Source organism: Limosilactobacillus agrestis (genome assembly GCF_014145585.1).
GTDB lineage: Bacteria > Bacillota > Bacilli > Lactobacillales > Lactobacillaceae > Limosilactobacillus > Limosilactobacillus agrestis.
The window spans coordinates 1-57,671 of sequence record NZ_JACIVF010000053.1; the positions used below are offsets into that span (position 1 = coordinate 1).

57 protein-coding genes, 1 rRNA gene, 1 riboswitch and 1 other annotated feature (1 of these 60 running past the window's edge) are annotated in these 57,671 nt (G+C 38.5%); of the genes, 51 read left to right on the plus strand and 7 right to left on the minus strand.

The window, feature by feature from the left end; translation table 11 throughout:
• Window positions 1-96: ribosomal RNA gene (gene rrf, locus H5R88_RS04445) — 5S ribosomal RNA — on the plus strand; the annotation flags it as partial.
• A 1,632-nt stretch (window positions 97-1,728) separates the two neighbouring features.
• On the opposite strand, the gene H5R88_RS04450 is transcribed toward rrf, so the two are convergent.
• Complete coding sequence (locus H5R88_RS04450; protein ID WP_182600367.1) at window positions 1,729-2,757, minus strand: lactonase family protein; 1,029 nt, start codon at window positions 2,755-2,757, stop codon at window positions 1,729-1,731.
• Window positions 2,758-2,870: 113 nt separating this feature from the next.
• Here H5R88_RS04450 and H5R88_RS04455 point away from each other — a divergent pair, with 113 nt between their 5' ends.
• From H5R88_RS04455 to H5R88_RS04465, 3 genes are all read left to right on the plus strand, one after another.
• Window positions 2,871-3,728: a methyltransferase domain-containing protein gene (locus tag H5R88_RS04455; protein ID WP_182600368.1), complete on the plus strand. Its 858-nt coding sequence runs from the start codon at window positions 2,871-2,873 to the stop codon at window positions 3,726-3,728.
• 170 nt (window positions 3,729-3,898) lie between these two features.
• Window positions 3,899-4,408 carry a tRNA (uridine(34)/cytosine(34)/5-carboxymethylaminomethyluridine(34)-2'-O)-methyltransferase TrmL gene (gene trmL, locus H5R88_RS04460; protein ID WP_182600369.1) on the plus strand — a complete coding sequence of 170 codons (510 nt, stop codon included), beginning with the start codon at window positions 3,899-3,901 and terminating at the stop codon, window positions 4,406-4,408.
• Window positions 4,409-4,429: 21 nt separating this feature from the next.
• Window positions 4,430-6,757 carry an FtsK/SpoIIIE family DNA translocase gene (locus H5R88_RS04465; protein WP_182600370.1) on the plus strand — a complete coding sequence of 776 codons (2,328 nt, stop codon included), beginning with the start codon at window positions 4,430-4,432 and terminating at the stop codon, window positions 6,755-6,757.
• Between the two features lie 204 nt (window positions 6,758-6,961).
• Here H5R88_RS04465 and H5R88_RS04470 read toward each other — a convergent pair whose 3' ends face one another.
• The gene (locus tag H5R88_RS04470; RefSeq protein ID WP_231795152.1) at window positions 6,962-7,081 is read right to left on the minus strand and encodes a DUF4044 domain-containing protein; all 120 of its coding nucleotides are present in this window, start codon (window positions 7,079-7,081) and stop codon (window positions 6,962-6,964) included.
• A 126-nt stretch (window positions 7,082-7,207) separates the two neighbouring features.
• Here H5R88_RS04470 and H5R88_RS04475 point away from each other — a divergent pair, with 126 nt between their 5' ends.
• The 27 genes from H5R88_RS04475 (at window position 7,208) to H5R88_RS04605 (ending at window position 33,862) form a co-directional block, all read left to right on the plus strand.
• Window positions 7,208-7,564, plus strand: coding sequence for a hypothetical protein (locus H5R88_RS04475; RefSeq protein WP_259393969.1), 357 nt, complete (start codon window positions 7,208-7,210; stop codon window positions 7,562-7,564).
• Between the two features lie 141 nt (window positions 7,565-7,705).
• The gene (gene mraZ / locus H5R88_RS04480) at window positions 7,706-8,134 is read left to right on the plus strand and encodes a division/cell wall cluster transcriptional repressor MraZ (RefSeq protein ID WP_182578177.1); all 429 of its coding nucleotides are present in this window, start codon (window positions 7,706-7,708) and stop codon (window positions 8,132-8,134) included.
• Between the two features lie 15 nt (window positions 8,135-8,149).
• Window positions 8,150-9,106, plus strand: a complete 957-nt coding sequence (gene rsmH, locus H5R88_RS04485) for a 16S rRNA (cytosine(1402)-N(4))-methyltransferase RsmH (protein WP_182578178.1) — start codon at window positions 8,150-8,152, stop codon at window positions 9,104-9,106.
• Window positions 9,107-9,113: 7 nt separating this feature from the next.
• The gene (gene ftsL, locus H5R88_RS04490; RefSeq protein ID WP_182578179.1) at window positions 9,114-9,485 is read left to right on the plus strand and encodes a cell division protein FtsL; all 372 of its coding nucleotides are present in this window, start codon (window positions 9,114-9,116) and stop codon (window positions 9,483-9,485) included.
• On the plus strand, window positions 9,485-11,644 hold the full coding sequence (locus H5R88_RS04495) for a penicillin-binding protein (RefSeq protein ID WP_182578180.1): 2,160 nt from the start codon (window positions 9,485-9,487) through the stop codon (window positions 11,642-11,644). Before ftsL ends, H5R88_RS04495 begins: the two co-directional genes overlap by 1 nt.
• Before the next feature lie 24 nt (window positions 11,645-11,668).
• Window positions 11,669-12,640, plus strand: a complete 972-nt coding sequence (mraY, locus tag H5R88_RS04500; protein ID WP_182578181.1) for a phospho-N-acetylmuramoyl-pentapeptide-transferase — start codon at window positions 11,669-11,671, stop codon at window positions 12,638-12,640.
• A 12-nt stretch (window positions 12,641-12,652) separates the two neighbouring features.
• Window positions 12,653-14,023 (plus strand): UDP-N-acetylmuramoyl-L-alanine--D-glutamate ligase, encoded by a 1,371-nt coding sequence (gene murD / locus H5R88_RS04505; protein WP_182600371.1) that lies wholly within the window; start codon window positions 12,653-12,655, stop codon window positions 14,021-14,023.
• A gap of 1 nt (window position 14,024) precedes the next feature.
• Window positions 14,025-15,137, plus strand: coding sequence for an undecaprenyldiphospho-muramoylpentapeptide beta-N-acetylglucosaminyltransferase (murG, locus tag H5R88_RS04510; RefSeq protein WP_182578183.1), 1,113 nt, complete (start codon window positions 14,025-14,027; stop codon window positions 15,135-15,137).
• A gap of 27 nt (window positions 15,138-15,164) precedes the next feature.
• Window positions 15,165-16,010, plus strand: a complete 846-nt coding sequence (locus tag H5R88_RS04515) for a cell division protein FtsQ/DivIB (protein WP_182600372.1) — start codon at window positions 15,165-15,167, stop codon at window positions 16,008-16,010.
• 120 nt (window positions 16,011-16,130) lie between these two features.
• Window positions 16,131-17,504 carry a cell division protein FtsA gene (gene ftsA / locus H5R88_RS04520; protein WP_182578185.1) on the plus strand — a complete coding sequence of 458 codons (1,374 nt, stop codon included), beginning with the start codon at window positions 16,131-16,133 and terminating at the stop codon, window positions 17,502-17,504.
• Between the two features lie 17 nt (window positions 17,505-17,521).
• Window positions 17,522-18,769, plus strand: coding sequence for a cell division protein FtsZ (ftsZ, locus tag H5R88_RS04525; RefSeq protein WP_182600373.1), 1,248 nt, complete (start codon window positions 17,522-17,524; stop codon window positions 18,767-18,769).
• Window positions 18,770-18,838: 69 nt separating this feature from the next.
• Complete coding sequence (locus H5R88_RS04530) at window positions 18,839-19,255, plus strand: cell division protein SepF (protein WP_182578187.1); 417 nt, start codon at window positions 18,839-18,841, stop codon at window positions 19,253-19,255.
• 18 nt (window positions 19,256-19,273) lie between these two features.
• Window positions 19,274-19,534, plus strand: a complete 261-nt coding sequence (locus tag H5R88_RS04535) for a YggT family protein (protein WP_182578188.1) — start codon at window positions 19,274-19,276, stop codon at window positions 19,532-19,534.
• 25 nt (window positions 19,535-19,559) lie between these two features.
• Complete coding sequence (locus tag H5R88_RS04540; protein ID WP_182578189.1) at window positions 19,560-20,345, plus strand: YlmH family RNA-binding protein; 786 nt, start codon at window positions 19,560-19,562, stop codon at window positions 20,343-20,345.
• A 21-nt stretch (window positions 20,346-20,366) separates the two neighbouring features.
• On the plus strand, window positions 20,367-21,110 hold the full coding sequence (locus H5R88_RS04545; protein WP_182578190.1) for a DivIVA domain-containing protein: 744 nt from the start codon (window positions 20,367-20,369) through the stop codon (window positions 21,108-21,110).
• 20 nt (window positions 21,111-21,130) lie between these two features.
• Window positions 21,131-21,350, plus strand: a binding site (T-box leader).
• Between the two features lie 57 nt (window positions 21,351-21,407).
• On the plus strand, window positions 21,408-24,203 hold the full coding sequence (ileS, locus tag H5R88_RS04550) for an isoleucine--tRNA ligase (protein ID WP_182578191.1): 2,796 nt from the start codon (window positions 21,408-21,410) through the stop codon (window positions 24,201-24,203).
• 113 nt (window positions 24,204-24,316) lie between these two features.
• Window positions 24,317-24,520, plus strand: coding sequence for a cold-shock protein (locus tag H5R88_RS04555; RefSeq protein ID WP_003666775.1), 204 nt, complete (start codon window positions 24,317-24,319; stop codon window positions 24,518-24,520).
• Between the two features lie 12 nt (window positions 24,521-24,532).
• Window positions 24,533-25,084, plus strand: a complete 552-nt coding sequence (locus tag H5R88_RS04560) for an NUDIX hydrolase (protein WP_182578192.1) — start codon at window positions 24,533-24,535, stop codon at window positions 25,082-25,084.
• On the plus strand, window positions 25,077-25,346 hold the full coding sequence (locus H5R88_RS04565) for a hypothetical protein (RefSeq protein WP_182600374.1): 270 nt from the start codon (window positions 25,077-25,079) through the stop codon (window positions 25,344-25,346). Before H5R88_RS04560 ends, H5R88_RS04565 begins: the two co-directional genes overlap by 8 nt.
• 14 nt (window positions 25,347-25,360) lie before the next feature.
• Window positions 25,361-26,056: a 5'-methylthioadenosine/adenosylhomocysteine nucleosidase gene (locus H5R88_RS04570; protein ID WP_182600375.1), complete on the plus strand. Its 696-nt coding sequence runs from the start codon at window positions 25,361-25,363 to the stop codon at window positions 26,054-26,056.
• 20 nt (window positions 26,057-26,076) lie between these two features.
• The gene (locus H5R88_RS04575; protein ID WP_182578195.1) at window positions 26,077-27,231 is read left to right on the plus strand and encodes a cysteine desulfurase family protein; all 1,155 of its coding nucleotides are present in this window, start codon (window positions 26,077-26,079) and stop codon (window positions 27,229-27,231) included.
• 1 nt (window position 27,232) lies between these two features.
• Window positions 27,233-27,571 carry a DUF1831 domain-containing protein gene (locus H5R88_RS04580; RefSeq protein WP_182578196.1) on the plus strand — a complete coding sequence of 113 codons (339 nt, stop codon included), beginning with the start codon at window positions 27,233-27,235 and terminating at the stop codon, window positions 27,569-27,571.
• Window positions 27,572-27,678: 107 nt separating this feature from the next.
• Complete coding sequence (mnmA, locus tag H5R88_RS04585; RefSeq protein ID WP_182578197.1) at window positions 27,679-28,812, plus strand: tRNA 2-thiouridine(34) synthase MnmA; 1,134 nt, start codon at window positions 27,679-27,681, stop codon at window positions 28,810-28,812.
• A gap of 136 nt (window positions 28,813-28,948) precedes the next feature.
• A complete protein-coding gene (locus tag H5R88_RS04590; RefSeq protein ID WP_182578198.1) occupies window positions 28,949-29,605 on the plus strand; it encodes a histidine phosphatase family protein in 657 nt (218 codons plus the stop codon).
• Window positions 29,606-29,617: 12 nt separating this feature from the next.
• Window positions 29,618-30,301, plus strand: a complete 684-nt coding sequence (locus tag H5R88_RS04595; RefSeq protein ID WP_182600376.1) for a tetratricopeptide repeat protein — start codon at window positions 29,618-29,620, stop codon at window positions 30,299-30,301.
• 21 nt (window positions 30,302-30,322) lie between these two features.
• Window positions 30,323-32,818: an SF1B family DNA helicase RecD2 gene (gene recD2 / locus H5R88_RS04600; protein ID WP_182600377.1), complete on the plus strand. Its 2,496-nt coding sequence runs from the start codon at window positions 30,323-30,325 to the stop codon at window positions 32,816-32,818.
• Between the two features lie 69 nt (window positions 32,819-32,887).
• Window positions 32,888-33,862: a ribose-phosphate diphosphokinase gene (locus H5R88_RS04605; protein WP_182578201.1), complete on the plus strand. Its 975-nt coding sequence runs from the start codon at window positions 32,888-32,890 to the stop codon at window positions 33,860-33,862.
• 121 nt (window positions 33,863-33,983) lie between these two features.
• Here the strand turns inward: H5R88_RS04605 and dapF are convergent, their stop codons facing one another.
• A complete protein-coding gene (gene dapF / locus H5R88_RS04610) occupies window positions 33,984-34,979 on the minus strand; it encodes a diaminopimelate epimerase (RefSeq protein WP_182600378.1) in 996 nt (331 codons plus the stop codon).
• 12 nt (window positions 34,980-34,991) lie between these two features.
• Window positions 34,992-36,350, minus strand: a complete 1,359-nt coding sequence (locus tag H5R88_RS04615; protein ID WP_182578203.1) for an aspartate kinase — start codon at window positions 36,348-36,350, stop codon at window positions 34,992-34,994.
• Window positions 36,351-36,556: 206 nt separating this feature from the next.
• Window positions 36,557-36,736: riboswitch (Lysine riboswitch) on the plus strand.
• A gap of 91 nt (window positions 36,737-36,827) precedes the next feature.
• On the opposite strand from H5R88_RS04615, the gene lysA reads away from it, so the two are divergent.
• The 12 genes from lysA to H5R88_RS04675 all read left to right on the plus strand — a co-directional run bounded on the left by lysA (window position 36,828) and on the right by H5R88_RS04675 (window position 48,137).
• Window positions 36,828-38,138, plus strand: coding sequence for a diaminopimelate decarboxylase (gene lysA / locus H5R88_RS04620; RefSeq protein WP_182578204.1), 1,311 nt, complete (start codon window positions 36,828-36,830; stop codon window positions 38,136-38,138).
• A gap of 46 nt (window positions 38,139-38,184) precedes the next feature.
• Entirely contained in the window at window positions 38,185-38,895 is a 711-nt protein-coding gene (gene dapD, locus H5R88_RS04625; RefSeq protein WP_182578205.1) for a 2,3,4,5-tetrahydropyridine-2,6-dicarboxylate N-acetyltransferase, read from the plus strand.
• A gap of 10 nt (window positions 38,896-38,905) precedes the next feature.
• Window positions 38,906-40,051, plus strand: coding sequence for an N-acetyldiaminopimelate deacetylase (locus H5R88_RS04630; protein ID WP_182600379.1), 1,146 nt, complete (start codon window positions 38,906-38,908; stop codon window positions 40,049-40,051).
• Window positions 40,052-40,100: 49 nt separating this feature from the next.
• Entirely contained in the window at window positions 40,101-41,024 is a 924-nt protein-coding gene (dapA, locus tag H5R88_RS04635; protein ID WP_182600380.1) for a 4-hydroxy-tetrahydrodipicolinate synthase, read from the plus strand.
• Between the two features lie 3 nt (window positions 41,025-41,027).
• Window positions 41,028-41,807, plus strand: coding sequence for a 4-hydroxy-tetrahydrodipicolinate reductase (dapB, locus tag H5R88_RS04640; protein WP_182578208.1), 780 nt, complete (start codon window positions 41,028-41,030; stop codon window positions 41,805-41,807).
• Window positions 41,808-41,819: 12 nt separating this feature from the next.
• Window positions 41,820-43,004 carry an aminotransferase class I/II-fold pyridoxal phosphate-dependent enzyme gene (locus H5R88_RS04645; RefSeq protein ID WP_182578209.1) on the plus strand — a complete coding sequence of 395 codons (1,185 nt, stop codon included), beginning with the start codon at window positions 41,820-41,822 and terminating at the stop codon, window positions 43,002-43,004.
• Window positions 43,005-43,023: 19 nt separating this feature from the next.
• Complete coding sequence (locus H5R88_RS04650) at window positions 43,024-44,082, plus strand: aspartate-semialdehyde dehydrogenase (protein WP_182578210.1); 1,059 nt, start codon at window positions 43,024-43,026, stop codon at window positions 44,080-44,082.
• Window positions 44,083-44,160: 78 nt separating this feature from the next.
• Window positions 44,161-45,312 carry a glycerate kinase family protein gene (locus H5R88_RS04655; RefSeq protein ID WP_182600381.1) on the plus strand — a complete coding sequence of 384 codons (1,152 nt, stop codon included), beginning with the start codon at window positions 44,161-44,163 and terminating at the stop codon, window positions 45,310-45,312.
• A gap of 289 nt (window positions 45,313-45,601) precedes the next feature.
• Window positions 45,602-45,952, plus strand: a complete 351-nt coding sequence (locus tag H5R88_RS04660; RefSeq protein ID WP_182578211.1) for a hypothetical protein — start codon at window positions 45,602-45,604, stop codon at window positions 45,950-45,952.
• A complete protein-coding gene (locus H5R88_RS04665) occupies window positions 45,945-46,241 on the plus strand; it encodes a hypothetical protein (protein WP_182578212.1) in 297 nt (98 codons plus the stop codon). Before H5R88_RS04660 ends, H5R88_RS04665 begins: the two co-directional genes overlap by 8 nt.
• A 167-nt stretch (window positions 46,242-46,408) precedes the next feature.
• Window positions 46,409-47,782, plus strand: a complete 1,374-nt coding sequence (locus H5R88_RS04670; RefSeq protein ID WP_182600382.1) for a C40 family peptidase — start codon at window positions 46,409-46,411, stop codon at window positions 47,780-47,782.
• Window positions 47,783-47,933: 151 nt separating this feature from the next.
• The gene (locus H5R88_RS04675; protein WP_003666801.1) at window positions 47,934-48,137 is read left to right on the plus strand and encodes a hypothetical protein; all 204 of its coding nucleotides are present in this window, start codon (window positions 47,934-47,936) and stop codon (window positions 48,135-48,137) included.
• Between the two features lie 72 nt (window positions 48,138-48,209).
• Here H5R88_RS04675 and H5R88_RS04680 read toward each other — a convergent pair whose 3' ends face one another.
• Entirely contained in the window at window positions 48,210-49,157 is a 948-nt protein-coding gene (locus H5R88_RS04680; RefSeq protein WP_182600383.1) for a diacylglycerol/lipid kinase family protein, read from the minus strand.
• Between the two features lie 140 nt (window positions 49,158-49,297).
• Window positions 49,298-49,510, minus strand: coding sequence for a DNA-directed RNA polymerase subunit epsilon (locus tag H5R88_RS04685; RefSeq protein WP_182578215.1), 213 nt, complete (start codon window positions 49,508-49,510; stop codon window positions 49,298-49,300).
• Between the two features lie 134 nt (window positions 49,511-49,644).
• Here H5R88_RS04685 and H5R88_RS04690 point away from each other — a divergent pair, with 134 nt between their 5' ends.
• On the plus strand, window positions 49,645-50,121 hold the full coding sequence (locus H5R88_RS04690; RefSeq protein ID WP_182600384.1) for a hypothetical protein: 477 nt from the start codon (window positions 49,645-49,647) through the stop codon (window positions 50,119-50,121).
• A gap of 128 nt (window positions 50,122-50,249) precedes the next feature.
• On the opposite strand, the gene def is transcribed toward H5R88_RS04690, so the two are convergent.
• On the minus strand, window positions 50,250-50,810 hold the full coding sequence (gene def, locus H5R88_RS04695; RefSeq protein WP_182578217.1) for a peptide deformylase: 561 nt from the start codon (window positions 50,808-50,810) through the stop codon (window positions 50,250-50,252).
• A 255-nt stretch (window positions 50,811-51,065) separates the two neighbouring features.
• Between def and pdhA the strand changes: the two genes are divergently transcribed.
• From pdhA to typA, 7 genes are all read left to right on the plus strand, one after another.
• Window positions 51,066-52,172, plus strand: coding sequence for a pyruvate dehydrogenase (acetyl-transferring) E1 component subunit alpha (gene pdhA, locus H5R88_RS04700; protein WP_182578218.1), 1,107 nt, complete (start codon window positions 51,066-51,068; stop codon window positions 52,170-52,172).
• A 2-nt stretch (window positions 52,173-52,174) separates the two neighbouring features.
• Complete coding sequence (locus H5R88_RS04705; protein ID WP_003674377.1) at window positions 52,175-53,152, plus strand: alpha-ketoacid dehydrogenase subunit beta; 978 nt, start codon at window positions 52,175-52,177, stop codon at window positions 53,150-53,152.
• A 30-nt stretch (window positions 53,153-53,182) separates the two neighbouring features.
• A complete protein-coding gene (locus H5R88_RS04710) occupies window positions 53,183-54,517 on the plus strand; it encodes a 2-oxo acid dehydrogenase subunit E2 (protein ID WP_182600385.1) in 1,335 nt (444 codons plus the stop codon).
• A gap of 3 nt (window positions 54,518-54,520) precedes the next feature.
• Window positions 54,521-55,948 carry a dihydrolipoyl dehydrogenase gene (gene lpdA, locus H5R88_RS04715; protein WP_182578220.1) on the plus strand — a complete coding sequence of 476 codons (1,428 nt, stop codon included), beginning with the start codon at window positions 54,521-54,523 and terminating at the stop codon, window positions 55,946-55,948.
• Between the two features lie 148 nt (window positions 55,949-56,096).
• A complete protein-coding gene (locus tag H5R88_RS04720; protein ID WP_182578221.1) occupies window positions 56,097-56,378 on the plus strand; it encodes a UPF0223 family protein in 282 nt (93 codons plus the stop codon).
• Window positions 56,379-56,381: 3 nt separating this feature from the next.
• Window positions 56,382-57,155, plus strand: a complete 774-nt coding sequence (locus H5R88_RS04725; RefSeq protein ID WP_182600386.1) for an inositol monophosphatase family protein — start codon at window positions 56,382-56,384, stop codon at window positions 57,153-57,155.
• A 106-nt stretch (window positions 57,156-57,261) separates the two neighbouring features.
• Window positions 57,262-57,671: the 5' end (the start) of a translational GTPase TypA gene (typA, locus tag H5R88_RS04730; protein WP_182578223.1), read on the plus strand. 1,435 nt of this gene lie beyond the right edge of the window; only the first 410 of its 1,845 coding nucleotides appear in the window; it begins with the start codon at window positions 57,262-57,264; the stop codon falls past the right edge of the window.

Sequence of the window (57,671 nt, forward strand, 5' to 3'; positions counted from 1 at the left end):
GATACACCTGTACCCATGCCGAACACAGAAGTTAAGCTTCAACACGCCGAAAGTAGTTGGGGGATCGCTCCCTGCGAGGATAGGACGTTGCCACGCGATAGTAAAAAAGGATATGCATTGTTTAACACAGTGTATATCCTTTTTTAGGTATACAATTTCTGGTATGAATGAAAATTTCATACCAGTTTTTTTACCAAAAAGGTAAGCAGTCAATAACAATACGTCTAGCCTTTGCTACCTCGGATCTCCTATATTGAGACTATCATCAGTATAGGAGATTTTTATGTATGATAGAACAAAATGAAATTATTGCCCCGGTTTTCAAAAATAAAACAAGTGATTTAAGAAGCATGTTTATCTTATTTGCGGTTAGACAGATCTTCGTAAAGGAATTGTCAGTTTAGCAATGATAGTTGCTATGAACTTAGGACTGGAGTTATATAATAATTCCCTTAAATTAAACCTGAAAGTTTATACTAAGCTCTTTTTAAACTGTTTTAGTTCTGATCTAATAACAAAAGTTTATTAGATCGGAGGTGAGAGACAATGGTTGAGTCATTGAAGAAAGCTCAAGAACAACTTGAACAACAAGCAGTTACGATTAAGCAATTGTAGGAAATAATTTTTGAAAAAACTGAAATTTTAGAGCAGGTAGCTGATGGACAACTATCGCTATTTGATCCAGTTAATGATCTGAACTTGAATCAAGAGAATACTGAAGTAGTTAAAACAACTACGACTAAGGTCGTACGTCATCGACCAACGAAGAAACAGCGAAACAACCGCCTGTTCAGATTGTGAGCACAAAATGTCTCACGTTGGAAAGAGATTTTGTCGCGACGGTAAACTAGACTAAAAGAACTCTAATTATATTAGGCCAACTTATATGAGCAAAGCTATAAATGTAAACATTGTAATTAAGCAAAATGGAATTGATAAATTAGTAACTAGTAAAGCGCTAATGGCTTTATTACCACGTACTTACTTTTTCATATTCATCCAGTTAAATTATCAAACGGTTAATGAGAAGTTAGTACAGTGACAAATCCATGTCAAACCGCCAATGGGTAAATTCTACAATTACATTAGCCAGCTGATTGGGCAGTTGTGTAAGGTAATTCAGAATGCAATTCAGTTAAAAGCACGAGTATATCGTGTATTCAAAAATGGACAATTACCGTTAAGCAACAATTTAGTTGAGTAAAGCATTCGGCTATTAACCTTAATTGGAAAGAATTGTCTATCCGCAAAAACCGAAGAAGCCGTTAAAGCGAACGCCGTCTGCTATAACCTAGAGAGACAGCTAAAGTAAATCGGCTTAATATTCAGTGATACTTAATTGAAATGCTTGTTTGATCACCTACCAGAGAGTATTTATCAAGATCTGGCAGCTTTTTTCCCGTTCGTAAAAACGTACAAGAAGAATGTCACAAATAGGAAATCCCGGTAGAGCCAGCAAGGACGGTTCTACCGGGATTTTTTATCTGTTAATAACGTGTCAATACGGACTGCTTACGAAATTATCACCACAGTTTTTAAAAAATAAACTAAGTAATTTTAATTAAGCACTCCTCAACGTTGCATCTTACTGCAAGAATTAATATAGCAGTATGACAATGACCTTCATTTACCGACAAAGAGAAGGTTCATTGTTACTTGCGAAAAATTCTAGGGGATGGCTTCCGTCGAAAAATGACGTTACAGATAACCCCTGTGTTGGTATTTAATTTATTTCCACTTCATTACACATACTGGTTCTGGACAATTAACATCCTTTTGAAGAAGAGTTAACTTACCAGTTAATGGGTTTCGCTTATAAAGAGTAAGGTTATCAGAGTTTTGATTTGAGGCTAAAAGATAATTTTCATCTTGACTTAGATTAAAATCACGTGGAAAATCTCCCTCCGTTGAAATTGATTGAATATGTTTAACGGTAAAGTCTGGTTGGATTTCGAAAACAGCAATAGTATTTTCACCACGATTTGAAGTATATACAAATTTACCGTCACTTGAGATCCGAATAGCGGCTGCTCCATTATGAGCTGTCCAGTCGGTCGGAATCGTTTTGATTGTTTGAAGGTGTTTAAATGATGCATCCTTACTATTATATTTTAATACTTCTAGTTTACTGCTTAGTTCACCTAAAAGATAAGCGTAATTACCATTTGGATGAAAAGCTATATGGCGAGTACCAAATCCATCTTCACATTTATAGCGAGAGACAGCAGTTAATTTACCATCATCAGAGACATCATAAACCACAACAAGGTCCATTCCTAAGTCGCATACAACTAGACGATTATCCGGAGTTAAGTCGGCGTAATGGACATGTGGTGCTTCTTGTTCAGGTTCAGGGCCAGTTGCTCCTTCATGAAGGACAGAATCTGTTTGGGTTAGCGTTCCGTCTTCATTGATTTTAAAAACATCTACTTTTGCAGTATGGTAATTAGCACTGAATAGTAAGTGACGCTTGTTATCAACACCGACATATGCAGGAGGAGCACCGACAGCTAAGACATCGCTTAACAGCTTAGTATTATTGTCACTTAATGAATAGGAGGCCACCCCCCCTTTGTCGTCTACTTGTTTAATGGCGTAAATACGACCATCTTGACCAACTTGTAAGTAAGCTGGCTTTTGAGATGGAATTGCTAGTTCAACATTCGTTATTTTTTCTTGGTCAGTATCGAGGGTAACTTTATAGATTCCTTTACTTGCTTTTTTAGTATAAGTTCCAATTAGAAATTGTTCAATCAAGGTAATTTCCTCCTTTTTGAAAATACTTACCTATATAATAGCAATTTGCCCATCGTAATTCTAGCTGTGATACACTATTATTAGTGATTTTAGTTGTTAATGGAGGAGAAAAGTTGAAAAAAGTTGAACGTCAACGAGAAATGGTAAAAAATAATCTTACTCTTTTTCAATGTCCTGTTTGTGAATGGCCAATGGAGAGAATCGAAGGAAACAGTATTATTTGCGAAAATAACCATCGCTTTGACTTTAATCGGCATGGTTATCTTCACTTTCTCAATGGGGCTGCTAATACTGAATATGATCGATTAATGTTTGAATCTCGACGCCAGTTATTAAATGCAGGCCTATTTAAGCCAATTATTGAAAATATTAGTAAATTCTTACCTTCAAAATCTTTAAAGATCTTAGATGTAGGGACTGGGGAAGGAACCCCATTATTACAATTAGAAACGATTCGTGCTAATTATAATGATACGATGATTGGCTTTGACATTTCTAAACCAGGGATAACGCTTGCTACTCAGTTACCGTTAAAAGCGTTTTTTTGTGTAGCTGATTTACGTAAATTGCCTTTTAATGATGAGAGTTTTGATTGTATATTAGAGCTGTTCTCTCCATCTGATTATCAAGAGTTTAACCGGGTTCTAAAGAAAGAGGGGACCCTTATTAAGGTAATTCCTAACGCTAACTACTTAGTTGAATTACGTCACCTCTTATATAAAACAGGAGAACGTAATTACCACTATGATAATTCACGAGTAATAGAATTATTTAAACAACACTATCCTCAAAGCAAGGTCGAAACGGTAACCTACCAATTTAGAATTCCAGATGGCTTACAACAAGCAATGCTGGAAATGACACCTTTACACTGGGGAGCAAACGCTAAAAAATTATCTAAAGAAGAATTAACCCAATTAAAAACAATTACGGTGGATGTAAGTTTATTAATTGCGAAAAAAGCTAATTAATTATTGCAACATTAGTAAATTAGTGCTAAATTATTATAAGAAATCGTTTGATGATTGACATCGAATATAAGTGTTTCGTTGGTAATTATCAAGGAGTACTTCATTAAAGCAGCGTTTCGCCGTGCCCACACCGAGACCCTGCTTTTTTATTTTATTAAGGAGATTTTATTATGACAAACCATATTGTCTTATTTGAACCATTATTTCCAGCGAATACGGGAAATATTGCGCGAACTTGTGCCGGAACAAATACCGAATTACATTTAATTAAGCCGTTAGGATTTTCAACTGATGATAAACATATGAAACGAGCTGGACTAGATTATTGGGATAAAGTAAAGATCACATATCACGAGGACTTACCTTCTTTTATGAAGACTATTCCTGATATTAACCATTTATATATTGTTTCTAAGTTTGCTACCCATGATTATAGTGATGTTGATTATACTGGTGAAGGAGATCATTATTTCTTATTTGGGAAAGAAACAACTGGCTTGCCCGAACGTTTTATGCAAAAATACCCAGAAAATGCTATTCGGATTCCGCAGAATGATAATAATATTCGGGCACTGAATTTATCGAATAGTGCAGCAATTGTTATTTATGAAGCATTACGGCAACAAAGTTTTCCTAATTTAGCCCGAGTTCATAAATATGAATTTGATAAATTGAAGTAACCTTAAGGAGGCAATAATGCGATGGCGAGAAGGAAAAGGGCATCATCCCGCCGGCAAAGAGGAAAAAAGCAACAGTATCGATTAATTGATAATCTATTAGGAATAATTGCTTGCCTCTTAATGTTAGTTGGCCTATTTAATCTAGGAATATTAGGAACCTTCATCGATAACTGTTTTAAGATTTTTGTCGGGGAATCCTTTCCAGTTGCGATGATTATTGCATTTCTATATGGATTATGTTTTGCACTATATGGGCATCGTCCGCATTTTAAAAAACGTTGGATTGCTGGAACTATTATTGCTTACATCGGTTTGTTAATGTGGCTTCAGACTGTAATGTTTCAGCGTCTGAATTTGCATGCAAAAGTAATCGAAACCACTTGGAATAGTCTTAGTAAGGTCATTTTTAATGGTGATTCAACTGTTCCGGTTGGTGGTGGAATGATTGGTGCTTACTTATATAATGGAAGTAATATTTTAATTTCAGAGATTGGAACAGCGGTATTGTCCTGGTTATTAATCATCGTTGGAATTATTATCTTTTTTGCATTACCATGGCGCGAATTCCTAGTAAAATGTGGGATTGGGGTTAAAAAATCTGGGGCAGCAATGGCTAATGCTCACGATCAGTTAATGAAAAAAAGAACTGAGCAGGCGCCAAAAACAACTGAAGGACCGTCGATTAGTGTCCCACTTGCTAAAGCGTCCCGACAGGTTAAAGATTTCTTTGCAGACCAAGACTCGGCAGCGCCAATGACAACACCGCTAGTTTCTTCATCAACCCCCTCCGACCCTATTGAACCAACTATTAGGGTAGCAAGTGAAAGTCAACCAGAAGAAAAACACAATGACTACAAAGATGATCAGTCTTCACAACAATCTGCCGATACGGAAATTAAACTTGCAGGAATTGATGCTAAAGAAGATAATGATTACCAATTGCCACCAGTTAGCTTGTTAAGTCAAGTACAGGCTACGGACCAGCAAGAAGATTTGAATAATATTAAAAAGAATACCAAAACGCTTCAGCAAACCCTAAAATCATTTGGGGTGGATGCAACAGTTGAAAATGTTAATTTGGGTCCTTCCGTTACCAAATATGAGTTACGCCCAGCAGTAGGAGTAAAAGTCAGCCGAATAACCCATTTGGCAGATGATTTGGCCCTTGCACTCGCTGCTAAAGATATCCGGATTGAAGCGCCAATTCCAGGGAAATCATTAATTGGAATTGAAGTTCCAAATCAGCAAATCGCAACGGTTGGCTTTCGCGATATGATAGAAAGTGCTCCTAGTAATGATAATCCAATGGAAGTTCCGCTTGGCCGCAGTGTAACTGGTGATATAAAAATGGCTGATCTAACTAAGATGCCACATTTGCTTATTGCTGGGGCAACGGGTAGTGGTAAGTCTGTTGCAATCAATGTTATCATTACAAGCACTTTATTAAAGGCTAAACCGCATCAAGTAAAGATGTTAATGATTGATCCTAAAAAGGTTGAATTAAGTGTTTATAATGGTATTCCTCATCTTCTCAGTCCGGTAGTTTCTGAACCCAAAAAGGCAGCCCGGGCACTAGGAAAAGTTGTTGCAGAAATGGAGCGGCGTTATGAATTATTTGCTAAATTCGGTGTTCGCAACCTGGATGGCTATAATAAATTAGTTAAACAACAAAATGATGACCATCCTGATGAAATCCAAGCTAACTTACCATTGATTTTAGTTATTGTTGATGAATTAGCGGACTTAATGATGACAGTTTCTCATGATGTTGAAGATGCAATTGTTCGGATTGCACAAATGGGACGGGCTGCTGGTATTCATATGATTTTAGCAACCCAGCGTCCTTCAGTGGATGTTATTACAGGTCTTATTAAGGCTAATGTTCCTTCTCGAATTGCCTTCGCTGTTTCTAGTGGGGTTGATTCGCGAACCATTATCGATACTAATGGTGCAGAAAAACTTCTTGGTCGCGGAGATATGTTATTTGAACCTATAGATCAAAATAAACCAATCCGGATTCAAGGTGCATTTATTTCTGACCATGATGTTGAATCAGTAGTAGACTTTATCAAGAATGAGCGGACCGCGGAGTATGACGATAATATGGTGGTAACTGACAACGAAATTGAGCAAGAAGAACAGGCTGAGGAGGAAGATGAATTATTTCCCGAAGCATTAGATTTTGTGGTTGACCAACAAAAAGCATCAACTTCACTAATTCAGCGTCGGTTTAGAATTGGCTATAATCGTGCAGCAAGAATTATTGATGATATGGAACAACGTGGATTTATTGGACCAGCTAATGGATCGAAGCCACGCGAAGTTTATAAGCAAAAAAGTGAGGAATAGAATAAAAAGAGGCTGGAAAAATTAAAAATTTTTCCAGCCTCTACTATTTTCACGAACAATTGCAAGATAACGTGGAACTACTTTTGCGGCGCCACAAGGCTTGAGATAAGTTAAAATGATAATCCGCCCGTCCAGGTGCAGTGCGAATCACCATTTTGGCTTAGTCTGTTTCCTCTTTTTCCGACTACATGGATGTTTAATAGGCTAAATTAAGTTTAAGGATGCAACTGCTCCAAAGATTAAAGAACCAAGCATTGCAATTAACATTAGCCAAATAGCAAACATGGTAATTTTTTGGAAACGCGTTTTCTTTTTTCGCTGCATTATTAACCATCCTTCCATTTTTATCAATAATAGTAGTGTACCGCATCTTTAATGTCTTTTTCAAATCTAGTTTGAGATTATGTTAAACTTAAATTACTTAATCTGAAGAGAAGGGAATTGAAAAGGTTGACGGTTAGTATTCAGGTTATAATTTTAGAGATTATTTTATTGTTAGTGATTGGGGTAGTAGAACGACTATTACTACGAATATTTCATCACCCTAAAAGAGCAAAGTATTTATGGTGGGGATGGACGATTATTCTATGGATCCTTATAATCTTTAATATGGGATTTTATTGGCCAGCCTATCCAATTGCTTTATGGATGATTCTAGCTCTTTTATTAATTGCTTTACAAATTATTCATAATCATGAATTCATTTATCGCCGTTACTGGCCAGTATTTTGGCGGTATTCGGCATATTATGCTTTAATTATATATATTAGTAGCTTAATTATTACACCATGGTTACCGTTAATATAAAAATATTGGAGTGAGTTGGAGAATTAATTTTCCGCTCACTTTTTTGTCTGTTACTTTTTGGTAAAATTCACAAAATTACGTGGTGAGAAGTGGGGGATTGTGGTAGACTTGACCTATAACGTGGTAAGGGGGATATTAGTTGTGTTAATGGGAGAATTTACACACACTATTGATTCGAAAGGGCGACTAATTATTCCTGCCAAATTTCGAGAACAATTGGGGGATCACTTCATTGTTACTCGGGGGTTAGATGGATGTTTGTTTGGATATCCATTAAATGAATGGGAGCTTTTAGAACATAAGCTAAAGGCACTCCCGTTGACGAAGCGTGATGCACGGGCATTTGTGCGCTTTTTATATTCTGCTGCGACAGATTGCGAAATTGATAAACAAGGACGGATTAATATTCCGATAACCTTACGAGCTCATGCTTCACTTGAAAAAAAGTGTGTAATCGTTGGGGTTTCCAATCGTTTAGAAATCTGGAGTGATGAACGGTGGAATAAATTTACCAGTGAAACGGCTGATAATTTTGATGAAATTGCTGAAGATCTTAATATTGAATTTTAATGGAGGGTTTAGTTGATGGCAGAATTTAAACATGTAACGGTACTTTTAAAGGAGGCCGTAGCAGGATTAAATGTGCAACCAACAGGCACCTACGTTGATGCAACATTAGGTGGTGGTGGGCATACACAAGCTATTTTGCAACAGCTCGTCGATGGCCACTTATATTCATTTGATCAGGATCAGACTGCAATTGATTACAATAAAGAACACTTAAAAACAGCAATAAAGCAGCAAAAATTAACACTAGTTGAAGATAATTTCCGGAACTTAAAAACAGAATTGAATAGCTATCATGTAAAACATGTTGATGGAATTTTATATGATTTAGGTGTTTCTTCTCCACAATTCGATGATGCTAAAAGAGGTTTTAGTTATCAGCATGATGCACCCTTAGATATGCGAATGAATCAAGATCAAAAACTGTCGGCAATGGAAGTTGTTAACGAATGGCCGTATGAACGTCTCGTTAAGATCCTTTACCGATATGGAGAAGAAAAGTTTGCCAAATCAATTGCTAGAAAAATTGAACAACGTCGAAAAATAGCACCAATCAAGACGACCTTTGAATTAGTTGATGTGATTAAAGAGGGAATTCCAGCAGCAGCTCGTCGTCATGGTGGACATCCAGCTAAAAAAAGTTTTCAAGCTATTCGGATAGCAGTTAATGATGAATTAGGTGCTTTAGAAGAATCTTTAGAGCAGGCATTAGACTTGCTGGATGTGGGCGGACGAATAAGTGTTATTACTTTTCAATCCCTAGAAGATCGGTTGGTAAAGACAATGTTTCGTGAGAAAACTTCATTAAGTGGGGATGTTCCGCAAGGATTACCAATAATTCCAGCGGGAATGGAACCAGACTTCAAATTAATTAATAAAAAGCCGATTGTAGCTAGTGATGAAGAATTAGCAGCAAATCATCGTGCGCATAGTGCCAAGTTGAGGATAATCGAAAAAATTAGAAAAGGAAAGTGACATAATTATGGTTTCAAATGCGGCAAGGCAACTGGTGGGAGAGCAGCAACCACAGCAAGCACCAAGAAAAAAGACCTATCAACAACCCCAAACTTCGCCAAATCCGGTTAGATGGTCAAAGTTTGAAAGATTTTTAGTAGCAGTAGGAAGTTTAGTCACGTTATGTTTGATGATTAGCTTACTTTCTACAAAGATTAGTATTAATAATCAACAACGACATTTACAGGACACTCAAACACAAATCGCTAAAGCAAAAAGTAGTAATACAAGTTTGCAGCAAGAAATCGCTGAATTGACGACTCAATCGCATTTGAAATCAGCAGCACATAAATATGGATTATCAGATAAAAATTCAAATGTAAGGAACGTTAATAAATAATGAATAAGAAGCCACAACGAACGAAAAATAGGGGACATAGAGAAAACCGAGGGACCTTTGGCAAATGGCTCTTTCTAATCACGGTTGGATTGTTCACCTTATTTATCGTTCGTTTTGCGTATATCGCAATAAACAAAGATGTTCAACATGTTAACTTACGCTCGCAGGCTGAGCAAATTTATACTCAGCAACGAATTATTCAGGCTCGACGTGGGGATATTTATGACTCAGAAGGAAACCCCTTGGCAACCGATACGAGTAAATATACCCTCTATGCTGTTCTTGACCGCACACAAAAGTCTTCGGACGGTAAACCATTGTACGTAAAGGACCGACAAAAAACTGCAAAGGTATTATCACAGTATATTGACCTTACCCCAAAGCAAATTGAAAAGATACTTAAACCAAGGGGACAAGCCTATCAAGTTGAATTTGGAAGTGCTGGTAGCAATCTTTCTGTTTCAACGATGCAGAAGATTAAGAATCGGCATTTACCAGGGATTAATTTTATCGCAACTCCAGCGCGTCAATATCCAGAAGGCGAATTTGCTTCTCAAATAATTGGAATGGCAACCCCTAAAGTAAAAAATGATAATGGAACTGAAGAGACCAATTTAGTTGGACAATTAGGTTTGGAAGGCTATTTTAATAAACAATTGACGGGAACAAATGGGTTAAGAAAAGATAAGCAAGATATTTATGGATATCAGATTGCTAATTCTAAGCAGGTGACTAAGAAAGCCGTAAACGGTGATAATATTTACACTACTCTTGATTCACAGACCCAACATTTCCTTGAAAATAAAGTTAATAAGGTTTATAAAAGTTCGAATGCTAATTCGATGACGGCGGTGGTAATGGAAGCCAAAACAGGTAAAATTATTGCTGCTACTCAACGACCAACCCTCCATGCGGAAAATAATCCAGTTTGGCGAAACATGTTAGTTCAGGATGCATATGAACCTGGCTCGGTAATGAAAATTTTGTCATTAGCCGCGGCTATTGATACCGGGCATTTTAACCCTAATGCGACCTTTAATTCTGGAACATGGGCTATGGGTGGTGGAAAAATCACTGATTGGTCAAGTTCTGGTTGGGGAATAATTTCCTATAAAGATGCTTTTGATATGTCTAGTAACGTTGGTTTTGCCCATGTTGAACAAGATATGGGAGCTGATACATGGATGAAGTACATTAAACGATTTGGCCTGTTAAAAAAGGTTAATGTTGTCGGAATGGGTAACGAGGTTAATGGTTACACTTCATTTAAGGGGACTCTTGCCCAGGCTAATACTGCTTTTGGGCAGGGAATTACGGTAAATGTTATGCAAATGATGCAAGCATTCAGTGCGATTGGTAATAATGGTAAGATGATGAAACCCTACATTGTAAGTAAAGTTGTTGATGGTAATAGTGGAAAGACGATTAAAAAGATAAAACCTAAAGTTGTCGGCAAACCGATAAAAGCATCAACAGCAAAAAAGGTCCTTGGTTATATGCAAGGGGTGGTTTATGATCAAAAGGGCCTTGGTCATGATTATCAAATTAAGGGTTATCGAATTGCTGGAAAGACAGCTACTGCCCAAATTGGTGGTGCGCATGGTTATTTAACTGGTGATACGAATTACCTTTACTCATTTGCAGGGATGGCACCGGCCAAAGATCCAAAGTACATTATGTACGTCACTCTTCGCCAACCGCAAAATCTTAAAAAGTCAGCAACTAAACAAATTGCCAGTGTCTTTAATCCGACAATGAAAATGTTATTGAGCCAACAAAAAATTACGGAAAAAGCCAAGAAAAAGGTTATCACCATGCCAAATATTGTTGGGCAATCAAGCGATGATGCCAATAAGGAATTATCAGCTAAGGGAATGCAAGTAATCGTTGTCGGTTCTGGCAAGAAAGTTAAGCAGCAATCAGCGGCTCCTGATGAACAAGTGTTAACAGATCAACACATTATTCTGGATACTGGTGGCGAGTATAAAATGCCGGATATTTCTGGATGGAGTTCTGCTGATGTTCAGCAATTAGCTAAGATTCTTAAGTTGAAAGTAAAAGAAAATGGAAACGGCTATGTTACTCAGCAAAGCATTTCACCTGATACAACTATTAAACGTGGAACAACTTTAACCGTTCAATATGAAGCTAAAAACTAGCAGGGAAACTAATTGGAGGTAAATATGAATTTCTTAAGTGCAGTTTTGACTATCCTTAGTTCATTCTTAATTACATTTTTATTGATGCCCTCATTAATTAAATATTTTCGGGCAAAAAAAGAAGGACAGCAAATTCGTAAAGAAGGGCCTACCTGGCATGCTAAAAAGGCTGGGACGCCAACAATGGGAGGATTATTGTTCATCTTTTCGGCAGTCGTAACCGTTTTATGGGTTGCTGCTTGGCAAGGATTAATTACTAATACATTATGGGCACTCGTCTTTGTCCTCGTTGTTTATGGTTTAATCGGAATGTGGGATGATAGTATTAAAATCTTTCACCATCAAAATGAAGGATTTAAGCCATGGCAAAAGGCTTTATGCCAAGTATTAGCAGCAATGGTCTTTACTGTTATTTATCAACATGAAGGCTTTCAAATGGGCTTTGGGACAACACAAATTGGTTGGCTTTATGGTTTGTTTATTATTTTTTGGCTCGTCGGTTTTTCAAATGCTGTTAATTTAACAGATGGACTTGATGGCTTAGTAAGTGGACTTTCCATTATTTCTTTTGCAGCTTATTTGATTATTGCATTAGTAAATCTCAATCAACCAGGCTATCCTGAAATTGCACTTTTCTGTCTAGCAATGATTGGTACTTTACTGGGCTTCTTACCTTATAACCATAAGCCCGCTAAGATTTTTATGGGTGATATGGGGTCCTTAGCAATTGGTGCATCCTTAGCTGCTGTTTCGTTATTGTTGCATCATGAATGGTCCTTATTAGTAATTGGAATTGTTTACGTTTGCGAAACAGCGAGTGTAATTCTTCAAGTAGCTTCATTTAAGACCACTGGTAAACGAATTTTTAAGATGACGCCGATCCACCATCATTTTGAAATGAGCGGGTGGAGTGAATGGAAAATTGATATTGTATTTTGGCTTGTAGGGTTAGTGGCTGCGATCATTGCTGTTACGACAATCTTGTTAGTTGGTTAGGAGTAAAGAGAAATGAAAAGAATTGATGAGTATCAAGGTAAAAAAGTTCTTGTAATGGGGTTCGGAATTAGTGGAATTAATGCAGCCCACTTATTAGTAAAACTCGGTGCAAAGGTTACGGCTAATGATAAAGCTATTCCCAAAACTAATGAGATTGTTAATGATTTAGAAGCTGATGGGATCAAGGTAATTACTGGTGATAATCCAATTTCATTAGCTAATGAAGGATTTGACGTTGTAGTAAAAAACCCTGGAATTCCTTATGATAACCCATTAGTAGCTGCGTTTGTTAAGCAGGGAATCCCTATCATTACCGAGGCAGAACTGGGGTGGCAAATTTTTGATGGTCATCTTGTAAGTGTAACCGGAAGCAATGGAAAAACCACCACAACGACTTTAACTCAGTTAATGATTGCTGAAAATGCAAAACATCAAGTGAAGTATGCAGGTAATATTGGAATTTCCTTTAGTAAAATTGCTGAAGATTTAGGTCCAGATGATACATTGGTCACCGAATTATCTAGCTTCCAATTATTAGGGGCACCAACAATTCATCCTCATATTGCAATTATCACTAACATTTTTTCTAACCACCTAGATTATCATAAGACACGGGAAAACTATATTAATGCAAAACTTAATATTACACGAAACCAAACCAAGGATGATTTTTTAGTCATTAATTGGGATCGTGATGAGTGGCAAAGGATTGCTCAGCGTAGTCAAGCTACTATTGTGCCATTTTCTCGTCTAAACAAAAGTCATGAAGGTTCTTATGTCGAAGATGGAATGATTTATTGGCGTGGTCAAGAAGTTATGCCAACAAAGGATATTCGCTTGATTGGTCCACAAAATGTAGAAAATGCTTTGGCAGCAATTGCAGCTGCAAAATTAAGCGGTGTTACAAATGAAGCAATAAAGAAGGTCTTAACAACATTTAGCGGCGTTCGTCACCGTTTACAATACGTGATGGAATACCAAGGACGGCTTTTCTACAATGATTCAAAATCAACTGATATTGAAGCTACTGAGGTTGCCTTGCAAGGGTTTGATCGTCCAGTGATTCTTTTAGCGGGTGGCCTTGATCGTGGTTATACCTTTGAACGATTGGTTCCTTACCTTAAAAAGCACGTAAAGGCGATGATTGTCTTTGGTGAATGTAAAGATAAAATGAAGGATGCAGGAAATCAGGCTGGTGTTTCTGTGATCGAAAGCGAAAATGCAATTACTGCGGTACCAGAAGCATGGAAGTTGAGTGAGCCAGAGGATGTTATCCTCCTCTCTCCTGCTAATGCTAGTTGGGATCAATTCCCAAGTTTTGAAGTTCGTGGTGATAAGTTTATTGAAGCAGTTGAAGAATTAACAGGAAAGAAGGAACAATAAGATGCGGTTATTGGTATCAGGTGGTGGAACTGGTGGTCATATCTACCCTGCGCTGGCATTAATTGAGCGTTTAAAGCAGGTTGAACCAGATACTGAAGTACTATATGTTGGAACAACCCGTGGTCTTGAAAATAAAATTGTACCAGATGCTGGAATTAAGCTTGAGACAATGCACATGCAAGGATTCAAACGTTCTCTTTCTCTTGAAAATTTCAAGACTATCTATCTTTTCTTAAGCTCTGTTCATCATGCCAAAAAAATTGTTAGTGAGTTTAAGCCTGATGTTGTTTTAGGCACGGGAGGATATGTAAGTGGTGCTGTCCTATATGCTGCAGCAAAGAAGCATATTCCAACAGTGATTCATGAACAAAATAGCGTTGTTGGGGTAACCAATAAATTTTTAAGTCGCTATGTTGATCAAATTGCAATTGCCTTTGAAGCTGCACGCAGTCAATTTCCGGCTGAGAAAGTTACAATGGCCGGTAATCCTCGTGCGCAACAGGTAGCGGCGAAAAAGAATAGTGACTTTTCATGGACAAGTTATAACTTGCAAGATGATGTACCAACCTTAATGATTTTTGGTGGAAGTCAAGGAGCACCAAAGATTAATAGGACAGTAGTTGACGCTATTCCGGAATTCAACAAGCGTCCTTATCAAGTCATTTTTGCGACCGGTCAAAAGCGGTATGATGATGTAAAAAAACAACTTGCAGAAGGTAATATTAAACCGGCTGATAATGTTAAAGTTGTTCCTTATATCAAAGACATGCCGGCTAAGATGCCACGGGTAGCAGCTTTAGTATCTCGAGCAGGAGCAACCACTATTGCTGAGGTAACGGCACTCGGAGTTCCCACAATTCTAATTCCTAGTCCGTATGTTACTGCTAACCACCAAGTAAAGAATGCTCAAGCTTTAGTTAAGAATAAGGCAGGACTAATGATTACGGAAGACAAGTTAGATGCCCGGGCTTTATTGACCCAAGCAGATAAGATTATGGAAGATGAAGAAGTTCGTAAAGAGATGGCTCATGCTGCTGAGAAAATGGGGCGGCCAGATGCTGCTGATAGATTAATTAAAATCTTGCATAAGGCAATTGATGAACATGAAAAATAAAGTATAGATTAGGAGGGAGGAGAAAAGATGTTGGATGATAGATCTGCGATTGAGCATCATAAATATTCGCGACGATTAACTGAATTAGAAAAGCGAAGTGCTGCTGCTCAACAGCAACAAAACAAGCGATCTCCTAAAACTCATATTGGTAATAAAATTCGCGGAATTAGGGTTAAGCGTTATGTTTTTAATGGTGAGCGAGTTTTAAAATTAGTCGTACTCTTCAGTGTTATTCTCCTCTTTATGATTTATATTATTTCTCCGTGGAGTAAGGTTACCACACTTCACGTAACTGGGAATCATGACTTAACTAAGGAACAAGTAGAAAAAAATACAAATATTTATCCAGGGCGTTTTATTTGGGGCGTTTATCTTACCCGTCATCAACTTATTAAACAGGCTATTCATAAAAATCCTCAAATAAAAAGTTTAAAGGTTGAGGTAACTGGCCCCCAGTCTTTACGAATATCTGTAAAAGAAAATGCTCTGTTAGGAACAGCGGTGATAAATAATGATACATACGCTGTTTTGGCTGATGGTCAATTGCAGCGGACAAAAAGTGCTGACAATGGAATTGCTTATAAACGTTTTGATGGTCATAAAAAAGCTCTTGCTACAGCGGCCACTCAATTAGGAAAGTTGAAGCCAGCAATAAGGAATGGTATTTCAAGTGTGAGTTATCAACCAACTAAGGAGTATCCGGATCGTATTATTATTTACATGCGTGATGGTAATACGATTTATGGTGACTTAAATACTATCGGGGATAAAATGGAATATTACCCTGCAATTGCAGCAAGTATGAAAAATAAGGGAATTATAGATCTCCAAGTCGGTGCTTATTCTTATGATTATGGGTCTAAGGATAAATGATTTTGTGAAAAACCTTGATAATTCTCTTTTTTGTCAATGTTTATCTGTGGTAAAATTCTTATATAGGTTAAAAATACAATTAATTTAATTAATGATAGTCTTAGGAGGGTTCCTTTTAGAATGAATAATTCAGAAGTATACGTTGGATTAGATATTGGAACCACCTCGATCAAGGCACTGGTGTGTGAAAGTGTTAAGGGGCAGTTAAAAGTTATTGGTGTTGGTGTAGAACGATCGGCAGGATTAAACCGAGGAGTTATTGTCGACATTGATAGAACCGCTCAGGCAATTTCGGCGGCGGTAGCGCAGGCTGAGGAAAAGTCCAACGTAGAGATTAAAAGTGTTGTAGTTGGCTTACCGGCAAATTACTTACAAATGCAACGGGTACACGGTATGATTACAATTGCAACCAGAGGACAATCAAGAGAGATTGTTAATCAAGATGTAATTGATGTTGCTCGTGAAGCGTTAACGCAAAGTATTCCCCCTGAACGGGAAATAATTGATTTGATTCCAACAGAGTTTACTGTTGATGGCTTTTCTGGTATTAAGGACCCGCGTGGAATGGTTGGTGTCCGTTTAGAAATGAAGGCCACCTTGTATACAGGACCTAAGACCATTATTCATAATACAAAAAAGGCAGTTCAACAGGCTGGGTATGATATTAAGGATTTTGTCATTACGCCGATTGCAACAGACTTTAACCTCCTTAACGATGGGGAGCAAGATTTTGGAACTGTTGTTATTGATTTAGGTGGGGGGCAAACCACAACTAGTATTATTCATGATCATCAATTAAAGTATACTTATGTTGATCCTGAAGGTGGAAAATATATTACTAAAGATATTTCTACGGTCATGAATACATCATTAAAAAATGCTGAACAGCTTAAGTTAAATCATGGGTACGCTATGGCATCCTTAGCTGATAAAGATGTACAAGTTGACGTTGATGTTGTTGGTCAAAATGACCCAGTCCAATATTCAGAGCAGTATTTATCAGAAATAATCGAAGCACGAGTACGGCAAATTTTTGGTCGTATTCAAGATAGGCTGAAGGCAATTCATGCCCCTGAATTGCCTGGAGGAGTAGTCTTGATTGGTGGAGTGGCTGCTCTGCCAGGAGTTAAGGAGCTTGCTGAAGAATACTTTACGGGTAATATTAAGGTGAATGTTCCAGAACAAATGGGTATTCGGCACCCTCGCTATGCTGTTAGTTTATCTTTGGGGATGTACGAAAACCAATTATCAGATATTGATCGATTAATTAAACAAACTGTTCAACGAATTGATACAATTAAGAGTCCACATGAGGAAAAGAGACAAAATGTTAATCAGCCACGTCAACAATGGACTGAAAAATCTGGTAAATTACAACATTCACGGCAAGAAGCACAGCAGAAACCAGTTACGGAAGAGTCGGCGCCAAAAAAGAGAAAACAAAACGGCCTAAGTAATCGGTTTAAAAACATTTTTAATAATTTATTTGACTAATTTGGAGGAATACTGCTATGGATAACGAAACGTTCGCTAACGATAACCAATTTGCAGAAGCACAAATCAAAGTAATTGGTGTTGGTGGAGCTGGCGGTAATGCTGTCAACCGAATGATCACTGAAAAGGTGCAAGGTGTTGACTTTATCGTTGCTAACACTGATCTACAAGCATTAAATAATTCTCAAGCAACAACTAAGATTCGCTTAGGACCTAAATTAACGAAGGGGCTAGGTGCTGGTTCAAATCCAGAGGTTGGTGAAAAGGCTGCCCAAGAAAGTGAAGAACAAATTAAAAAGGCTCTTGAAGGAGCAGATATGGTTTTCATTACTGCCGGAATGGGTGGTGGAACTGGTACTGGTGCTGCTCCCGTAGTAGCCAAGCTTGCTAAAGATAGCGGGGCATTAACGGTTGGTGTTGTGACTCGTCCGTTCTCCTTTGAAGGACCTCGTCGAGCACGTTATGCCGCGGAAGGACTTGAAAAATTAAAATCAAATGTTGATACCTTAATTATCGTTGCTAATAATCGTTTACTAGAAATGATTGATAAGAAGACGCCAATGATGGAAGCATTTAAGGAAGCTGATAATGTTCTTCGTCAAGGTGTTCAAGGTATTTCAGACTTGATTGTTACCCCAGGTTACATCAACCTTGACTTTGCTGATATTAAGACATTGATGTCTAACCAAGGTTCTGCCTTAATGGGTGTTGGTGCTTCTACTGGTGAAAACCGTGCCACTGAAGCTACTAAGAAGGCTATTTCTTCGCCATTACTTGAAGTATCAATTGATGGGGCGCAACATGTTTTAATGGATATTACTGGTGGGAAAGACTTATCAATGTTTGAAGCTCAAGAAGCATCAGATGTTATTAAACAAGCCGCTGGAACAAATGTTGATATTTCATTTGGTATGTCCTTAAATGAGTCAATGGGTGATGAAGTTCGCGTTACTGTAATTGCTACTGGAATTGATAAGAAAAAGAAAATTCAACAACAACAGCCAGCAGAAAATGAGGCACCACGAGTTACTCGGTCTGTTCCACAAGAAGAACAACCTGTTGAGCAACCAAAGCAACGTGATCCTTTTGATGGTTGGAATGATCCAACAGCCGATACCAGTAACCAAACAAGAAATTCAGACAATGAATTTTCACACGTTACTAAACCAGAATTTAACGTATTTAACGATGATGCAGCTAATACGGATGACAATGATGATACTAACTTATCGACTCCACCGTTCTTTAAGAATCGTCGTAAGTAAATAATTTAGAAAAAGGGTGGATTCTTTATCCGCCTTTTTCTGTTTAGACCTAGAAGGAGGGTTAATATAATGGCAGCAAATTTTTTGAAAAGCCTCTTTGGTGAAGAAGACATTGATGAACAAGATGGTCTCTATGGAACAAGTGAACAAGTTCCAACACCGGCAAATACAAGTAATAAAGTAGTTTCAATTAATAGTGGACATTTTAATCAAATGAGTCAAATTTCCTTATACGAACCTCGCCTTTATGCAGATGTAAAGCAGATCGCATCTCAATTATTAGAAGGACATGCAGTGATCGTTAACTTCACTCAGATGGATGCAAATGTTGCAGCACGGTTAGTAGACTTTTTAAATGGAACCGTTTTTGCAATTGATGGTGAAATGAAACGTATTGGAAAGGAAATCTTTCTCTGCACACCTAAAAATTATGAAATTTCAGGTAGTTTAACAAGCAATTTAAAAAATGATGGTGATAAATTTTAGTCACTAAAAGGAGTTAATATGATCGCATTTTTATTATGGGCTCTTAATCAATTGGTTGATGCTTATATTTTAGTGATAGTTGTGTGGTGCATTATGTCATGGTTTCCAAATGCACGTAATTCACGACTCGGTGATATTATTAATCGGTTGGTAGAACCTTATATGCATTGGTTTGACTTTGTTCCTCCAATTGGGGGGCTAAGTTTTGCGCCGATGATAGCTATCCTTGTACTATATTTTGTTCAAGCAGGATTAGCACAAATAGCAGCAATCATTTAATTAATGTTTTAAGAGGAAGTAGAATTTGAGCGAAGATAATATTAAACAACATTTTCGCCCGGATGAAGCCAAACTTATTGACCAAGCTAATGACTGGATAACTACTGCAGAAGGTCAATATCGTCCAATCCTCACTCCTTTTTTAAATCCACGTGAACGTTTTATTGTCCAAACGATTGTTAATCAAAATAACAATGTTAAAATAACAATGTATGGTGGTTGGCAAGGCGCAGAAATGCAACGAGTTCTAATTTATCCGCCTTATTATGAACCCTCTATAGAAGACTTTGCTTTACAGGCTTTAGAGATTAATTACCCTGTTAAGTTTTCAGAGCTTCATCATCGGCAAATAATGGGAACATTGATCGGTGAGGGGATGGAGCGGAATGCATTTGGTGATATTTTAACTGATGGGTTGCATTGGCAAGTTATTGTAACAAAACCAATGGCAAAGTATTTACGGGAAAACGTTGAACACGTTGGTCGAATTAAGGTTAAATGGATTCCAATCGCAACAGAAGCCGTAGTAACACCTAAAGAAGAATGGGTACCGATAGTTACAACGGTTTCGTCACTACGGTTAGATGTTGTGGTAGCTGCAGGCTTTAATTATTCTCGAAACCGGGCAAAGCAATTAATAGAGCATGGTCAAGTTCGATTAAACTGGGAAGAAATTGATCGTCCAGATTATCAAACTGTGGTTCATGATTTGATATCTGTGCGTCATGGTGGTCGACTCAGAATTGATATGACCAATGGTAAAACAAAAAAAGATAAAGAAAAAATTACCATTTCAGTTGTAAATGCGTAATTTGAATGGAGGAATTTACTCATGAGTTTGACGGTTGATCAAATTAATAATAAGCAATTTAATACTAAGATGCGGGGGTATAATCCTGAAGAAGTCCAAGAATTTATTCAGGAAGTTTCACAAACAGTTCAACAATTAATAACTGAAAATAATAATTTACAAGAACAAGTCCGTGCTAATGATAGTAAGATTAAGTATTTTGCTGACTTAAAAGATTCCTTAAATAAGTCAATCTTAGTTGCACAAGAAGCAGCTGATAAGGTTAAAAATAATGCTAAGCGTGAAGCAGATATTATGATTCGTGAAGCGCAAAAGCAAGCAACCGATATTGTTTCGGAAGCTAATGATAAATCAAACCAAGTAATTGAAGATGCTGCTAATTCTACTAAGAAGTTAACCAGTGAAACCAATGATCTTCGTAAGCAAACTCGGATCTTCCGTCAACGTCTTCAAGTTATGCTTGAATCTCAATTAGAAGTCATTAAGAGTAATGAATGGGATAAGCTTTTGGAAAATGATGATTTGAGTAAATATGATGAAATTGAAAAAATTTTAGGTAGCCGTCTTGACAGCAGTTCCGCAACCAGTGTAGAATCAACTGCAACAACTGCTAGTGAAGAACAACCTGTTGAATCAGAACAGCCGGTTGCTTCTGCTGAACAAACAGAAGAAGAGAGTGCACCTGCACAACCAACAGCTGTTAACGATGACAAAGGATCAGATGCACCTGAAACTGTTGTTGTCTTCCCTGATAATAACAAGTAAATCACTAGGATCGTATTTTAATAAAATCGTTGAAGAGAATTGGAATAATTATCATAACATTAAAGCGAGTCAACAATTGGTGGAAGGTTGATAATGTTTAAATATTCCTGATCATCTCGGAGTACCTCATTTGAGTTAGTTAGGATGAGGCGGTTCATTATCGTTATCTAATGACATAAGGAAACTTTAATCTTAAAGTTTTAAATCCGGGTGGTACCGCGAAGAAGCTTCGTCCCAGTAATGGGAGGAAGCTTTTTTATTATTAAAATACAAGAATTAATGAAAGGGGTAGTTACAATGCGTGTTAAAGATACGTTAAACCTTGGCCGCACTAAATTTCCAATGCGTGGAAAGTTACCTGTAACTGAGGCACAACGAGAACAGCTATGGGAAGAAAATAAAGTTTATGAACTACGACAAAAATTAAATGAAGGAAAGCCTACTTTTGTTTTACATGATGGGCCTCCATATGCTAACGGTAATATTCACATTGGTCACGCTATGAATAAGATTTCTAAAGATTTTATTGTGCGCTATAAGTCAATGTCTGGCTACCGGGCACCTTATGTTCCTGGTTGGGATACTCACGGCTTGCCAATTGAACACCAATTAACTAAATCTGGTTATGACCGTAAGAAGATGAGCTTAACTGAATTTCGTGATCTTTGCCGTGAATATGCTCTTAAGCAAGTTGACAAGCAACGGGCTGACTTTAGGCGTTTAGGTGTAAGTGGTGAATGGGATCACCCGTACCTTACCCTTGATAAAGAATTCGAAGCTGCTCAAATTCGGGTATTCGGTGAATTTGCTAAGAAGGGTCTATTATATCAAGCTAAGAAGCCAGTTTACTGGTCATGGTCTTCAGAATCAGCCTTGGCAGAAGCCGAAGTTGAATATCATGATGTTGTTGCTAAAACTGCCTTCTTTGCAGAACAAATTAAAGATGGCAAAGGCCGTTTAGATAATGATACATATTTAGTTGTTTGGACGACTACACCATGGACCATTCCAGCCTCAGAAGCGGTTGCTGTTAATGCAAAATTTGATTATTCAGTTGTAAAGCCTGCTAATGATGACCGAAAATTTGTTGTTGCCACTGACCTTCTTGATAAATTAGCTGAAAAGCTTGGCTGGGAAGATTACGAAGTTGTGGATCATTTAATGGGGCAAGAGCTTGAAAGGATGACTACTCAGCACCCATACCTTGATCGTGATCTTCTTGTTGGCGTGGCTGATTATGTTACTGCTGATGCTGGTACTGGCCTTGTTCACACTGCTCCTGGATATGGGGATGATGATTATAACTTTGGTAAAAAGTATGACTTACCAATTTTTGCCCCAATCAATGATCAAGGTATTTTAACCAAGGAAAACGGTGAAGGCTTTGAAGGGGTATTCTACCAAGATGCTGATGACGTTTCTCTTCAAAAGTTAGAAGAAAACAATGCCTTACTTCTTCAAGAGCCATTACAACACAGCTACCCATTTGATTGGCGGACAAAGCAACCAATCATCTTCCGGGCAACTGATCAATGGTTTGTATCAATTGAAAAGATGCGCCAAAATATTTTAGATGCCTTAGAAGACGTTAAGTACCGCCCAGAATGGGGAAAGGTTCGTCTTCGCAATATGATCAAAGACCGTGGTGATTGGGTAATTTCTCGTCAACGTGTTTGGGGTGTGCCTTTACCAATCTTCTATGCTGAAGATGGCACACCAATCATGGAAGAAGAAACAATCAATCATGTAGCAGATTTATTTGCTAAGTATGGCTCTAATGTTTGGTTTGAACGTGAGGCAAAAGACCTCTTGCCAGAAGGTTATACTAATGAACACTCTCCAAATGGTCAATTTACTAAAGAAACTGACATTATGGACGTATGGTTTGATTCTGGTTCATCACACCAAGGGGTATTAGCTGAACGTGATTATTTAACATACCCAGCGGACCTTTACCTTGAAGGATCTGACCAATATCGTGGTTGGTTTAACTCGAGTTTGATTACCAGTGTTGTATGTTCAGGACATGCGCCATATAAGGAAATCGTTTCTCAAGGGTTCACACTTGATAAGCGCGGTAACAAGATGAGTAAATCTCAAGGTAACGTTATCGACCCAAATAAAGTTGTTCAACAAATGGGTGCAGAAATTATCCGTTTATGGGTAATGAGTGCTGATACTTCGGCTGATGTTCGGGTATCGATGGGGACATTCCAACAGATTTCTGAAGCATATCGTAAGTTGAGAAATACGTTCCGCTTCTTACTTGCTAATACTAGTGACTTCGATCCTGAAGAAAATACCGTTTCTTATGAGAAGTTACAATCAGTAGACAAGTACATGTTGGTTAAACTTAACCACTTCTTGAAGACAATGCGGGAAGATTTTGATAACTACGATTTCCTTGATGCTTATAAGGTATTGATCAACTTTGTAAACAATGATCTTTCAGCTTTCTACATGAACATTGCCAAAGATGTTCTCTACATTGAGGCTGAAAATTCAGAAGTTCGGCGGTCAATGCAAACTGTCTTCTACGATATCCTTTTGACACTTGTTAAACTTCTTACGCCAATCCTTCCTCACACTACCGAAGAAGTATGGAGTTACATGAATGAACCGGAAGATTTTGTTCAATTAACTGAAATTCCAGATCCACGGACATTTGATGGTGAAGAAGAGCTATTGAGTAAGTGGGATGACTTTATGGAAGTGCGTTCACATGTTCTAAAGAGTCTTGAAGAAGCACGGAATGCTAAGCTAATCGGTAAATCTCTTGAAGCTCAGGTTGATCTTTACTTAACCGATGACCAAAAGCAATTACTTGATAGTCTTAATGAAAACATTCAATTATTGCTAGGAGTTTCTGCTCTTCATGTCCATTCAGCTGATGAAGCGCCTGCTGATGCTGACCAATACAGCGATGGGGTAGCAGTTAAGGTTACAACTGCTAATGGTGAAACTTGTGCTCGTTGTCGTATGGTTAAGGAAGATGTTGGCAGTGATCCAGCATATCCTGAATTATGTGCTCGCTGTGCTGCTATTGTTCGGGAAAACTTCCCTGAAACAGCAGAAGATGGTTTAGAAGAATAATAATCTCTAAAAAAACTGGTTTTCGCTATCCAGTAAATGACAATTATTTTTAAGCGGTGTAAAATACCAAGTGACACTTGTTGCTTGGTATTTTATTATGGAGTTGGTAAAAAATGCTCAAAGGAAAAGTAAAAAGTTTTGACGAACAAAAAGGATGGGGCTTTATTACAGTTCCTCATGAAGGAGAAATTTTTGTTCATTATAGTGGAATTGAAGGAACGCGTCGTCGCATCCTTCACCCTGATGAAGAGGTCTCATTAGTAATTGTTCAAGGACAAAAGGGACCGCAAGCAGCACATGTTCGTGTTTTAAGATAAGGATGGGTTCTAATGGAATTTGAAGAGCGACCAATAAGTAGTAAAACAGTTTTTCACGGCCATTTAATCGATGTTGAAGTACAGCAAGTTATCACCCCACATGGGAATATAACACAACGAGAAATCGTCCACCACGCACCAGCAATTGCGATTTTGGCTTTGACGACTGATAATAAAATGATTCTTGAAAAACAGTGGCGCGCACCAATTGCGAAAACAACCCTTGAAATTCCTGCGGGGAAGCTCGACCAACGGGATGCTGATAATGCTCTTCATGCAGCTAAACGTGAATTAAATGAAGAAACAAGGTATGAAGCAACAAGTTTGAAAAAAATTTCTTCATTTTATACTTCTGTTGGTTGTATGGATGAATACATGACTCTTTATTTGGCCACGGGATTAAAACGAGTTAGCAACGAGCTGCCGCAAGATCAAGATGAACAGTTGATTTTAAAAGAAGTAACTTTACCACAAGCACTTGAAATGATTGATCGAGGCGAGATTGAAGATGCTAAGACAATCATGGCAATCTATTACTGGCAAGGAATGAACAACCGTGGATAATAAACAACAAGATGAGCAACAAGCACGTATGTCACGTAGTCAATACCGCCAACAGCAACGTCAGACTGAACAACAACCTATTAATGGAGCAACAGAAAATACAACTGATCAACTTTATAGTCGCGAAACAGTTGCTAGTCAGCGTCATGACGAAACAGTGGCAGAAAAAACGGTGCGCTTGAAACGCCGCTTAAATATTGCAATCATTGCTTTGATTGTGGCAATTATTATTGTTTACTTAATACTATTTTATGTTGGATAAAAAAGGAGAAAAATATGCGATTTGGAATTATTTGTGCAATGCCTGAAGAAATTAAAGAATTAACGGCAAAGTTATCCGATAAACAAGAAAATAAAATCGGGGGTAAATCCTATCTTTTCGGTAAAATCAATAATCAAGACGTTGTATTAGTAGAATCAGGGATTGGTAAAGTTGAAGCGGGAATTACTACTGAACATTTGATTACTGATTGTGGGGCAGATGTTGTAATTAATTCTGGATCAGCTGGTGGAATTGGGGAAGGCTTACATGTTGGTGATATTGTAATTTCAACTGAAACTGCCTACCATGACGTTGATGCAACTGCATTTAATTACCGTTATGGCCAACTCCCAGGAAAAGAAGCACGCTTTAAGGCTTCTGACCAATGGGGACAAGCTTTAGAAAAAGCCGGCGAAAAGACTGGCTTAAATGTAAAACGAGGATTGATTGTTTCTGGTGATCAATTTATTGCAAGTTCAGAAGCAATTAAAGAGATTTTGAATCATTTTCCAGATGCACTTTCTAGTGAAATGGAAGGGGCAGCGGTTGGACAAGTTGCCACTGACCACCAAATTCCATATGTGGTAGTACGAGCAATGTCGGATACAGGTGATGAAGACGCCGGCGTTAGTTTTGACGACTTTATTATTGATGCCGGAAAACGCTCTGCAAATATGCTTCTTCAGCTCTTTGCAGATTTAGATAAGTAAAATGGAAGGATGAAAAACTCGTGAGTGAGATTTATTTGGATAATGCAGCAACAACCCCGATGACTCCGGAAGTGATTGCGGAAATGACTAAACAAATGCAAGAATCATGGGGTAATGCATCGACTGGTTACTCTTATGGGCGTCATGCTAAACTTGTAATGGAAAATAGTCGTCACATTCTTGCCCAAAGCATTAATGCTGATGATAATGAAATTATCTTTACCAGTGGAGGAACTGAAAGTGATAATACTGCTATTATCCAAACCGCTTTTAAACGGCAAAATTTTGGTAAGCACATTATCACAACTGCCATTGAGCATGAGGCGGTCTTAAAACCTCTCCATTTTTTAGAAGAACATGGCTTTGAGGTAACCTATTTACCAGTTGATGAAAATGGTAATATCTCAATTGATGATTTTAAGGCAGCCCTTCGTGATGATACAATTCTTGTAACCATTATGATGGAAAATAATGAAGTTGGTAGCCAAATGCCAATTCATGAAATAGGTGAAATTTTAAAAGATCATCAAGCATGGTTCCACACGGATGCTGTTCAAGCATATGGACTGTTGCCAATCGATGTTAAGGCTGATCACATTGACATGCTATCAACATCGGCCCATAAAGTTAATGGTCCTAAAATGATGGGCTTTTTATATCGTCGTGATGGGATTAGTTTTCCAAGTCTTATTAAGGGAGGAGATCAAGAAACTAAACGCCGTGCGGGTACTGAGAACGTGCCTGGAATTGCTGGCTTTGCTAAAGCGATTGAGTTAAACACACCAGAAGTAAAGAAAGAACGGCGTGAGCGTTATTATGATTTTAAGCAAAAGATTGTAAATTCGCTTAAGGAAAATAACGTTGATTTTGAAGTTAATGGTCAAATCAACAAGACACACGTTCTTAACTTATGGTTTAAAGGAATTTCAACTTATGTTATCCAGACGGACTTGGACCTTGCAGGAATTGCAGTCTCTGGTGGGTCTGCATGTACAGCTGGTAGCATTGAGCCTTCTCACGTTTTAACAGCGATGTTTGGCGCTGACAGCCCTCGCATTAGTGAATCAATTCGAATTAGTTTCGGCGGGTTAAATACGGAAGAAGATATTGACCAGTTAATCACGACAATTGTTAAAACCGTTGAAAACCTAAAGAAGATTAATGGAGACAATTAAAATGGAATTTACAAAAACAGTACAAATTTCTGGTGATAAAGATAAATATACAATCAGCCCAGAAATAAAAAAATACGCCTTGCTTGATTTAGGATTTGAACAGACGAACCGGGGAAACTTTGAATATTTAGGCAGTCTCGATACTGATAACCCATTTAAACCTGTTGCCCGTCTTCGGATTTTAATTAACAGTGATTTAGATGGTTTAAAAATGGAAACTCTTTCGGGAAATGGCTTACGAAAAATTAATATTTTTAATCACCAACGAGCAGCTGAATTTGTTCAACAATATCACTATATTTTAGATGAAATGGTCGCCCGGCAAATATTCACTAAATAAAAACTGTGCAGGGATTGAAATACTCTGGTACAATGGTTATCACTGGATGCATGCGACCTTCAATCGTAGATTATTCCAGAATCTATACGAAATGATGGTGATAATTAATGGCTGATAATAGTCATACACGTGTGGTAGTAGGAATGAGTGGGGGAGTTGATTCGTCTGTAACGGCTCTCCTCTTAAAACGCCAGGGATACGATGTCGTTGGTGTCTTCATGAAGAACTGGGATGACACTGATGAAAATGGTGTTTGTACTGCCACTGAAGACTACAAAGATGTAGCAAAAGTTGCTTCTAAGATTGGGATTCCATATTATTCCGTTAACTTTGAAAAGGAATACTGGGATCGGGTTTTCAAGTATTTCATTGCCGAGTACAAGAAGGGCCGGACACCAAATCCCGATGTTATTTGTAATAAGGAAATTAAGTTCAAGGCCTTTATCGAGTATGCTAATCAGTTAGGGGCTGATTACGTCGCCACTGGCCACTACGCTGATGTAAAGCGTGATGAGAATGGCCGGATGCACTTGATGCGCGCTAAAGATCAACATAAGGATCAAACTTACTTCTTAAGCCAACTGGATTACAAGCAGTTGGATAAGGTAATGTTTCCATTGGCTGGCTACACTAAGCCAGAAATCAGAAAGATTGCTGAAGAAGCTGGTCTGGCTACTGCTAAGAAGAAGGATTCAGTTGGAATTTGCTTTATCGGTGAAGATGGTCATTTCCGTGAATTCTTGAGTCAATATATTCCTGCCCAACCAGGGAATATGGAGACCCTTGATGGCAAAGTCGTTGGTCAGCATATGGGATTAATGTATTACACCATCGGTCAGCGGCGTGGACTTGGTCTTGGGGGTAACAAGGAAAGTAATGAGCCATGGTTTGTGATCGGTAAAGATATGAAGAAGAATGTTCTTTATGTCGGCCAGGGATATGAGAATAGCCATCTTTATGCTACTTATCTTGAAGCTAGTGATATTCATTGGGTTGACGATGTGGTTAGCCGTTATGGACGTGATTTTCATTGTACGGCCAAATTCCGTTACCGGCAGACAGATGTTGGTGTTACAGTTCATTTGTCAGATGATGATCAAATGGTAACAGTCGAATTTGATGATCCTGCACGGGCCATTACTCCAGGTCAAGCAGTTGTCTTTTACGATGGAGAGGAATGTCTGGGGAGTGCTATTATTGATCGGGCTTATAGTCATGATCGGCAACTTCAATACGTTTAATTCATATTTTTAAACCTTTAAGAAGGCAGAAGTAATTTGGCTTTTGCCTTCTTAAATATACATAAAGTAATAACTCTGTGATAAACAATTGCCGCAAACTCTGGTAAGATAGTAGATAAAAGGAGTAACGACAGAGATGACAAAAGTTTATTTAATTCGGCACGGAAAAACGCAATGGAATTTAGAGTCCCGTTATCAAGGTGCCAATGGAGATTCACCGTTATTAAAGGATAGTTATCGGGAAATTGAATTATTAGCAGGTTCTTTACAACAAATACCTTTTGATCATGCTTATACTAGCCCCTTAAAGCGTGCTCGTGTAACGGCTCAGGCATTGTTGAATCATTTAAATCCAGAAATTCCATTAACAATTGATAGTCGGTTGAAGGAATTTAACCTAGGTAAAATGGAAGGAATGCATTTTGAAGATGTTGCGGCAAAATGGCCTGAGGTTTTAAAAAACTTTCGTCATCATCCTGATAAATATGATGAATCGTTGGTAGGAGGGGAAAGCTTTCTTGAAGTAATAGATCGTTTCCGCGCAGCAATTGAAGAATATTGTCGACAGTATCCTAATGGTAATATTCTCGTGATTTCACACGGAGCAGCCTTAAACGCTGCTATTAATGCATTGATTGGGACTCCACTTGCCCATTTAAAAGATCGTGGAGGATTGAGTAATACTTCAACAACGATTCTTACAACTAATGATGCGACCCATTTTAATCTTGAAAAGTGGAATGATACATCTTACCTTCATAAAGACAATGTTGACCCGACTGATACTATTTAAGAGGTGATATTAATGACAGAGAAAAAAGATTTTCGAGATCTTAAGAAAAAGGAAACGGAAAAACTAGTTCATAAACTAGTTGAAGCTATTGATGAACATCCAGATAAAGTAAATAATTATTATGATTTAGGCTCTTTGCTAACCCGGTTAAACGATTATCAACAGGCTGAAGAACTATTTATGAAGGCTTTAGGGATTTTTGAGGCAAAGGGCGACAAGGATGCCATGAATCTTTTAAACTATGGCCTTGGTAACCTTTACTATGAGATTGGTAAAGTTAATGAAGCAATTAAGCTTTATAACAAGATTGATGATCCAAAACTTAAAGCTGATTCTTACCTTATGTTAGCGCAAAGTTATATGAAAAAAGGACAATACAAGCAAGCAGTTGCTTATGGATTAACTGCCCTTGAATTACGTCCAGACGATCCTGAAATTAATCAGGTAATCGGTGACTCATTATTAGCATTAGGCGAATTTAAACAGGCTAAAGCTTACTATGATGCAATTTTAAAGTATCATCCGGGACGTGCTGATACACAATTTAATCGCGGAATTGTAGCGATGGTTCTTGGTGAGCCTTACAAAAACTACCTTACGCAAGCTAAGCAGTTAGATCCTAATTACTATCATAAGAGTGAGCAGCGACTTAATGATATTGAAAAAACGCTTCAGACAACGCAAAAGAAAGATTAGCAACATGAAAGGATGACTTCTATGGCTGAAGAAATCGACCTATTTAAGACGCCAACGGAGCCGTCTTTTTTTATTGGTCAAGTACAATCTGAGATTTTTACTAGTCCAGATTCGTTTTTTAAGGTTTTAATTGTCTCGGTTGAAGAGGCAAATTTTGATTGGCATGAGCCAGAAATTACGGTCACGGGAAGTTTTGGTGATCTTAGTGATGATCAAACTTACCGCTTTGAGGGAAAAATTGTTGAGCATCCACGATATGGACAACAATTTCAAGCAACTTCTTACCATGCCAATCGTCCCACAAGTAGGGATGGATTAATTGATTTCTTGTCTGGAAAACAATTTATCGGAATTGGAAAAAAGACGGCTGAAAAAATTGTTGATAAGTTAGGAACGGATGCAATTAATAAAATTATTGCTGACCCTCATGTTTTAGATGAATTAAAACTTCGCAAAGCAATTAAGGATTCATTAGTTGATAATTTACGGGCAAACCAAGGGATGGACCAGATTATTATTGGCTTAAATGATCTCGGCTTTGGCGCTAACCTTAGTAGTGCAATTTTTGATAAATATGGAGAAGAAACTCTGCATATTATTAATGAAAACCCCTACCAACTCGCCGCTGAAATAGATGGAATTAGTTTTAATCGTGCTGATCAGGTAGCACAAAAATTAGGAATCGCCACGGACGATACACGCCGAATTGATGCAGCAATTATCCAGACGTTGGATGACTTGACAATGGAAACTGGCGATACATTTACCACAACAAAACCACTTCTCCAGCAAACAATCCAGTTGCTTGCGCAAGGAAGTGGTGGTCGAGTTTCTACAGATTTAATTGCCAACCAAATTGTTGAGTTGGAGAAAAAACAAGAAATTCGTTATGCTGATGAAAAAATTTATCCAACTACCCTTTATAACGCGGAATGGCAAATTGCTGATCACTTACATCGACTTCTTACAGTTGACCAAGAAAAATTGCCAGCAACGACTATTGAGAAAACTGTGTCAAAGGTTGCTGATCAATCTGGAATAGTATATGATCAAGTTCAAAAAGAGGCCATTAAAACTGCCCTCAGTAGTAAGGTCATGCTGCTTACAGGTGGTCCAGGAACGGGAAAAACAACGATTATTAAGGGAATTGTGGCGAGCTATGCCAAAATCCATGACCTTTCATTAGATGTAAACGAGTATAAAGAAAAGTCTTTCCCAGTTTTACTGGCTGCTCCTACAGGCCGTGCTGCTAAACGAATGAGTGAAGCTACGGATTTACCAGCAAGTACAATCCATCGTTTGCTAGGACTCAATGGCCGGGAAATGCCAACTGATATGAATGCCCGCGATTTAGAAGGTTCTTTATTGATTATTGATGAAATGTCGATGGTTGATACTCTCTTGTTTAAGACTCTTATTCAAGCCGTGCCGACTTCTATGCATGTAGTTTTGGTAGGTGATAAGGACCAATTGCCGTCTGTTGGTCCTGGACAAGTTTTTCATGATCTTCTAGATTTTGTGGAATTGCCCAAAGTTGAGCTAACTAATATCCATCGTCAGGCTGCTGATTCAACAATCATCCCATTAGCCCATGCTATTAAAGAGGGCAAGCTACCAGCAGATCTAACAAATAAAATGCCAGATCGTTCATTTATTTCGTGCCATGCTAATCAAGTACCAAGTGTTGTTCAGCAAATTATTGATCTTTCTAAAAAACGAGATTATTCTGCAAATGATATTCAAATTTTGGCACCAATGTATCGCGGACAAGCAGGAATAGATCGTTTAAATGAACTCGCTCAACAGGCCTATAATCCACCAGTTAATGGAAAACAAGAAGTTGATTTTAGGGGACTAACTTTTCGTGTCGGGGATAAGGTTCTTCAACTCGTTAATGTTCCAGAAAAGAATATTTTTAACGGTGATATTGGAAAAATTACAGCAATTGAAAGTGGGAGGACGGTCGGCAAGAAAAATGAATCGATTACTGTCGATTTTGATGGTAATGAAGTGAGTTATAGCCGAATGGAATGGAATCAATTACGGTTAGCTTATTGTATTTCGATCCATAAAGCCCAGGGGAGTCAGTTCAAGATGGTTCTTCTCCCCGTTGTTCGACAATTTAGTCGGATGCTGCAACGCAATCTCCTATATACGGCAATTACCCGAGCAGCAGAAAAATTAGTTTTGATTGGAGAACCATATGCTGTTGCCACCAGTGTAGAAAATGAGGCAGTTAATCGGAATACTTCTCTTGTTGAACGATTAACGATGGTTTGGGAAAAACATAATGATTTGCAACGTTCTCTTAAAACTGATACTTTAGAGAATGATTTAACTAAAAATACTGGTTCCGTTAGCTCGCAAATTACCGTAAATGAACAGGCAGATAGCCGATCAGTTGACCCCCAATCTCAAGACTATCTTCTAACGGCGGAATTGATTAATTCGAATAAAATTGATCCATTAATCGGAATGGAAAACATTAGCTTACAAAGTTTGCATCAAGCCAAATAATACTTGCTTGAACAGTAATTTGTTGTCATAATAGTTATGATTATTGTCGAACTTTAAAGGAGTATAAAAATGACCCAGATAAAAAATGCCGATAATGTGCGTTTATTTTCATTAAATTCAAATCCTAAACTCGCTGAACAAATTGCGCAACGTGTAGGAATTCCGTTAAGTAAGGCGTCAATTAGCCATTTTGCGGATGGCGAAATTAAAATTACAATTGACGAAAGTATTCGTGGCTGTGAGGTTTATGTCATCCAGTCAGTTTCTGATCCAGTTAACACTAACTTGATGGAACTATTAATCATGGTTGATGCTCTACGACGGGCAAGTGCTGCCAAAATCAATGTTGTAATGCCATACTATGGTTATGCCCGACAAGATCGTAAAGCACGTAGCCGTGAACCAATTACAGCTAAGTTAATTGCAAACCTTCTTGAAATGGATCAGATTAGTCGTTTGGTAACAATTGATCTTCATGCTCCGCAAGTTCAAGGATTCTTTGATATTCCAGTTGACCATCTCCAAGCAACCAGTCTTTTTACCAAATATATTGAAGAGCAAAACTTGGGGGATGATATTGTAGTAGTTGCCCCTGATCATGCCGGTGTTAATTTAGCACGGAAATATGCTGAACGAATTAAAGCGTCTATTGCGATTATTGACAACCGTAACGATGAAGTTCGGGAACGGACTGAACAAGAAGTACCTGAGTATGTAATTGGGGACGTAAAGGGAAAGACTGCGATTATTGTTGACGATATTGTTGATACTGGTGTCCGGATGAACTTATCTGCGCAAGCCTTGAAGAATTTCGGGGCAGCTAAGGTTTATGGTATTGCTACGCACGCAGTACTATCAGCGGATGCGGTAAATACATTACAAAATTCACCACTTGAAAAGATGATTGTGACAGATACAATCCACCTACCAAAAGAGAAGGAATTCCCTAAACTGGTGCAATTGTCTGTAGACGATCTATTAAAAGAAGCAATTGTTCGAATTCATAATAACCAGTCAATTGATACTTTGTTTAATCGTAAATAAATTTGTTTAGATATCTATCAACTGGTATGAGTGACTAAAAATACATTATTGTTTGTCATCTCAAATGATTAAAAAAGCCGAGGCTAAGAAAAAATCTTAACCTCGGCTTTTTGTGGTTAAACTAAATTGATAATGATGGTAATGAGTCAACGAATGTCTGATAAGCTTGACTTTCATTACTTTCGACAATGTTTTTACGAAGGTCAGCTAGATTAACTGCGTGTAAAGCTGCTTCATCTATGGTAAGAGTATGAGTAAACGTAGCATTACCAATTAATTCGATCCAATAGTTGTAGTTATCACGGTGAAGAATTGTCTTAACCATTCCACCAGGATTATAAACACTAATTGGTTCATTAAAGGATGCTGTGTCTGGATGAGTAAGGGCTAGAGCGAGACTAGTGGCAGACATACCTGTCCCGCAAGCATTCGTAAAGCCAACACCACGTTCAAAAGTTTTTACAAAGAGTTTATTATGACCGAGAATATGGCCAAAGTTAACATTTACCCCATCACTGAAGTAAGGATTATCACTATTTAACCGTGTTCCTAATTCTTCAAGTGCTGGGCCATTTAGTTCTTCCATACTAACAAAACTAATTAAGTGGGGATTTGGAACAGCAAGGGCTGAAAAACGGAGACTAGGATATAATTCAGGGACAAGGGTGTCTAACAAGCGCTCATGGTCAAGGTTATCAAATGGCAAAGCGGTGCGGTCAAACTTTACTGGTGAAATTTCAACGGCAAAAGCGGGAACTCCGGGTGCAAGGTCTTCATGTTGACGAACACGAAGACTAGCATTCATTGTATCAACTTTAAAATCGGTTAAATTATCGCGCTCTGCTACATAACGAGCAACCGTCCTTAAACCATTACCGCACATTGAAGCCTCACTGCCATCTGCGTTAATTACCCGCATTTGTGCTGTTGATCCTGGTCTAGTTGGATGATTAACAACTAACACACCGTCAGCACCGCCAAGAACACCATTTTGTGCATCAGTTATTTTTTTGGTAAATGACACTAATTCTTTATCGGTAAGGGGATTGATTAGTTGCGTTTGGTCAAGAATAAAAAAGGCATTTTGTGATCCGTGTACTCTTAATAATTGCACCATAAATAGTTCCTCCTAATTTACAAAAAAGCGATGGTAGATAGCTCGAACAGCTTCATCTGCATCCTCGTTGTATGTCCCAATCATAATTGCAATTCGTGATGCCCCTTGATTAATCATGGGAACCGCAATGTGTTTTTCAGCTAGGGGCATTAAAATATCATCAATTACCCCTGTGCGATTACGCATACCTTCACCAACAACCATGGTAATTGCGTAATTATCAATCCATTCTAAACGGTCAGGATTAATCTCTTCTTGAATTTCATTGCAGATGGTATCGATTAATTGGTCATTAATTGCATTTCGATCAAGGATAATTGTTATATCATCGATTCCTGAAGGCATATGTTCATATGAGACATTGTGCTTTGCGAGAATTTCAAGGATACGAAGAGTAAAACCTGCTTGCTTATTAAGAAGGTATTTATGGAGGTAGAGGGCCGCAAAGTGTTTTCCGCTCACGACCCCCGTTACAATGTCACTTGGTTGAAAATCTTTATCAGGGACGATCATTGTTCCTGGCTTTTCAGGATCATTAGTATTACGAACATTAATTGGAATATTTCCTTGAATGGCAGGAATCAATGCTTCATCGTGAAAGACGGAAAAACCAGCATAAGATAGTTCCCGCATTTCTCGATAAGTCATGGTAGTAATTGGTTGCGGATGATCGACAATTTGTGGATTGGCTGAGTAAATAGCATCAACATCGGTAAAATTTTCATAAGTGGAGGCATGAAGACCGCGCGCAAGAATTGCACCAGTGATATCAGAACCACCACGGGAAAAAGTAGCAATGTGTCCGGCAAGAGTAAGACCATAGAAACCAGGAAATACTAATAATTCGTTCTCGTTAAACGTAAAATGACTCAAGTTTGCATATGTTTCTGGAATAACGTTAGCATTATTAGGAGTTCCAGTAACGATAATACCAGCTTCACTCGGCGTCACAAAGCGTGCTTCATAACCTAAATGTTGTAAAAGGATTGCCATTAATTGGGCATTTAAGCGTTCCCCATGAGCTTTGAAAGCAGCCAAAAGGTAATTATTATTGGGATATGTATGACTAGGAAGGCCCTCCAGTCGTTCAGCTAATGGAATTAATTTATTCGCTGGTAAATCAAAATAATCAGCAATTTCTTGATATCGATTTAAAATTTTGTCAACAATCTCTTGAGAATTGTGACCTGCGATTACTGCTTGGGCATACTCAATTAGTAAGTCAGTAACCTTAATATCATCAGCAAAACGTTTACCTGGTGCAGATGTGACAATAATCCTTCGTTGTGGATCAGAGGTAATAATATTAATTGCGTTTTGAAAGGCTTCTCCATTAGCTAGAGAACTTCCACCAAACTTTACGACTTTCATACTTAAATACTCCTTTGAGATAATTAGGACTGCTAATTTATCTCTAAAATAATTTAATCGAATTCTAACACATTGAGGGTGACATGCAAGACTTTGAGTTTTAAAAGGCAAGTAAAATAAACTTTCTTACATCTAATGGATTAAAAAAACTTTTTTAAATTTAATTATTTGTGTTGACATTCTCATAAAAGACTTATAAGCTATGTATAAATCGAAGAGGCGCAACTGACACTAGTAAACTAATTTAGTCCGCCAAGACATTGAGGTTAGTTGAACAGGGAAGTTGCCGAAGCGCTTAGTTTGGCATATTAAGTAGCTGGGTCGTAGTTGAATAAGCTACGGACTGTCGTAGGACAATAAGAGCCTGCGTTGCGCTATCGACAAATCAGAATGGATAAGTGAATTCCACTGTTTGTTTGCGCAGACAGTGGATTTTTTTATAGCCTCTTTACTACAAATCTCATGGAGGAATTACAAATGAACGAACAAGTTTCTGATCAACAATTAAATACCGCTGGTCACTTAACAATTGGGGGATGTGATGCGATTGATTTAGCCCATCAGTTTGGTACCCCGCTAGTTGTTTATGATGTTCAACAGATTCGGCAACAGATCCGAGCATTTAAGCAGGTTTTTGAAGAAAATGATGTGGATTATGCAGTTAGTTATGCTAGTAAAGCTTTTTCAGCAATCGGAATGTATCAAGTAGCTGCTGCAGAAGGTGCACATGTTGATGTTGTTTCCGGTGGTGAATTATATACCGCAATTAAAGCTGGTTTTCCAATGGCTAATGTTAGTTTTCACGGAAACAATAAGTCGCGGGAAGAATTGGAAATGGCAATTGATCATCATGTAGGTACAATCATGATTGATAACTTCCATGAGATTGAATTGCTAGCAGCCGTTTTGGAAGAACATGATGCGCATGTTGATGTGATGCTGCGAGTTACTCCTGGAATTTCTGCTCATACAAATAAGTACATTCAAACTGGTCAAGTTGACAGTAAATTTGGGTTTGACCTTCAATCAGGACAGGCAGATAAGGCGTTAGTAAAAGTTCTTGAAAATTCCCGGATGCAAATGAAAGGATTGCATGCCCATATTGGTTCGCAGATTTTTGAACTTGCGGGATTTGAAGGGGTAGCTAAGAAGTTAGTTGAAGTTGCAGCTCACTGGCAAGAGAAATTTAATTATCAAGCTGCTGTGATCAATGTCGGGGGCGGTTTTGGAATCCGTTATGTAAAAGACGACACACCGCTTGCCCCAGAAGAATTTGTGGCAGCAATTATTAAGGCGATCAAAACTGAAATTAAAGAAACCAATCTTACCATGCCAGCGATCTGGATAGAACCAGGTCGTTCAATCATAGGACCTGCTGGTTATAATCTTTATACTGTTGGATCACGTAAAGATGTACCAGGGTTGAAACCATATGTAACAGTTGATGGCGGGATGGGTGATAACATTCGTCCAGCACTTTATGAAGCACAATATGAAACGGTCTTAGCAAATAATCCGCGTGCAGAGTTGGTTGAACATGTTCGGGTAGCAGGAAAATACTGTGAGTCTGGTGATATCCTCAGTCAGAATCAGGCATTACCGGCTACAAAACCAGGGGATGTCTTAGCAATGCTTGATACTGGAGCTTATGGCTATTCAATGGCTTCAAATTATAATCGGAATCCTCGACCAGCAGTTATCTTTGCAGAAAAAGGCATAGCTCAGGTTGTAATTAAACGAGAAACCTATGATGATTTAATTCATTTGGATGAACCATACCAACAATAATTTGACATATATAGACATATATAAAGGAAGAAAGAGGTAAACAATTATGGCTGAATTAGATGCACAAACAATCATTAACTACATTAGTAACGCACCCAAGAAGACACCGGTAAAGGTCTATCTAAAAGGAGATCTGGGTGATTTAGAATTTCCCGCAGAAGTCGAAACCTTTCTTGAACCGCATACAGGTGTTATTTTCGGTGATTGGACAATTATTGAACCGTTATTAAAGGAATACAGTTCAGCAATTGAATCTTACCACGTGGAAAACGATGCGCGTAATTCAGCAGTTCCTTTGCTCGATTTGAAGAATATTAATGCCCGGATTGAGCCTGGTGCAATTATTCGCGATAAAGTTCTTATTGGTGACAATGCTGTCATTATGATGGGCGCAACGATTAATATCGGTGCTGAAATTGGTGCTGATTCAATGATTGATATGGGGGCAGTTCTTGGTGGCCGTGCAATTGTTGGTCGCCACTGTCATATTGGAGCTGGTACTGTCTTAGCTGGAGTTGTTGAACCGGCTTCAGCTGAACCAGTCCGCATCGATGACAATGTAATGATTGGCGCCAATGCGGTTGTAATTGAAGGAGTGCATGTCGGGGAAGGTGCTGTAATTGCTGCCGGTGCTGTAGTTACCCATGATGTAGCTCCACATACAATGGTTGCGGGAGTTCCTGCTAAGTTTATTAAGAATGTTGATGATCAAACTGCTGGTAAAACTGAATTAGAGGACGATTTACGGAAACTTTAGGAGGGTGAAGATGTTAACAGAAGAAGAATTAATTCAAATTCGTCGCCACCTTCACCAAATTCCGGAACTGGCTCTCCAAGAATTTGAAACCCACCAATACCTTGCCGATACAATCGCTAGTTTCAACCAAGCCTTTTTAGAAGTTCGTACTTTTAAGGAATTACCAACTGCCCTCATGGTGTTAGTTCATGGTCAGAATCCGCAACGAACAATTGGGTACCGAACAGACATCGATGCTTTACCAGTTGAAGAACAAACAGGTTTGCCATATTCATCAACTCACCCGGGAGTAATGCACGCCTGTGGTCATGATATCCATATGACAGTTGCATTAGGTGTATTGAATTATTTTAGTGAACACCAGCCGCAAGATAATTTACTGTTTTTCTTCCAACCGGCCGAAGAAAGCGAAAATGGTGGAAAACGGGCATATGAACTGGGATTGTTTAGTGGAAAGTGGAAACCAGATGAATTTTATGGTTTGCATGATAATCCGGATTTACCAGCGGGGACAATTGGCTGTCGGATGGGGACCTTATTTGCGGGAACCACAGAAGTCAATATTGACCTTAATGGGAAAGGGGGTCATGCGGCTTATCCCCAGGATGCTAATGATACAGTCGTGGCCGCAGCAGCCTTGATTCTTCAAGTGCAGACTGTGATTTCGCGGAGTATCGATCCTATTCAAAGTGGTGTAATTACCTTAGGAAAGATTGACGGCGGGACGATTCGAAATGTTATTGCTGGACATACGCGAATTGAAGGAACGATTCGTGGATTAACGCAGACCATGATTGAAACCATTGATGACCGCTTGAAGGATATATGTGAAGGAATTGGACGTAGTTTTAACATGGATATTATCCTTAACTTAAATCAAGGTGGTTATTGGCCAGTAGAAAACAATCCGGAATTAACAAAACGGTTTATCCATTATATGGAAGAAACACCAACTGTAAACTTTATAGAAACAGAGCCAGCAATGACTGGAGAAGATTTTGGCTACTTACTGGCTAAATTTCCAGGAACCATGTTTTGGCTTGGGGTTGAAGATGATTCACAATTACATTCGGCCACCCTTACCCCCAATGAAAAAGCAATTAAACGGGGAGTGGATGCAATTACTGGTTTTCTTGAATATCGGATGCAAAATTAATAGGGAATAAGTACAAAATTAATAGGGAATAAGTAATGGAGGAAATAATATGACATTATTACAAAATGCAGACTTAATGACAGCGATTGTAACTCCCTTTGATGATGAGGGAAACATTGATTATGGTCGTTTAGAGGATTTAACAAATTACTTAATTGAACATGGGAGCAACGGCTTTGTTATTGGAGGGACTACGGGGGAAACGCCAGAACTTACTCATGATGAAAAAATTGAGCTATACCGGCATTTCGGTGAAATTGTAAACGGACGGGTTCCTGTTATTGCCGGAACTGGAAGTAATAATACTAAGGAAACGATTGCCTTTACTAATGAAGTTGGGCAAATTAACGGTATCGATTATGCCCTTGTTGTTGTTCCTCCTTATAACAAACCTAACCAACGGGGAATGGTTGCTCATTTCACAGCAGTTGCGGATAATGTTGACCTTCCAATCATCATTTACAACATTCCTGGTCGTACAGGGGTAAAGATGGCTCAGGAAACCGTAGTAGAATTGTCTCACCATCAAAATATTACTGCTGTAAAACAATGTACCTCTCTGGAAGAACTTGAATACATTGTTGAACACCGCGACCCTGATTTTGCAGTTTTCACGGGTGAAGATGCTCAAGCTTTAACTGCCCGGGTTTTAGGCGCAAATGGAGTTATCTCAGTGGCTTCTCACGTTTATGTCGATCAAATGCGCCAAATGTATGATTCATTATACCGGGGCGATTATCAAGCTGCTGGTAGGTTGCAACGGTGGTTAACTCCCCGAATGGCCGCTTTGTTTATGTTTCCATCACCATCACCAGTTAAAGCGGTTTTAAATGCGCAAGGGTTTAACGTTGGTGGCTGCCGTTTACCAATTCTTCCATTAAATGAAGAAGAAAAACGCGAATTAGAGGCTGCTTTAGCATTACCTACTAATTCGCTGACTACCAAGAACTTACCTTTAAATTTGGGGGAATAAAGTATGAAAAAAATTTTAATCGCTGGTGCTACTGGAGCAATGGGACAAAAAGCTGTTGACCTAGTAAACTCGCTTGATGGATTTGAAATTACCGCTGCCCTTGCACCAACCTTAACAAAAGAGAATATGACTGATTTCCATCTTGCATCATCTGTCCATCCTTATCAAACTTTGGATGAAATTGAAGATGGGGTTGCTGATATTTGGATTGATTTCACCTTGCCGAGTGCCGTTTATCAGAATGTTAGGTTTGCACTTGAACACGGAATGAGGCCGATTGTTGGAACAACCGGCTTAACCGATGAACAACAAGCAGACTTGGTGCGTCTCAGTGAAGAAAAACAAGTGGGTGGATTGATCGCTGCTAATTTTGGGATGTCGGCAGTTCTTCTTATGAAATTTGCTCAGGAAGCGGCTAAATATTTCCCGGACGTTGAAATTATTGAAATGCATCATGGCGATAAGAAGGATGCCCCATCGGGAACGGCCTTGAGTACCGCAAAGTTGATCGATCAAGTTCGTCCCGCCCATGAGACGAATCCCGATGAAACAGAGAGTTTAACTGGTGCTCGAGGTGGCGACTACCATGGTATTAAGATTCATTCTGTTCGGCTTCCAGGGTACATTGCTCATGAACAAGTTCTCTTTGGTGGTGATGGCGAGGCCCTGACTATCCGCCAAGATTCATTTGACCGTCAATCTTTCATGAATGGGGTTAAGGTTGCTCTGGAAAAGGTTGACGGATTATCAAAATTAGTAATTGGCTTAGAAAATATTTTATAAGAGGGTGAAAGAATGCCAAGACTTCATGCTGAATTAGCAACTACCGTAAATAGTCATTTGGCAGCTGTTCCGCCAGCCCAGATTCGCGCATTTGATGAAGAAATTTCTGACGTTCCTGGATTAGTAAAATTAACACTTGGGGAACCGGACTTTGCTGTGCCAGATCACGTTAAAAAGGCAGCAATCGAAAGTATTCAAAATGATGATTCTCACTATTCACCAAGTAAGGGTAAAATCGAATTACGCAAAGCGATTAGTAAATATCTTAAGCAAAGCCGTCATGTTTACTATGATCCTGAAACCGAAATTGTAGTCACGATTGGGGCAACAGAAGCGGTAACCGCGACAACATTTGCGATGCTAAATCAGGGAGATAAAGTAATTATTCCCACTCCAGCATTTTCGCTATACTTCCCGAGTGTTTCCCTAACTGGTGCTGAACCGATCAAAGTTAGCACTGCTGATGATGGCTTTTTGCTATCTGCTGAAAGACTAGAAGAGGTATTAGCAAAAGAGGGGCCTGCAGTAAAGGCCGTTCTCTTAAATTATCCTAATAATCCAACTGGCCGTTCATACACTGAAGAAGAACTAGAAGCATTAGCTAAAGTAATTGAAGAACACCATATCTATGCGATTGTTGATGAGATTTATAGTTCATTGATGTATGATCAACCGTTTCATTCACTTGCAACGCTTTTGCCTGAGCAGACAATCTTGATTAGTGGTTTATCAAAATCACATGCAATGACAGGTTATCGTGTGGGATATGTGGCCGGGCCAGCAGAATTCATTTCAATGATGTCAAAGATGCATTCATTTATGGTAACGTGCCCGAATGATACTGCTCAAGCGGCTGCGATTGAAGCATTAGAAAATGGGGATGATGATCCGCAAAAATTTAAGCAGGCCTACCGTCAACGGAGAGATAAACTTGCGAGTGCAATGCGAAAGATGGGCTTTGAAATTGCATTGCCAGATGGAGCATTTTATATTTTTGCTAAAATCCCTGCTCAATTTGGGAAGGATGATCTTGCCTTTGCTCGTAAACTAGCCCACGAAGCGAAAGTTGGCGTAATTCCTGGAAATGCATTTGGCCCTGGTGGAGAAGGATATATTCGTTTATCATATGCAGCGGCAGATTCTGCTATTGATACGGTGATTGAACGGTTACAAAATTTTATGAATAATTTAGGATAGGTTGAAAGAAGGAACTAAGATGAGTAAAGAATATAATGTCGCAATTTTAGGTGCTACTGGTGCAGTGGGTACACGGATGATTCAGCAATTGGAACAATCAACAATTCCGGTAAAAAGTGTGAAATTACTGGCATCTGCCAAGTCAGCTGGTAAGCAATTATCATTTAAAGGCCAACCAATTACTGTTGAGGAAACGACACCTGATTCTTTTGATGGAATTGATATTGTACTTTCATCCGCTGGTGGATCAGTATCAAAAAAGTTCCTTCCAGAAGCAGTAAAGCGGGGAGCAGTTTGCGTTGATAATACTAGTGCTTTTCGGATGGAACCCGATGTACCCCTAGTAGTTCCAGAAGTAAATGAAGAGGTATTAAAAGATCATCATGGAATTGTTGCTAATCCTAACTGTTCAACGATCCAAATGGTAGTAGCTCTTGAACCAATCCGCCAAGCATTTGGATTGAATCAAATTATTGTTTCAACTTACCAGGCAGCTTCAGGAGCAGGCCAATCAGCTTTAAATGAATTGCGACAAGAAACTCAAGACTATCTTGAGGGTAAAGACATGCAAGCAGATGCAAAGATTTTGCCAACAAAGGGTGACAAGAAGCATTATCCATTAGCCTTTAATTTATTGCCTCAGATCGATGTCTTTGAAGATAATGGTTACTCCCATGAAGAATGGAAGATGATCCACGAAACAAAGAAGATCATGTTAAACGATATGGACGCTAAGGATATTAAGGTTACTGCCACTTGTGTTCGTGTACCGGTTCCAATTGCTCATGGAGAATCAATTTACTTTACGGTTGATGATCCGACAGTAACTGTTGACCAATTACGGGCAGTATTAAAGGACGCTCCCGGGGTAGTTCTGCAGGATGATCCTGCGCACCAGATTTATCCTCAACCAATTAATGCGGTTGGTAAGCGTGATACGTTTGTTGGTCGGCTCCGTGCAGATGAAGAAAATCCTGGTTCCTTTAATATGTGGGTTGTTGCTGATAATCTCCTTAAGGGGGCTGCCTGGAACACTGTTGAAAATGCAGAACGGTTAGTTGCAAATGGGTTAGTTTAAAATTTTATATCATACAAAAAATACTCTCTAAATATAGGGAGTATTTTTTGTATGATATAAATGAAAGGATGATCAGTGATGAAAGTTGTAATTGCACCAGATTCATTTAAAGGTGGATTAACAGCAAAAGAAGCAGCAAATGTGATGGCAGAAGGAATCAAAAGAATTTTTCCTAGTGCTGAGTATGTTTTAGTCCCAATGGCTGATGGAGGAGAGGGGACTGTTCAATCCTTAGTTGATGCGACTAACGGTCAAAAAATGATTGCTAAAGTCCACAACCCATTAAATAAATCAGTTAATGCTGAGTATGGGATATTAGGTAATGGGGAAACAGCAGTGATTGAAATGGCGGCAGCAAGTGGACTTCAATTTGTTAATAAGGAGACTGCGAACCCGCTTATTACAACTACATATGGTACCGGTGAGTTAATTAAGGATGCTCTTAACCATAATGTTAAAAAAATAATTATTGGCATTGGCGGAAGTGCAACTGTTGATGGTGGAGCTGGAATGGCCCAAGCACTTGGAGCACGTTTATTGGATGCTGATAATCATGAAATTGATTTAGGCGGCGGTGCGTTAGCAAGTTTAAATCAAATCGATTTTAGAGGCTTAGATCCCCGATTAAAAAAAGTGAATATCCAAATTGCATCAGACGTTACCAACCCATTAACAGGAAAAGATGGGGCAGCACCAGTATTTGGTCCTCAAAAGGGTGCTGATGAAGAAATGGTTAATCTCTTGGACAAAAATCTTCATCATTATGCACGAAAAATAGTTGCAGCTGGTGGGCCAGACGTTGAACAAACAGCAGGGGCTGGGGCAGCCGGTGGTTTAGGAGCCGGATTAATAGCTTTTACCGGTGCGACAATGAAGCGAGGAGTAGAGTTAGTGATTGAAGCAACGCAACTACGAAAAAAAGCAGTTGGTGCTGATTATGTTTTTACCGGTGAAGGAGGAATTGACTTCCAGACTAAATTTGGTAAAACTCCCTATGGTGTCGCTAAGGCAACTAAAGAGGTGGCTCCTAATGCTCCGGTAGTTGTGTTGGCTGGAAATATTGGAAAGGGTGTAAATGATCTATATTCATCCACGGCCATTGATGCAATTTTTGCTACTCCTGAAGGGGCTAAACCATTAAAAACAGCATTAGCCGATGCACCTATTGATATTGCTCAAACAGCCGAAAACGTTGCGCGTTTAATTAAAGTGAGTCATGTTAATAATTAAGAATTAAAAGAGAGTGGGGAATAACCTTCTTGACAAGGTGGTAGGCTAAGCTAGAACGATAGTTAACATGATACGATCTGATATTGTTCGTACTTAGGCACGAGTTTTGTGGCGACGCGAAGCTAATTCCACGTTATTTTGATATTGTTCGTGAAAGCAGTTGAGGCTGAGAGAAAACTTTTGTTTTCTCTCAGCCTCTTTCCTACGATTAGTCAAGAAAAATTACTGGCTTGGCTTAGCCATATAAAGACCGTATAATGAATTGGAAGATGACCAAGGAGAAATTAAAATGGAAGATAATAAATATCAATATGATGAAAACGGCTTTCGTAAAGATCTAAAAGATGATCCAGATGTGCTGCATCAACCAGATGCTGACCGTACACAGCGGAATTTAGTAACTCTTGACTATGATGAGACGATGGCATTTCTTAATGGTGAAAAAGAGGTTAAAACCGTTTATGACTTTTCAGATGACGTTTTGAAAAAAATAAAGGAAAAATATCCGACGCTAAATGATACGCCAATCAATAAAGTAATCATGGAAAAGTATCAGCAAATTTTATCTGCTCGATATAATGAATCACAAACAAATAATAAGACGATTCATGCCGATGATAGTGAGGAGATCAATGAATAGTTTAATAACTTTTATTATTTCAATTGCCTTTTTAGGACTGGTAATCTGGGAAAATCGTTTGCATAGTCAACTTGGATTTTTGGCAAGGCAACGGCCAGATAAAGTTACGAAGGATTTTATCCGGGTAATTCGGCAAGAGAAACGGTTAAATTGGGTTTTATGTATTCTAGCAATTATTGTTTTTATGACAACCAGTCGTTACTCGGTCCTATTAATGAGTATTATTACAATTATTGAATTATTATTAGTGACCCGCATGGATCATGTAAAAAATGAAATGGCAGATTAAATAATTATAATAGTTAATATTTTAAGAAAGAGTAACGTTTTTTAAGAAGCATCTAATAATTGCTATACGCATTTAAAAATTAATGGTAAAGTTAAAAATGTGTATTTCACTAATTTATTATTATTTGTTTATTTTTTAGGAATTTATTGGGAGGGTGTTTTATTTATATGACTAAAAAAAGAACACATCATTCAAAAAACTATCAAGCTCGTGGTGCTTTTGCGGGAGCGGTTAGTGCCTTAAGTTTATTAGCAATAACGACGCAAACAGTTAATGCTGAACAGCTTACTGTGAAGGCTGGTGACACTATTTGGGGGCTTGCCAAACAACATGGGCTCTCTGTTAGTGCATTAGAACAAGCAAATCCTTCAGTAAAAAAGTTAAATGATAGTGTCGATTTAATTACTGTTGGTCAACAATTAACCTTGCCGACTATTCAGCATGACGCTAGCGCAGATTTAAATGCTGATGGGAGCTATACTGTGAAGGCTGGCGATACACTTAGCTCTATTGCTGATCGTTATAATGTAACTGTTAGTCAATTAATGGTATGGAATAACTTAAGTACTGGTGACTCATTATATATCGGGCAACGACTCAGTGTAACAGGTCCGTCAATTTCAACTACTAATACATCGATCCACCAACCGGTTGCTCAATCAACAGATACAACTTCAACGGCGCAGGTACAGGCTTCAGCGGTTACAGCTATTTCCGTACCTCAACAAGATACGACGAGTAATCAGACGATCCCACAAGAAACACCTGCTTCAAGTGCAGCTCAACAGGTTTCGACTGCTTCAACAGTAGCTACCCCTAGTCAAAGTGCAACTAATAGTAGTGCGGCTATTGTAAATAATGCAACTTCGGCTTCATCTGTTGTAACAGCCGCAACACCTGTTAATAGTGCAGCAACTACAACAGGTGTTGTCCAATCTGCTGCAGCTAATAATGTTCAGGCTACTTCAACGGCCGCTTTATATGGACAACAATCATTTGGTCAAACGGCTCCAGTAGCAAGTCAAGCTTCACAGTCCCAAACTGCACCAGCTTCACAAGCAACTGTTGCTGTGCAAAATAATGTTGCCACTCCACAAACCCAACAACCACAACAATCACAAGCAGCTGTTAGTCAACCTGCACAACAGGCAACAACGACTGCTAGCCAAGATTTACAACATGGTTCTGTAGTTAGTCTTGCTACTAAGATTGCTAACTCTAATAGCGTTCCGTACGTATGGGGTGGTGAAAGCCTTAGTGGAATGGATTGTTCTGGATTAGTTAAGTATGTTTATGCTAATGCGGAAGGTAAGCAATTACCACACTATACAGGAGCACTTGAAAATTGTGTTGATCAACATCCAGTTAGTGAAGCTAAGCCCGGTGATCTTTTATTCTGGGGTAACCATGGTTCAACTTACCATACTGCAATTTATACTGGTAATAACCAGTATGTTGCTGCTGCTAAACCAGGTACTAATGTTGCAACTTACACGATTAGTCCATATTTTAATCCAAGTTTTGCCGGAACAGTTAAATAGTTCTGATAAATTATTAGAGCTTTTTCATTAGATAGTAACAAAGATGTAACCTAAAAAGGGTTAACATTCTTCTATGCTCGTGTTATCTTACTTATATTGCAATTCCAGTATTGCTCTAAAAATATTTCACATTTATTGGGGAGTGTTAAATATGAGTAACAAACATGAAATTGAGGAAGATTTATACCGTGCACAGTCTCGATTAGACGATTTATGTAAACAAGAGGGACAGGAAAGTACGGGTACCCAGACTGTTACTATTCAACCAAAGTACGGTGAAGAGATGCAATCGTTACGGGAAGAATGCAGTCAGTTACGGATTATTTTAGAAGCGATGGAAGCTTCTGAGGATTAATAAAAGAAAAGTTTTAACCAAAAAAGCAGTAAGGTTGAGAGAAATTTCTCTTTTAGCCTTACTGCTTTTAACTTAATTTTCTGTTATTTGCCAAATTGGATATTGGCTAATGTCTAGGGAGAGGTCAAAAAAGCGATTACCTATCTCTTCACCATCAGTTTGACTAAATTCTAGTGAAGTAGTTGTAATGTGGAGCTTATCACTTTGGAAGTGATGGGCAAACTTTGATTGATCTAACTTGCCCCGTACTAACTGAAGTAATTGCCAGATTGTCATTGGCCAACTTTTTCGCTCAGCTACGACTAATTCCAAAGAGGGCTTCTTTAATGAAGCATTTGGTGCGATCTTAAATCCACCGCCGATAAAGGGATGATTACTGGTAATTGCAATATAAGCTTTAGGGAAAATAAAGCGTTCGTGCTCAGATTGAATCATTAGAGCAAAAGGCTCTTGATCATATATTACTCCAATTGCTTTTTGGAGGTAGGTAAAACGACCAATATGGTTTTTCTTGTGATGAGCCTTGAATGTATTAGCACGACTAACGATCGCCGCGTCAAAACCAATTCCTAAATTATTAAGAAAATAGCCATCTTCACTCCGAATTGCCTCATAATAGTGGCCAATGTTAATTTTTTGTGGTTTGCTGGCAGTTAAAATTTGATTTAATGCTTTTTGGGGATGCATAGAAATCCCATAACCGCGTGCAAAGTCATTTCCTGTTCCAGCAGGAATATATCCAACAGCAAGTGGTTCTTTATTCAATCGCTTGGCCGTCTTCATAAGTCCATTAACGACTTGATGTAAGGTACCATCACCACCAATCGCAATGACAATTGTTGATCCTGCATTATGAGATTGAGCAATCTGACTGGCAAGATATTCTCCATGATTAGGATACTTAGTTGTTTCCATATGATAATCAATTTGTTGTTGATCTAGGATCGGTTTAATTGACGACCATGCCTTTTCTGCATTGCCATTACCGGCATAACGGTTGAGGATGATTGAATAATTCATCAATATTCCTCCTTTGAATAGTGCCAAAAATCAAAAATACTTATATTCTAATAGTTAATTCAATATTTTCTAGTGTTCATAAGAAATTGGAGGCTGAGAAAAACAAGCGTTTTTCTCAGCCTCTGTTAATGATTAAAAGCTTAGAACGTCGTCAACTTAAAATTGGGATTTTGCTTTTCGTAAGCAAGTGCCTTTTCATCAAGTTGTTCTACAAATTCAATATTGTAGTCCGTGTTTTGTTCAACCATTAAAAGTGCTTCAGCTTCTGAATCAGCTTCAAGATACAATGATTGAGTATTTTCACGAACCGGACGTTTTGCTTTATCAGCTTGGTAGTATACTTTAAAAGTCATACTGTTAAAACTCCTTAATTAAAGATATTATGCAGTAATTTACCTTATTATTCTATCACAGATGACCAAAAGTGTCTTAACTTTTCCTAACATGGTATTATTAAATAAAGGTAAAGGTCAAAAAGGTGGTAGTCATGGTTATATTTTTAATCTGTATTGCAGCAGCAATAATTGTTATTGCTCTTTATTTAATGATTCATCGAGTATTTCTTAAGCGAGCAACGCTAATGGTACAAAAAAATGCTCAAGATGTTACTGATGTAGCGTTAAATACTAGTTTAAAAAAATTGTTACATTGGGATAAAGATCTAAATTCACAAATTGTGGCTGATGTGTGGGGAAAAGGTGTGCTTGCTTTCGAATATCATTTTGATTATAAAAAAGAAAATATTAATCTGGATGATTTCACACGCCAAAAACTGGCAGTAAAACTTGATGAATATGCAAAAGAACATCATTTAAAGATGGCTCCTAAGGCCTCGCAACCGTTTGTTATAACCGATTGGTGGAAATATGAAGGAATTTTGCACATTGATATTGCGTATTTAATAAATGAAGCAACTGTTGAGTACATTGAAGATTTAAAAAAGTTAAAACTAAATAGTAATTAGTAAAAGTGAGAGCAGAAAACAACTTTATTGACAAGGTAGTTGGTTCCTACATTATCTTGCGATTGCTTGTGAAAAGAGTAGAGGCTGAGAAAAAAGTAAAATTTTTCTCAGCCTCCTTATTTTTTAAATTAACTAATCATTACTGTATCTGCAGGTGCTTCAAATGGTTGATCTTTATTAATGTGGTCATAAAAAAGTACCCCATGTAGATGGTCAATTTCATGCTGGCAAACAATTGCTGGATAATGCTTTAATCGTACCTTATGAGTTTCACCATTAACATCTTGATAACGTAATGTGATGCGATCGTGTCGTGGTACGTAGCCAGGTACGTCTTTATCAACTGAAAGACACCCTTCCCCTTCAGTAAGAGCACCATATTGAACCGATTCACTAACGATTACTGGATTAATAATAACATCCTTAAATAAGGGCTTTTCACCTTCAGTAGGCGCTGGAACGAGGACAGCAGCCATTTGTTTTGAAACACCAACTTGAGGAGCAGCAAGGCCAACTCCAGCTCGTAACTTATATTTTTCACATAATTCAGGATCTTGACTCACTTCTAAGTATTGCATCATATCCTTAGCTAATTTTTGGTCTTCATCAGATAGGGGAAATGAGACCTTAGCAGCCCGTTTGCGTAGAACAGGATTGCCATCACGGGTAATATCTTTCATTAAATACATTACTCACTATGCCTCCATATAAAAATTCAGTCATACTATAGTCTATCATAACTATTTAAAATTGCTAATGAATATAAGTAGAATCACTCGTTGACTATCAATTTTAAGAACGGAACCTTCAATTGAACCATTTTAATAATTTTGTTTATTAAGCTTGTGGAAGCGCTTGTATTATTTAAGTAATCAGTTATACTATAAGTATAGGTAAGCAATCGCTTACATGATGTTAATTGGATTTGGAAAGGAATGTTGAATATGGCCAATACCAAAGCTGTCGATTTTGCTGAGATTAAAGCCAATGAAGGGGTACCTTATGCAAAACCCGTACAAATTCTTGATAATGACGGAAATGTTGTTAATGAAGAATTAATGGCTAATTTCAGTGATGAATTATTAGTTGACCTAATGAAAAAAATGGTTTGGGAACGTGCCTTGCATGAACAAACAATGAGTTTCTCAAAGCAAGGTCGATTAGGCTTCTATGCTCCAACTTGGGGTGAAGAGGCTTCTGAAATGGGGACTGCTGCTGCCTTTAAGAAGCAAGACTTCCTTTTCCCTGCTTATCGTGACTTGCCACAATTAATTCAACACGGAGCAACTGTTGCTCAAATGTACCTATGGTCAAAAGGCCACATCAAAGGTAATCTTTTTGATGCACGTGCTCTTCGTCCACAAATCATTATCGGGGCGCAGATGGTCGAAATGGCTGGTGGTGCTCTTGGAATTAAGAAGAATGGTGAAAAGGATACTGTTGCTTATGCTTACACTGGTGAAGGTGGAAGTTCACAAGGAGATACTTATGAAGGGATGAACTTTGCTGGTGCATTTCAAGCTCCTGGTGTATTTATCATTCAAAATAATGGATGGGCTATTTCATTCCCACGAAAGCTACAAACTGAAGCACAAACAATTGCACAAAAGGCAGTTGCTGCCGGTATTCCTGGTGTTCAAGTTGATGGAATGGATGTCCTTGCATGTTATGAAGTTGCCAAGGAAGCCCGTGAATTTGCAGCTGCTGGTAATGGACCAGTTCTAATTGAAACATTAACATACCGGTTCGGTGCGCACAGTTCTGCTGGTGATGATCCTAGTCGTTACCGGACTGAGGATGAAACAAAGCCATGGTTTGATAAAGACCCATTGATTCGTCTCCGCAAGTACTTAACAAAGAAAGGGCTTTGGTCTGAAGAAGAAGAACAAAAGTACGCTGATGAATGCAAACAAAGTTTTAAAGAAGCGATGAAAGAAGCCGATTCAGTAGAACCTGAAAAGGTTAGCGACATGTTGAAGCGGACGTTTGAAGTACCAACGCCAGACATTAAAGAACAAATTAAGAAGTACGAAGAAAAGGAGTCGAAGTAATCATGGCTAAAAAGACTTATATCAAAGCTATTACTGAAGGTATTGACATCGCTTTAGCCGAGGATCCTAAGACTTTAGTATTCGGTGAAGATGTTGGTAAAAATGGTGGTGTTTTCCGTGCCACTAATGGTCTTCAAGAAAAGTATGGTGTTGATCGTGTATTTAGTACCCCCCTTGCTGAATCGGGTATTTTAGGAATGTCAATTGGTTTAGCAGCAACTGGCTGGCGTCCAGTACCAGAAATTCAATTCATGGGCTTTACTTTTGAAGCAATGGATTCTATTGCTGCTCAAATGTCACGGATGCGATTCCAATACAATGGAACTAAGCATGCACCAATTACGATCCGAACTCCTTATGGTGGTGGTACTCATACTGCTGAGTTGCACGGGGATGATCTCGAAAACTTCTTTGTTGGTATTCCGGGATTACGTGTTGTTGCACCAAGTTCTGCTTATGATGCTAAGGGATTGATTATTTCCGCAATTGAAAATAACGATCCAGTTCTCTTCCTTGAAAACCTTCGTCTGTATCGATCAGTCAAAGGCGAAGTTCCTGACGACAAATACACTGTTCCATTGGATAAAGCAAATGTTGTTCAAGAAGGTACTGATGTTACAATTATTGCTTATGGTGGTGAAGTATCTGAAGCGCAAAAAGCTGCTAAGAAGTTAGCTAAGGACAATATTTCTGCTGAGATTATTGACTTACGTTCTCTTTACCCACTCGATACTGATACGATTTTTGAATCTATTAAGAAGACACATCGGGTCGTTATTGTTCAAGAAGCACAAAAGATGGCTGGTGTTGGTGCTCAAGTTGCGTCAGCTATTTCAGAAGGTGCAATTATGTACCTTGATGCTCCTGTTACCCGGGTTGCTGCTCCTAACTCAGTATATCCATTCCCACAGGCTGAAAATGTTTGGCTTCCAGGTGCACGTGATATTGAGGATGCCGTACGAGAAGTAATTAATTACTAAAGTGCGGAATAGAAAGGGTGTTAATACGATATGGCATACATTTTTAGATTACCAGAAATGGGAGAAGGATTAACTGAAGGTGATGTTGCTTCTTGGCTTGTTAAAGAAGGAGAAGCAATTAAAGCTGATGATCCTTTAATTGAAATTCAAACTGACAAGTCAACTACGCAATTGGTATCTCCAGTTGATGGAACTATCAAAAAATTATTTGTAAAAGAAGACGACCATGTTGAAAAGGGCGACAAGCTCGCTGAAATTGATGATGGTAAGCCAGGTATTAGTACAAATGTCGAAAGTGAAGACGATGATGATGAAACTGATACAGGTAGTGAGGAGGCTACTGAGAGTGAAGAATCCACTGCTCCAGCTACAGATTCCCCTTCAGAAGATAATTCTTCAAAGGGTGGAGTGGCTCCCCTTGCAGAACCAAATAAGCTTGTAATGGCAATGCCTTCTGTTCGTCAATATGCCCGTGATAAAGGTGTTGATATCTCACTTGTCCAACCAAGTGGGAATCACGGTCAAGTTCTTAAAGAAGATATTGATAACTTTAATGGGTCAGCTGCTCCAGCTAAGGAAGAAAAGAGTACATCTACGTCAGCTAAGACTGCTCCTGTTGCGGCTAAGACAGCTGGTAATACCATCAAGCCATGGAATGCTGACCTTGAAGAACGTGAACCAATGTCTAACATGCGGAAGATCATCGCTAAGACTACTCGTGAATCAAAGGATATCTCACCACATGTTACGTCATTTGATGAAGTTGAAGTATCTGCTTTAATGGCTAGTCGCAAGAAGTACAAGGCAGTTGCTGCAGAACAAGATATTCATTTAACTTTCTTGCCATACATTATTAAGGCTTTAGTTGCCACATGTAAGAAGTTCCCAGAATTAAATGCTTCAATTGATGATTCTACTCAAGAAATTGTTTACAAGCACTACTACAATGTTGGAATCCTTACTAACACTGACCACGGTCTCTATAATCCAAATATTAAGAATGCAGATTCTAAGAGTATGTTTGAGATTGCTAAGGAAATTACTGAAAATACTCAAGCAGCCTTTGACAACAAGCTAAGTCCAGAATCAATGGCTGGCCGGACTATCAGCATCAGTAATATTGGTTCAATTGGCGGTGGCTGGTTCACCCCTGTTATCAACCAACCAGATGTTGCAATTCTTGGTGTTGGTCGAATTGACAAGGAACCATACGTTAACGAAGATGGTGAAATTGTTGTTGGCCGAATGATGAAGTTATCATTGACTTACGATCACCGTTTAATTGATGGTGGACTTGCACAACATGCATTGAACTACATGAACAAGTTATTACATGATCCAGAATTATTGATGATGGAGGGTTAGATAATGGCTGATGTTGAACAAAAGGATACAGTAATTGTTGGTGGAGGTCCTGGTGGTTATGTAGCCGCTATTCGAGCTTCAGAATTAGGTCAAAAGGTTACCTTAATTGATAAGGGTGAACCAGGTTTAGGTGGTGTTTGTCTAAATATTGGATGTGTACCATCTAAAGCATTAATTGCTGCTGGCCACCGTTACCAAGAAACTTTAGATTCATCTATTTATGGTATTTCTAAGACTGATGCAAAGCTAGACTTTACTAAGACTCAAGAATGGAAGGACCATAAAGTTGTTGACCGGATGATTCGTGGAGTTAAGATGCTTTTAAAGAAGCATAAAGTTGAAGTTATTGATGGCGAGGCAATTCTCGATAATGACCATCAACTTCGTGTAATTAAGCCCGGTCCAAAGCAATTCATGGATAATGATAATGGTCGGACTATCGCGTGGAAGAACTTGATTCTTGCAACAGGAAGTCATCCAGTAGAAATTCCCCATTTTAAGTTTGAAGGCCGTGTGATTGATTCAACTGGTGGCTTAAACCTCAAGGAAGTACCAGCAGAATTAGTTGTAATTGGTGGTGGCTACATTGGTACAGAATTAGCTGGTGCCTATGCCGATCTTGGTGCTCATGTAACGATTATTGAAGGTACTGATTCAATTCTTGGTGGATTTGACCATGATATGGTTGATATTGTTGTCAAGAATCTTGAAAAGAAGGGCGTGGACATTGTAACTAAGGCAATGGCTAAAGATTCTCAGCAAGATGAAAATAGTGTTACTGTCACTTATGAAGTCGATGGCAGTGAAAAGAGCATTAAAGCAGACTACTGCATGGTATCTGTTGGCCGTAAACCAAATACTGATGATTTTGGGCTTGATATGACAAATGTTAAGTTAAACGACCGTCATCAAGTAATTGTTGATGAACAAGGGCGGACGAATGTACCTGGTATTTGGGCTATTGGAGATATTGTTCCTGGTCCTGCTCTTGCTCACAAGGCATTCTTTGAAGCTAAAACTGCCGCTGGCGCAATTGCTGGTAAAAATACTGCTAACGATTGGGTTGGAGTACCGATGGTTTGCTTTGCTGATCCGGAATTAGCTCAAGTTGGTATGACGGTTGAAGAAGCTAAAGATAAAGGAATTGATGTATCTACTGCTCAATTCCCATTTGCTGGTAATGCTCGTGCCGTTTCTCTTGATGCTGCGGAAGGATTTATTCGCTTAATTTATACTAAAGATAAGAAGAATGTTATTGGTGCTCAAGGTGTTGGTCCTGGTGTTAGTGACCTTGCGGGTGAACTTTCACTGATTGTCAACTGTGGAATGAATGTTGAAGACGTTGCTTTAACAATTCATCCACACCCAACATTGAATGAACCTGTTCAAGAAGCTGCAGACATTGCGCTTGGCTTCCCAACACATATCTAAATTTTGATAAATTAAACTTAGAAAAAGTTCCTAGTGACTCAATTTTGAGTGTACTAAGAACTTTTCTATTTGGATTCTTTTAGGCCTTTTATTCCTAAATTTCTATTTGGATAGTATAATACAAGTAGGAAAAGAATGGAGGGGCAAAATGAATTCACAAAACTATAGTTATCCACTTGATCCGTCATGGACCACCAAAGAGATGGAAACAGTAATTGCCATGTTTAGGGCGGTTGAAGATGCTTATGAAGTCGGAGTTGACCGAGATAAAATTTTAAATTGTTATCGTGATTTTAAGCAGGTCGTTCCTTCAAAAGCTGAAGAGAAACAATTGGGTCGTGAGTTTGAAAAGAATTCTAGTTATGTTCTTTACCGCGTTGTTAAAGCAGCACAAAATTCAGCAGATAAGAGAATTAAGATGGTTGAGTAAAAAATGATTAGTATTGAAGTATTAGATCAAAAAGCACAACAATTAATCCGTCAAGCAGGTCAAAATGCCTACCAGAAAATGGAAAATGATTACCAGATCGATACTAAGACGAATTATACAGATCTTGTAACGACAATTGACCGGGAAAATGAACAATTAATAAATGATCAACTACGAAAAATTGATCCGGATAGTCAAATCTTAAGTGAAGAAGGGTTTGGTGATCAGCAAATAAATAATATGCAAGGCCATGTTTGGATTGTTGATCCAATTGATGGAACAATGAATTTTGTTAAACAACATAATAATTTTGCTGTTATGTTAGCATTATATGTTGATGGTCAACCAGTCCTTGGTTATATTTTGGATGTAATTAATAATCGTCTTTATCATGGGCGAACGGGTGCCGGCGTTTATGTTGACAACCAAAAAATTAGTCAACCAGCTGACTTAGGCTTGCGAGAAAGTCTGTTAGCGATGAATCGGACATTAACTTTAAGCGGGAATCCAGCCTTGAAAAAGATTGCTCAAGACGCAATTGGTTTACGGATGTATGGAAGTGCTGGTATTGAGATGATTGGTGTGATCACTGGTCAATTAGGTGGATATATCTCGAATTTAAAGCCATGGGACCTTGCTGCTGGGCGAATGTTAGCAGAAGAATTAGGCTTAGTTGTGAAATCAATTGACGGTAGTTCTATTAATGTGTTATCATCTAATCTTGTATTAGTAGCAACGAGGCAGGTTAGTCGAGATATTCGACAAATCATCAATTAGTTGTCGAGGCTGTGACCGCGATGTCACAGTTTTTTTATGAAATTGGCTATTGATAGGCCGCTGCTGTTCGACTTAAAAATGATATGACGAAAGGGAGAATCAAGTTTTGAAAACTCGTGACGACATTCGTAACATTGCGATTATTGCCCACGTTGACCACGGTAAAACTACCTTAGTTAACGAAATGTTGAAGCAATCAGATACTTTACCAGAACACTTCTCAATTGAAGATCGTGCGATGGATACTAACGCTATTGAGCGTGAACGTGGTATTACTATTCTTTCAAAAAATACTGCTGTTAAATATGACAATCACCAAATTAACATCTTAGATACACCAGGACACGCGGACTTCGGTGGTGAAGTTGAACGTGTTATGAAGATGGTTGATGGTGTATTGCTTGTTGTGGATGCTTTCGAAGGGACGATGCCTCAAACACGGTTTGTTCTTAAGAAGGCTCTTGAACAACACTTAACACCAATCGTTGTAATTAACAAGGTTGACCGTAAAGGTGC

Excerpts from the sequence above, each read along its gene's own strand:
- H5R88_RS04470 (WP_231795152.1), bottom strand. The coding sequence starts at position 7,081 with ATGCAGCGAAAAAAGAAAACGCGTTTCCAAAAAATTACCATGTTTGCT.
- H5R88_RS04720 (WP_182578221.1), top strand. The coding sequence starts at position 56,097 with ATGAATTCACAAAACTATAGTTATCCACTTGATCCGTCATGGACCACC.
- dapF (WP_182600378.1), bottom strand. The coding sequence starts at position 34,979 with ATGGTGCAATTATTAAGAGTACACGGATCACAAAATGCCTTTTTTATT.
- H5R88_RS04645 (WP_182578209.1), top strand. The coding sequence starts at position 41,820 with ATGCCAAGACTTCATGCTGAATTAGCAACTACCGTAAATAGTCATTTG.
- murG (WP_182578183.1), top strand. The coding sequence starts at position 14,025 with ATGCGGTTATTGGTATCAGGTGGTGGAACTGGTGGTCATATCTACCCT.
- H5R88_RS04580 (WP_182578196.1), top strand. The coding sequence starts at position 27,233 with ATGGAATTTACAAAAACAGTACAAATTTCTGGTGATAAAGATAAATAT.
- H5R88_RS04495 (WP_182578180.1), top strand. The coding sequence starts at position 9,485 with ATGAATAAGAAGCCACAACGAACGAAAAATAGGGGACATAGAGAAAAC.
- H5R88_RS04680 (WP_182600383.1), bottom strand. The coding sequence starts at position 49,157 with ATGAATTATTCAATCATCCTCAACCGTTATGCCGGTAATGGCAATGCA.
- H5R88_RS04685 (WP_182578215.1), bottom strand. The coding sequence starts at position 49,510 with ATGACTTTTAAAGTATACTACCAAGCTGATAAAGCAAAACGTCCGGTT.
- rsmH (WP_182578178.1), top strand. The coding sequence starts at position 8,150 with ATGGCAGAATTTAAACATGTAACGGTACTTTTAAAGGAGGCCGTAGCA.
- ftsZ (WP_182600373.1), top strand. The coding sequence starts at position 17,522 with ATGGATAACGAAACGTTCGCTAACGATAACCAATTTGCAGAAGCACAA.
- H5R88_RS04675 (WP_003666801.1), top strand. The coding sequence starts at position 47,934 with ATGAGTAACAAACATGAAATTGAGGAAGATTTATACCGTGCACAGTCT.
- H5R88_RS04590 (WP_182578198.1), top strand. The coding sequence starts at position 28,949 with ATGACAAAAGTTTATTTAATTCGGCACGGAAAAACGCAATGGAATTTA.
- H5R88_RS04630 (WP_182600379.1), top strand. The coding sequence starts at position 38,906 with ATGTTAACAGAAGAAGAATTAATTCAAATTCGTCGCCACCTTCACCAA.
- H5R88_RS04570 (WP_182600375.1), top strand. The coding sequence starts at position 25,361 with ATGCGATTTGGAATTATTTGTGCAATGCCTGAAGAAATTAAAGAATTA.
- ftsL (WP_182578179.1), top strand. The coding sequence starts at position 9,114 with ATGGTTTCAAATGCGGCAAGGCAACTGGTGGGAGAGCAGCAACCACAG.
- H5R88_RS04705 (WP_003674377.1), top strand. The coding sequence starts at position 52,175 with ATGGCTAAAAAGACTTATATCAAAGCTATTACTGAAGGTATTGACATC.
- H5R88_RS04560 (WP_182578192.1), top strand. The coding sequence starts at position 24,533 with ATGGAATTTGAAGAGCGACCAATAAGTAGTAAAACAGTTTTTCACGGC.
- H5R88_RS04515 (WP_182600372.1), top strand. The coding sequence starts at position 15,165 with ATGTTGGATGATAGATCTGCGATTGAGCATCATAAATATTCGCGACGA.
- trmL (WP_182600369.1), top strand. The coding sequence starts at position 3,899 with ATGACAAACCATATTGTCTTATTTGAACCATTATTTCCAGCGAATACG.
- pdhA (WP_182578218.1), top strand. The coding sequence starts at position 51,066 with ATGGCCAATACCAAAGCTGTCGATTTTGCTGAGATTAAAGCCAATGAA.
- H5R88_RS04670 (WP_182600382.1), top strand. The coding sequence starts at position 46,409 with ATGACTAAAAAAAGAACACATCATTCAAAAAACTATCAAGCTCGTGGT.
- H5R88_RS04710 (WP_182600385.1), top strand. The coding sequence starts at position 53,183 with ATGGCATACATTTTTAGATTACCAGAAATGGGAGAAGGATTAACTGAA.
- mraY (WP_182578181.1), top strand. The coding sequence starts at position 11,669 with ATGAATTTCTTAAGTGCAGTTTTGACTATCCTTAGTTCATTCTTAATT.
- H5R88_RS04615 (WP_182578203.1), bottom strand. The coding sequence starts at position 36,350 with ATGAAAGTCGTAAAGTTTGGTGGAAGTTCTCTAGCTAATGGAGAAGCC.
- def (WP_182578217.1), bottom strand. The coding sequence starts at position 50,810 with ATGTATTTAATGAAAGATATTACCCGTGATGGCAATCCTGTTCTACGC.
- H5R88_RS04650 (WP_182578210.1), top strand. The coding sequence starts at position 43,024 with ATGAGTAAAGAATATAATGTCGCAATTTTAGGTGCTACTGGTGCAGTG.
- dapD (WP_182578205.1), top strand. The coding sequence starts at position 38,185 with ATGGCTGAATTAGATGCACAAACAATCATTAACTACATTAGTAACGCA.
- H5R88_RS04725 (WP_182600386.1), top strand. The coding sequence starts at position 56,382 with ATGATTAGTATTGAAGTATTAGATCAAAAAGCACAACAATTAATCCGT.
- H5R88_RS04690 (WP_182600384.1), top strand. The coding sequence starts at position 49,645 with ATGGTTATATTTTTAATCTGTATTGCAGCAGCAATAATTGTTATTGCT.
- H5R88_RS04655 (WP_182600381.1), top strand. The coding sequence starts at position 44,161 with ATGAAAGTTGTAATTGCACCAGATTCATTTAAAGGTGGATTAACAGCA.
- H5R88_RS04535 (WP_182578188.1), top strand. The coding sequence starts at position 19,274 with ATGATCGCATTTTTATTATGGGCTCTTAATCAATTGGTTGATGCTTAT.
- H5R88_RS04595 (WP_182600376.1), top strand. The coding sequence starts at position 29,618 with ATGACAGAGAAAAAAGATTTTCGAGATCTTAAGAAAAAGGAAACGGAA.
- H5R88_RS04545 (WP_182578190.1), top strand. The coding sequence starts at position 20,367 with ATGAGTTTGACGGTTGATCAAATTAATAATAAGCAATTTAATACTAAG.
- dapB (WP_182578208.1), top strand. The coding sequence starts at position 41,028 with ATGAAAAAAATTTTAATCGCTGGTGCTACTGGAGCAATGGGACAAAAA.
- lpdA (WP_182578220.1), top strand. The coding sequence starts at position 54,521 with ATGGCTGATGTTGAACAAAAGGATACAGTAATTGTTGGTGGAGGTCCT.
- H5R88_RS04665 (WP_182578212.1), top strand. The coding sequence starts at position 45,945 with ATGAATAGTTTAATAACTTTTATTATTTCAATTGCCTTTTTAGGACTG.
- lysA (WP_182578204.1), top strand. The coding sequence starts at position 36,828 with ATGAACGAACAAGTTTCTGATCAACAATTAAATACCGCTGGTCACTTA.
- H5R88_RS04660 (WP_182578211.1), top strand. The coding sequence starts at position 45,602 with ATGGAAGATAATAAATATCAATATGATGAAAACGGCTTTCGTAAAGAT.
- murD (WP_182600371.1), top strand. The coding sequence starts at position 12,653 with ATGAAAAGAATTGATGAGTATCAAGGTAAAAAAGTTCTTGTAATGGGG.
- mnmA (WP_182578197.1), top strand. The coding sequence starts at position 27,679 with ATGGCTGATAATAGTCATACACGTGTGGTAGTAGGAATGAGTGGGGGA.
- H5R88_RS04605 (WP_182578201.1), top strand. The coding sequence starts at position 32,888 with ATGACCCAGATAAAAAATGCCGATAATGTGCGTTTATTTTCATTAAAT.
- recD2 (WP_182600377.1), top strand. The coding sequence starts at position 30,323 with ATGGCTGAAGAAATCGACCTATTTAAGACGCCAACGGAGCCGTCTTTT.
- dapA (WP_182600380.1), top strand. The coding sequence starts at position 40,101 with ATGACATTATTACAAAATGCAGACTTAATGACAGCGATTGTAACTCCC.
- H5R88_RS04465 (WP_182600370.1), top strand. The coding sequence starts at position 4,430 with ATGGCGAGAAGGAAAAGGGCATCATCCCGCCGGCAAAGAGGAAAAAAG.
- H5R88_RS04530 (WP_182578187.1), top strand. The coding sequence starts at position 18,839 with ATGGCAGCAAATTTTTTGAAAAGCCTCTTTGGTGAAGAAGACATTGAT.
- ileS (WP_182578191.1), top strand. The coding sequence starts at position 21,408 with ATGCGTGTTAAAGATACGTTAAACCTTGGCCGCACTAAATTTCCAATG.
- ftsA (WP_182578185.1), top strand. The coding sequence starts at position 16,131 with ATGAATAATTCAGAAGTATACGTTGGATTAGATATTGGAACCACCTCG.
- H5R88_RS04555 (WP_003666775.1), top strand. The coding sequence starts at position 24,317 with ATGCTCAAAGGAAAAGTAAAAAGTTTTGACGAACAAAAAGGATGGGGC.